Source organism: Mesorhizobium sp. Cs1299R1N3 (assembly GCF_037179625.1).
GTDB classification, from domain to species: domain Bacteria; phylum Pseudomonadota; class Alphaproteobacteria; order Rhizobiales; family Rhizobiaceae; genus Mesorhizobium; species Mesorhizobium salmacidum.
This window is the reverse complement of sequence record NZ_JAPYKQ010000001.1, coordinates 287,169-343,298: the sequence shown is the minus strand read 5'-3', so window position 1 is coordinate 343,298 and position 56,130 is coordinate 287,169. Positions and strand designations below refer to the sequence as shown.

The window sequence follows — 56,130 nt, the reverse complement described above, 5'->3', positions numbered from 1 at the left end:
TCGTCCTCGAACGTGGCCGCATCGCCGAGCGCTGGCGCACGCAGCGATGGGACTCCCTGGTTGCCAACGGCCCGGCCTGGCACGATCGCTTCCCGGGCATGGAGTTTCCGCGGACGGCCCCCGACGGCTTTCCCTCCAAGGATGAGGTCGCCGACTATTTTGTCGCTTACGCCAAGCAGATCGATGCGCCGATCCGCAGCGGCGTGGAAGTCAAACTCGTGCAAAGAAATGTCGGTCGGCCCGGCTTCCGCGTCGAGACGTCCGATGGCGTGATCGAGGCCAACAGCGTCGTTGCCGCCACCGGACCATTCCAAATCCCCGTCATTCCGCCCGTTGTCCCCGAGGAGGCTGGCATCCTGCAAATCCATTCCAGCGCGTACCGCAATCCCGCGAAATTGCCAAAGGGCGGTGTGCTGGTGGTCGGAGCGGGATCATCGGGCGTGCAGATCGCGGACGAGCTCCAGCGCGCGGGAAGGCGCGTCTATCTTTCGGTCGGCCCGCATGACCGCCCGCCGCGGGCCTATCGCGGGCGCGACTTCTGTTGGTGGCTGGGCGTTCTCGGCAAATGGGACCTCGAAACCCCAGGACCCGGCACGGAACATGTCACGATCGCGGTGAGTGGCGCGCGCGGCGGTGAAACGATCGATTTCCGCCGGCTGGCGGCGCAGGGGCTTACCCTGGTCGGCATGACTAGGACCTACCAGGACGGGCTGATGAGCTTCGCGCCTGATCTTGCGAAAAACATTGCGCGCGGCGACGCCAGCCTGATGTCGCTGCTGGATGAAGCCGACGCCTATGTCGCGCGCAACGGTCTCGACCTTCCGGAAGAGCCCGCTGCCCGCCGGATCGAACCGGATCCGGAATGCATGACCAATCCGATCGGCGAACTGCACCTGGCCAAGGCCGGGATAGCGGCGATCATCTGGGCGACGGGCTTTGCCGCTGACTACAGCTGGCTGAAGGTCGACGCCTTTGACGAGAAGGGCCGGCCCAGGCACCACCGCGGCGTCTCGATCGAGCCAGGAATCTATTTCCTGGGGCTGCCCTGGCAGTCGCGAAGAGGATCGAGTTTCATCTGGGGTGTATGGCACGACGCCAAGCACGTGGCCGACCGCATTTCGACGCAGCGCAAATATCTGGCCTACCATGCCGCCGCGAAGCGCGAGGCCGTGGACGCCTGACCAAAGCCGACGACAGCTGCGAGCCCGACCTGATGGAGACCAACATGGCGCATACGCGAATTCGCACCTTCAATACCAAGGATACCTATCCCGAGCAGAAGCTCGACAACGATCTGTGCCAGGCGGTCGTCACGCGGGGCGGCCGCACGATCTATCTGCGCGGCCAGTGTCCGCAGGATCTCGACACCGCCAACACCATCGAGAGCCACGATCCGGTCGAGCAGACCCACAAGGTCATGCAGAACATCAAGCAGCTCATCGAGGAATGCGGCGGGACGATGGAGCATCTGGTGAAGGTGGTGATCTACCTGACTGATGTGCGCCATCGCGAAGCCGTCTACCGGACGATGGGCGAATACATCAAAGGCGTGCATCCGGTTTCGACCGGCCTCGTCGTGTCGGCCCTGGCGCGGCCGGAATGGCTGGTCGAGATCGACGGCATCGCAGTTATTCCGGATGATGACAGAGCCATCATCCGGGATGATGACACAGCCATCATCCCGGACTGAGCGCCATGACCTTCTCCATCGTCGCACGGTGCCGGCGCACCGGCATGTTCGGAGTGGCGGTATCCTCGTCATCTCCGGCGGTGGCGGCCCGCTGCGCCTATGCGCAGGCGGGCGTCGGGGCGGTTGCCAGCCAGAACGTCACGGACCCGACGCTCGGGCCACGAGCGCTGGAGCTGATGGCGCGGGGCGCCTCCGCCACTGAGGCCGTCGCGATCCTGAAGCGTACGGCCGCTTTCAGCGAATACCGGCAGGTTCTGGCGGTCGACGCGGCCGGCGGCAGCGCGATCCATTCGGGGCCGAAAGCGCTCGGCATCTGGGCCGAGGCGCGCGGCGAGGACGTCGCCTGCGGCGGCAACCTGCTTGCCAGCGATAAGGTTCCGCAAGCCATGGTGGACGCCTTTCTCGCCTCCGAAGGCGATCTCGGCGACCGGCTGATCGCCACCATGCGAGCCGCGCTCGAGGCGGGCGGCGAGGCGGGACCTGTCCGCTCCGCCGGCGTGAAACTGGTGCGCGATGTCTCATGGCCCGTCGCCGACCTGCGTTGCGACTGGAGCGAGGAGTGTCCGATCGAGCAGCTGGCGACGCTGTGGGATATCTACAAGCCCCAGCTCGATGCCTATGTCACGCGCGCCCTCAATCCGTCTGGCGCGCCGAGCTACGGCGTTCCCGGTGACGAGTAGTCCCGACAATCTGGAGCCAGCATGAGCGAACTCAGTCATAAGGATTGGATCGCCAAGGCGTCGGCGATCCGTTTTCGCGACGGGGCGTTCATCGACGGCAAGACGATGCCCGCGAGCTCCGGCCGAACATTCACCAGCATCAATCCGGCTACGGGAGCAACGCTCGCCGAGGTGGCCTCCTGCGGCGAAGAGGACATCGACCTTGCCGTCGCTGCCGCGCGCCGCAGCTTCGAAGTCGGCGTTTGGTCGCGAGCGAGCCCCCAGCATCGCAAGCAAGTGCTGCTGCGGCTTGCGGAATTGCTGCGCGAGCACCTGCAGGAACTGGCGCTGCTGGAATCGCTGGATATGGGCAAGCTTGTCAAGGACGCCGCGACCATCGACGTGCCGGGATCGGCGGCGATCTTCCAGTGGTATGCAGAAGCGATAGACAAGATCTATGACGAGGTGGCGCCGACGGGCCGGGGTGACCTCGCTTTGGTACGGCGGGAGCCGCTTGGGGTCGTGGGTGCCGTCGTGCCATGGAACTTTCCGCTCGACATGGCGACCTGGAAATGCGCGCCCGCGCTGGCCGCGGGCAATTCGGTGGTGCTGAAACCCGCCGAGCAGTCGCCTCTCTCGGCACTCAGGCTGGCCGAACTCGCCATGGAGGCGGGCTTGCCGGCGGGCGTGCTCAATGTGGTGCCCGGCCTCGGCGAGACGGCCGGCCAGGCGCTTGGCCGCCATATGGATGTGGATTGCCTTGCCTTCACCGGATCGACCGCTGTCGGCAAGATGTTCCTGCAATATTCCGGCCAGTCGAACATGAAGCAGGTCTGGTTGGAGACCGGTGGCAAGAGCCCCAATCTGGTGTTCGCCGATTGCGGCGATCTGGATGCGGCCGCCGACATGGCCGCCTTCGGCATCTTCTTCAACCAGGGGCAGGTATGCTCGGCCAATTCCCGGCTTCTGGTGGAGCGCGGCATCAAGGATGCGCTGGTCGAGAAACTGGTGCGGCGGGCAGGGACGGCCCAGCCCGGCGATCCGCTCGATCCAGCATCCAGGATGGGTGCGATGGTGGACGCGCGCCACGCCGCGACCGTCATGCGTTTCATCGATGGCGGCAAGAAGTCGGCACGGCTGGTGACCGGTGGCGACCGGGTCGCCGTCGACGGGCGCGGCAGTTTTGTGCAGCCCACGATCTTCGATGACGTCTCGCCCGACGACCCGCTTGCCCGCGACGAGATATTCGGTCCGGTCCTGTCGGTGATCGCCTTCGACACCGAAGACGAGGCGCTTCGCATAGCCAACGACAGCGTCTACGGCCTGGCCGCATCGCTGTGGACCGACAGCCTGTCGCGGGCGCATCGCCTCGCGGAAAGACTGCGCGTGGGCACGGTTTCCGTGAACACGGTCGATGCGCTGAGCCCGATGACTCCCTTTGGCGGTTTCAAGCAGTCCGGCTTCGGACGCGACCTGTCGCTGCATGCGCTCGACAAATACACTGCTCTGAAGACCACCTGGATCAAGTATTGAGAATCGGCCGCGACTTGATCACCGGCTGCAAACCGGCAACATAGCCATCATGCCCCTCCGCTTCACGCTCAGACAACTTGAATATTTCGTCGCCGTTGGCGAAGCGGGTTCGATCGCCAAGGCGGCCGAGCAGGTGAACGTCTCGCCGCCGTCGATCTCGGCGTCGATCGCTCAGCTCGAAGCCGAGTTCGGCGTCCAGCTTTTCGTGCGCAAGCATTCGCATGCGCTGGCGCTGACCGCGGGCGGGCGCCTGTTCCTCAAGGAAGCCGCGCGCCTGCTCAACGACGCGGACGCGCTGCACGACATTGCCGGCGATATCGCCGAAAAGGTACGCGGACCGCTGGCGATCGGCTGCCTGCTCACTTTCGCGCAGATCGTGCTGCCGGCGCTGCGCAAGAAATTCGAGGATGCCTATCCCGATGTGCGCGTCCGGCAATTCGAGCGCAACCAGGGGCAATTGTTCGAGATGCTGCAGCGTGGCGAGATAGATGCCGCGCTGACCTACGATCTGGAGCTGTCGCAGGACATGACCTTCGAGCCGCTGATGCAGTTGCCGGCCTATGTGATGCTACCGGCCGCGCATCGCCTGGCGGCGAGGGCAGGCATCACGCCCGAGGAGCTGGTCGATGAGCCGATGGTACTGCTTGATCTGCCTTACAGCAGGGAATATTTCCTGTCGGCCTTCCAGCCCAGGGGCCTGCGGCCCAAGATCGTCGAGCGTACCGGCGACATCGCCGTGATGCGCTCGATGGTCGCCAACGGCTTCGGCTACGGCATTGCCAATATGCGGCCGCTCAACACCATGTCGCCGGACGGCAAATTGCTTGTCTTCGTGCCTCTGCTGGGAGACCTCAGGCCGCTCACATTAGGAATTGCCTTGCCGAACGCAGAGCATCGCACGCTGACGGTACAGGCGTTCATCGACCACTGTCGTCGCTTCGTCGTCGAGCAGGGCGTCTTCGGCACCGAACGCATCGTGAAGTGAGGGCTGCCGTGCGGATCACGACGGCCAGCCGTCCGTGAGCCGTTCGAGCAATCTGTCCAGCATCCCGTCGCAACGCCGCAGCTGTTCGACGCTGACAAATTCATCCGGCTTGTGTCCCTGCGCCATCGAGCCAGGTCCGCAGACGACGGCAGGCGTGCCGAGATCGCGACTGAACAATCCGCCTTCCGTGCCGAACGCGACTTTCATCGTGTCATTGGCGCCGGTCAGCGATTTGACGAAGGCCACCGCCTCCGATGCGGCCGGCGTGTCGAGGCCCGGATAGGTGTTGGTGATCTCGATTTCGATTGCGGCCTCGGCCGCGATCGAAACGGCGTCCTCGGCAATGCGTGCCGCGGCGTCGCGCAGCCTGTCCAGAATGCCGGCGGCATCGTCGGCGGCAATGTTGCGGATCTCGAAATCGACCTGGCAGAGGTTGGGCACGATGTTGAGCGCGACGCCGGCATTGATCTTGCCGACATGAACCGTCGTGTAGGGGATGTCGTAGTCGCCGTCGCGGGCGCCGTCGCGGGCCAATCGTTCCTGTTCGTCACGCAAGGCACGCACGAAATCGCAGCCGAGGTGGATGGCATTGAGCGCCAGTGGGGCGAGCGCCGAATGGCCTTCGCGTCCCCTGCAGACGGCGCGAGCGGCAAGCTTGCCCTTGTGCCCGGTCGCCACCTGCATGTTGGTCGGCTCGCCGACGATGCACAGCAGCGGGCGTTGCGGCGCCGCGCTCAGCATTTCGATCAGGTCGCGCACGCCCAGGCAGCCGACCTCCTCGTCATAGGAGAGCGCCAGATGCAACGGCGTCCGAAGCGCCATCGTGGAAGCCCTGATACAGGCGGCGAGCGCGGAGGCCACAAAACCCTTCATGTCCGCCGCGCCGCGTCCGTAAAGCTTGCCCTCGCGCTCGGTCATTTCGAAAGGCGGCAGCGTCCAGTTCTGGCCGTCGACGGGGACGACATCGGTATGGCCGGAGAGCATGACACCGGGCCTGCCGGCCGGGCCGATGGTGGCAAAGAGGTTGGCCTTGTGCCCGTCCGCGCTGTGGACGATCTGGCAGGCAACGCCGCTCGCCTCGAGCAAGTCGGCCGCATAACGGATCAGGTCGAGGTTGGAGTCGCGGCTCACCGTCGGGAAAGCGATCAGCCGTTCGAAGATCCTGATAGTGTCCATTTTCTGTCTCTCGGTAGGGTCCCGGCTGTCTAGCATCATGCCGCCGATGTTCTGAAGTCGCATTTCGCTCAGTTCCGGTTCAACACAGACTACTCCGCCCCAGTGCCGCGATTAGGCGCGTCCTAATCGGCACAGAAGAAATCCGTAGTTTTCCCGCGCCGGCTCCAATTTATGAGTAGTTTCGGCAGCACCGGGAGTGCCGACCCGGCTCGGAGGAAGCACCATGCGCGACCCACGCTACGACATCCTGTTCGAGCCGATGAAGATAGGCCCGGTGACGGCCAAGAACCGCTTCTATCAGGTTCCGCATTGCAATGGCGGCGGCTATCGCGATCCGTCCGCCGCGGCAGAGATGCGCCGCGTCAAGTCCGAAGGGGGCTGGGGCGTCATCTTCACCGAGCAGACGGAAATGCACCACACTTCCGAGATCACACCCTTCATCGAACTGCGGCTATGGGATGACGCCGACATTCCGGCTTTGGCCAAGATGGCCAAGGCCATGCACGAGCACGGCGCGTTGGCTGGCATCCAGCTCGCCTATTCCGGGATCAACGGCCCTAACCTCTACAGCAAGGAGGTGCCGCGAGGGCCGTCGGCCCTGCCGATCCGCACCTTCACCAACGATCCGGTTCAGGCGCGCGCCATGGACAAGCAGGATATTCGCGATTTGCGCCGCTGGCACCGCAATGCCTTCAAACGCGCCAAGCAGGCGGGTTTCGATCTGGTATGCCTCTATGGCGCGCACGGCTTCGGCATCATCCAGCATTTCCTGTCGACCGCCACCAACCAGCGCGTCGACGAATATGGCGGGTCGCTGGAAAACCGTTCGCGGCTGATGCGCGAGCTGATCGAAGAAGGGCGCGACGCGGTCGGCGACACGTGCGGCCTGACGCTCAGGCTGTCGCTGGACGAGATGATCGGCGAGCTCGGCTTCGCCAATTCGGAAGTCCGCGACATGATCGAGATGCATGCCGAACTGCCCGACCTGTGGGATCTCGCGCACGGCGCCTGGGAGGATTGCTCGGGCCCGTCGCGCTTCAAGGACGAGGCGGCGCAGGAAAGCCTGGTGTCGGGCATCAAGAAGCTGACCTCGAAGCCGGTCGTCGGCGTCGGCCGCTTCACTTCACCCGACGTGATGGTCAGGATGATCAGGTCGGGAACGCTCGACTTCATCGGCTGCGCCCGTCCGTCGATCGCCGATCCCTTCCTGCCGAGGAAGGTCGAGGAGGGCCGCATCGAGGACATCCGCGAATGTATCGGCTGCAACATCTGCATCACCGGCGACATGACCATGTCGATCTCGCGCTGCACGCAGAACCCGACCTTCATGGAGGAATGGCGCAAGGGCTGGCATCCGGAGCGCATGCAGGCCAAGGGCGACAGCGACAGCGTGCTGATCGTCGGCGCCGGGCCTGCCGGACTGGAGGCTGCCCGTGCGCTTGGCCTGCGCGGCTATAAAGTGGCCATCGCGGAAGCCGGCACCGAACTCGGCGGGCGTGTGGCGCGCGAAAGCAAACTTCCAGGCCTGTCGGCCTGGGGCAGGGTGCGCGACTATCGGCAGTATCAGCTCGGCCAGATGCCCGATGTCGACATCTATTTCGAAAGCCGGCTGGCGGCGGATGACATCCTGTCCTTCGGCTTCCAGAACATCGCCATCGCCACCGGATCGACCTGGCGCCGTGATGGCGTCGCGCGTGCCCATGTCGTGCCGATGCCGATCGACGTCGCGATGCCGGTCCTTACGCCCGACGATCTGATGGCCGGCAAGGTTCCAGATGGCAATGTCGTGCTGTTCGACGACGACCACTATTACATGGGCGGCGTTCTCGCCGAGCTGATGGCGCGTCAGGGAACGAAGGTGACCTTGGTGACGCCATCGGCCTATGTCTCGGACTGGACCCGCAACACGCTGGAGCAAGGGGCCATTCACCGCCGCCTGGCTGAACTCGGGGTCGATATCGTGCTCAACAGGACCGTCACGAGTATCGCTTCGGGCGGTGTCGTGACGGCTTGCGTCTACACCGGCTCGAAACAGGATCTGACGGCCGATGCGGTCGTACTTGTCACGTCGCGCAATCAGGACGACGCCGTTTGGCGCAATCTCAAGGCCCGGGAAAGCGAGTGGGCCGACGCCGGCATCCGTTCAGTCAAGGTCATCGGCGATGCCGAAGCACCGGGACCCATCGCCTGGGCAACCTATGCCGGCCATCGCTTCGCTCGCGAGCTGGACGAACCCGACATCGGCGACGCCTTGCCGTTTCGGCGGGAAGTCGCTGCACTGGCGGCGGAATAATGCATGTCGCCCGGAAGTGTCCTCGGTTCCGGGACGACGACGTGCATAAAATCAGACGCCTACAGCAGGACGGGCGAATCCTATTCGCCGCGACATGCTGTAGAACCGCCGGGGCGCGGCAGATCAGACCGCCCGCCCTTCCTGATCGAAGAAATGCAGATGCCCGGGTTCGGCCCGCAGGTCGACCTCGGCGCCGGTTTCCGGCGCCGGTCCTTGATTGTGGATGACGAGGCAGGTCTGGCCCCCGTCAAGCTCGACATGGAGGAGCGTGACGGCGCCGGTATATTCAGCGAGCCTTGCCTTGCCACGCAATGTGCCGTTCGCGGGCTGGCCCAGCGCCAGGTGCTCGGGTCGAATACCGACCGATGTGGCCGTCGCGGGGACCGATGCGCTAAGCGCCATAGGTTGTCCGTCGGCGAGCGGCAGGACGTTCATCTTGGGGCTGCCGATAAACTGGGCGACGAAGACGGTTCGCGGGCTGTCGTAGAGGTCGCGGGGCGAGCCGACCTGTTCGATCCTGCCGTCGCGCAACACCACGATCTTGTCGGCAAGCGTCATGGCCTCGATCTGGTCGTGGGTCACGTAGATCATCGTCGTCGACAGGCGCTGGTGCAACGCCGCGATCTCGGAGCGCATGTGGACACGCAGTTCGGCATCGAGGTTCGAGAGCGGCTCGTCGAAAAGGAAGACGTCCGGATTGCCGACGATGGCCCGGCCGATGGCCACGCGCTGGCGCTGGCCGCCCGACAGCTGACGCGGAAAGCGGTCGAGCAACGGTTCGAGCTTCAGCGTTGCGGCGGCTTCCGAAACGCGGCGGGCGCGTTCGCTGGCCGGCACCTTGCGCACCTTGAGGCCGAAACCCATGTTGTCGCGGACTGTCAAGTGCGGATAAAGCGCGTAGGACTGGAACACCATCGCGACTCCGCGCCTGGCCGCCGGCACCTCGTTGACCAGGCGATCGCCGATGTGGAGTTCGCCGTCGCTGATGTGCTCCAGGCCGGAGATCAGCCGCAGCAGCGTCGACTTCCCGCATCCCGATGGTCCGACGAAGACCACGAACTCGCCATCCTCGATCTCGAGATCGACGCCGCGGATGACCTCGACCGTGCCGAAATTCTTGCGGATGTCCTTGAGCAGAACCTTTGTCATGACTTCCCTTATCCCTTGACGCCGGAGAGGGCGAAGCTCTCGATGATCTGGCGCTGGGCGATCAGATAGATGATGAGGATGGGAACCACGGCCAGACTCGTCGCCGCCAGTTGCAGGTTCCACAGGGGCAGGCCGTAGCTGTCGTTGAAATTGGACAGCGCCAGCGGCAGCGTGAACTTCTCCAGCGAACTGAGGAAGATCAAGGGTTCGAGGAACAGGTTCCAAGAATGCAGGAAAGTGATGATCGCGACCGCGGCAAGGGCCGGCCGCGACATCGGCAGCGCGATCTTCAGCCAGACGCCGAAACGTGACAGCCCGTCCATCTTGCCCGCCTCCTCAAGCTCCTTGGGCAGCGCCAGGAAGAACTGGCGCATCAGGAACGTCGCCACCACGCCCTGCGGTCCGAACACCGGTAGAAGGATGAGCGGCCAGTGCGTGTCGATCAGACCCATGGCGCGGATCAGGAAGAAGTTCGGGATGATGGTGACTTCCTCCGGCACCATCAGCGCCATCACCAGGAACAGCATCAAAAGGCCAGCGCCCGCAAAGCGGATGCGCGCCAGCGCGTAGCCGGCGAGCGAGGCGATGAACAAGGTCAGCACCGTCACCGTCGCGGCAATGTAGAGCGAGTTGAAATACTGCCGCGCGAAGGGCTGATAGGTGAACACTTCCACAAAATTCTCGAAGCGCCAGACGCGGGGGATCAAGGTCGGCGTGCCGAAGATTTCGGTGGTGCTCTTGAAGCCGCCGGAAATCATCCACAAGAAGGGGAAGATGAAAGGCACCGCCACCAGCAGCAGGGCTGCGGTCCAGCAGATGCGGTACAGGATTTCGGTCAGGCGCGGGCTCACTCCATCTCCCTCCGTCGCAGCATCACCTGCACCAGGGTCAGCGCGATGACGATGACGAACATGATCAGCGCAAGCGCGGCCGCATAGCCGACATTGAAGAATTTGAAGCCCTGCTGGTAAATGTAGAACGCCAGCACCAGCGTGCCGTTTTCCGGGCCGCCACCGGTCATCTGGTAGATATGGTCGAACACCTTGAACGAACCGATCGTCGTCAGAACCATGATGACCAGCGTCGTCGGCGCAAGCAGCGGCCAGGTGATCATGCGGAAGACCTGCCAGCGCGACGCGCCCTCCAGCTTTGCGGCCTCTTCATAGTCGCGCGGTATCGATTGCAGCGCCGCGATGTAGAGGATCATGTTGAGCCCGACCATCTTGATGACGCGGGTAACGATGACCGCCGCCATCGCCCAGTTGGGCTCGCGCAGCCAGTTCGGACCGTCTATACCGATCCAGGCAAGCATCTGGTTCACGGCGCCGCCTTCACCCTGCAGCATGAATTTCCAGACGATCGCCCAGGCAATCGCCGACGTGACCACCGGCGCGAAGAAAACCGTCCGAAAGAAGACGACGCCGAAGAACGGCCGCGACAGCGCCAGCGCAAGCGAGAGCGCCAGCGCCATGTTCAGGGGTACGAGTCCCAGCGCGAAGATCACGGAATTGCGCACGACATGCCAGAAGTCGGGGTTCTCCAGCAGGACGTTGTGGAAATTGCGCAGCCCGACGAATGTCGCCTGCTGGCTGAGCAGGTTCCACTCGGTCGTCGAATAATAGAAAATGGCGACCAGCGGCCCAAGGAAGAAGATCAGGAAGCCGATCAGGGTCGGGCTGACGAACAGCCACGCCTCCAGCATTTCCCTGGTCTTCAGGGTCAGCCACGGCGCGCTCGGTGGGTGCGCCGCATTGCCCCGGGATGCCTTGCCAGTCACGAAGCGGAGCCCTGTGTCAGAGCAGCGGCTGGATGGCGGCGCAGACGCCCTTCAGTGCCTCTTCGACATTGGCGTCGGCCCGCCACAATGCGTCGACGCGCGGCGCCATCGCCGCGAAGATCTGCGGCACATGCTCATGCGAGGGGTGGACGCGGCCGTTGACGATCGCGGCTGCCACGCCCTTCATTTGCTGCGGCGGGATCAGCTTGTTGGAATTGATGAACGCATCGCTCTCCAGGACGCTCTTGCGGGCGGGCGGGAAGAACTGCGCCATGACAGCCACATTGTCCTTGCTGGTCATCTCGGCAACCAGTTGCGCGGCGAGCTCCGTGTTCTTGCCCGATGCAAAGACGGTCAGCGCGGCCTGGCCGATGACCGGAGCCTCGCCGGCCGGTCCCGAAGGCAGCGGAGCGATGCCCCATTTGAAACCCGCCTCGGGCATCTTCGAGGCCCGCGAGATCTGGTTCACGGTCATCGCCGAATTGCCGGAGAAATAGTCGCCCTGTTCTCCCGGCGGCACGATCGACTTGTCCTTGAACACCATGTCGTGCAGCTGCTTGATCGCGGTCACCGCTTCTGGCTTGTCCAGGCCGCACTGACCGTTGGCCCACAGGTCGCCGCCATAGGCGCGCACGGGTGGCAGCAAAGCGTGCGTCATGCGCGATGCGTAGCCTTCGCCGTCCTTGAACTCGAAGCCCCATTTGCCGGGATTGGCGTCGGTGACCTTCTTGGCGACCTCCTGGAATTTCTGCATGTTCCACTCGCCTTTCGCGGCGAGCTGGTTGGGGTCTTCCAGACCCGCTTTGTCGAACAGGTCCTTGTTGTAGTAGATCAGGAAAGGCGAGGTCGAGAACGGCATGCCATAGAACTTGCCGTCCTTTTGCCAGAGCGCCATAGCCGGCTCGGAGAAATCCTCGAAATTGTATCCCTCGGTCGCCTTCAGCGTTGGGCCGATGTCCATGAGCAGGCCGGCGTTCTCGAAGGCCGGTGCCGCATCCTCCATCATCCAGGCGATATCGGGGGCGTTGCCGCCGGCGACCTGGAAGGTGAGCTTCTGCGTATAGTCGGCGACCGGAACGGTCTCGAATTTCACCGTCACGCCCGGATGCTTGGCGATGAAGCCCGCGGCGATGCCGTTCAGCATCTTGAGATGGGCCTCGTTGCCCGTCCACACGGTCATCCGGAGTTCCTGGGCCGGCGACTGTGCCGACAGGGCGCACAGCGCCACGGCCGATAGTGCGAGCTTGATTGCGGTCTTCATGATTTCCTCCCGAAACATTGATCGTCCGATCAAGAACTGTGGGTGCGATATCAATCGCCCCGCAAGCGGCGGCGTCTTGTCATGCTGCTCCTGGCAAGGCGCCGGGTGCGTCGCCGATCGTCCAGCCGCCATCGACGGGAATGTCGGCGCCGGTGATGTAACGGGCGGCATCGCTGCACAGGAAAACGAAAGCGCCGACGACGTCGTCGGGCTGGCCGTGGCGCCCGGCGGGAATCTTCGCTGCGACCGCCGCGCGGAAAGAGGCGTCGCGGTAGCGCTCGGCAGTCGCCTCCGTCTCGATCGCGCCGGGCGATACCACGTTCATGGTGACGCCATGCGGCGCGACTTCACGCGCCATGGCGCGCACCGCCGTCAGTTGCGCGGCCTTCAGCGACGCATAGACGATGGTCTCGGCGCGCGGGCGCCTCGCCATCACGCTGCCGGTCGCCACCACGCGCCCCCATCCGCGCTTTGCCATGGCTGGAACCAGCCGCGCGGCTAAGGTGAGCAGGGCCGTGAAGTTGGCCGCGACATGCGCCTGGATATGCGCCTCGTCGACCTCGCTCCATGCACGGCGCCGCTCGATCGCGCCGTTCGAGACCAGGATGTCGATGGCGCCGTCGCTGACCTCGTCCGCAAAGGCCGACATCGCTCTGCTGTCGGTGAAATCGGCCTCGGTGACCGTGGTGCCGGGACCGATGGCTGCCGCCGTGTCGCGCGCGCCGGCGGCGTCGCCGAAATGGTGCAGCGCGACCGCGGCCCCTTGCCGGGCAAGGGCGATCGCAACCGCACGCCCGATGCCTGAGCTAGCGCCGGTCACCAGCGCTCGACGGCCAGCAAGGGAGAAACGGTCCTGGTTCAAGGTGACGGCTCCCCGAGTTTGTCCGCGACCTCGAACGAGGCGATGTCGGCTGCGTCGAAGTGCTCGTGGATTCGTCGGTCCGCGAGCTCGGTATCACCCGCCGCGATCGCGTCATGGATTGCCTGGTGCCGTTCGACGGTCGCCCGCCAATCCGCCTCGCTGCGATTGGAGCGCCGCGAAAACAGTTCCGAAACCTCCCGTTGGACCGAACGCATCCCTTCCATCTGGATGCGGATCATTGAATTTCCAGTGGCCGTCGCGAGGCCGAGGTGGAACATAATGTCGGCCTGCGTGAAATCGCCTGGCTTGCCGATGCCGGCGTGCATGTCGAGCACGGCCTGGCGCATCATTTCCAATCCTCTGGGATCGCGGCGCTCGGCGGCCAGCCGGGCGATGCCGACTTCGATGACGCGGCGCATCTCGTTGGCTTCCTGCAACCGGGTCAGGCTCGATCGGACCGCATAGGCGTAAATGCGGTCCATGGGCTCGCCGCTCAGTGCCTTGGCGCGCGCGACCTTGCCTTGCTGCGTCGACACCAGGCCCGCGCTGGTCAGCTGGCGCAGCGCCTCGCGCGCGATTGGCTTGGAGACGCCGAACTCCCGGGCGATCTCGCCTTCCGGCGGCAGCGCTTCGCCGGGCGCGATGCGTCCGTCGAACAGGGCCGCGGCGATTGCATCCGAGACTCCGTCCGCGAGGCGGGACGGGCTCGCGGGCTTCGCGGCGAAAATCGATTTGCGTGCTGTTTCTGCGATCATTCGGGTTCCTCTGTCGGCTGCCTAGCACGATTGCCTCAAACATAGCAACTAAGTTTTGTGGTTGCTAAGTTTATAAGTGAGCGTTATGACGAGCCATCCGCAAGGACGAGGGAAGTCTGGTATTGATGCGCATGAGCGATCCAACCGTGGCGGGGCCACTGAAGATTGCCGAGGTGATAGTCCATCCTCTCAGTCAGACGCTGCCCAGGCCCACGGTCACGTCCTGGGGCGTCTACGAAAAGGTCTCGCTGGTCCTGGTCGAAATGCGTACCACCGACGGCATTGTCGGGGCTGGCGAAACCCTGGCGCGGTTTTCGCCCAAAGCCTATGTCGAGTTGATCGAAAATTCGCTCAGGCCGCGCCTGCTCGGCCAGGACGCGCGCAACATCGGCGCCTTGTGGCAATCGATGCGCCGCGCGCTGTCGGGCAGGGCAGGTGGCATGCTGATCGAGGCCATCGCCGGCGTCGATATCGCGCTCTGGGATATACTGGGCAAGGCAACCGGACAGCCCATCGCCAAACTTCTTGGCGGCGTCGGACGTGATCGCATCGACGTCTACGCGGCGGCCGTCAACTGGGTCGACGACAAGGCCGCCGACGCCGAGCTCGACCGCTATGTCGCCGAGGGCTTTACACGCATCAAGGTCAAGATGGCGCGCCCTGTGCGGGACGCCTGCAAACGCATCGAGCGCATTCGCAAGCGGGCCGGAGACGCGATCGGACTCTGTGTCGATGCGAACTGGGCCTACAATCTGGATGAGGCCGTCGAGGTCGGCCGCGCGCTTTCGGCAAATGGTTATTTCTGGTTCGAGGAGCCGCTGCAACCGGAGAACGAGCAGGGCTATGAGGAACTGCGCCGGCGCTGCGACGTACCGCTGGCCGCGGGCGAGAGCAATTTCACGCTCGACCAGGCGCAACGTCTGATCGCCAACCGCACACTGTCGGTGCTGCAGCCGGACGTGGCGCGCGCCGGCGGTATCTCCGAGACGCGCCGCATGGCCGATTACGCCGCCGCTCATGACGTCCGCTACGCTCCGCATATCGGCATGTCCGGCATCGTCTGCGAGACGGCAAGCGTCCACCTGGCCGCCGCGATGCCGAACTTCGGCGTGATGGAATGCGAATGCGATGCCAGCCCGTTCAAGACGCATCTGGCCGATCTTGCACCCGGCTGCGTCAGGCAGAAGAACGGCACGCTCGATGTTCCGCAAAAACCCGGGCTCGGCATCGAAATTGACTGGAATGCCGTCAAGAAACTGAAAGCCGAATGAGGCCGAAGACCAGATGAAGAACCAGGCTCCAAACCAGACCGGCGACCTGACCGAGGCGATGCGCCTGGCGCTGCTGCGCGCGGACCCCGCGCTCAGCCGTTTCGATCCGCTGCCGCGGATATTGTCGTTCGACAATTTCGCGCGCGGTCATTGCGGCTGGTCGCAGCTCGTCGGCAATTACGAGGACGATCTCGACACCATGCTGCCGGGCTACGCGCAGCACACCAGCGCGATGCTGTCGACGCTCGCCCACTGGGACGCCGGCTCGCATGGCGGGATGGATTCGTCCTATGCCCTCAAGATCGCGACACGCCCGGTGGCGGGGGCCCGAAACGTCGCCATCAAACGCCACACGTTCCGCAAACGCGGGCCGATCCGTTTCGAAATGTATTTTACCTTCAAGCCGGAGGCCAACACGCTGAAGCTGTCCGAAACCGACGTACGCTCGGTCGGTCTCCTCTTCGACCTGCAGGGTGGGGACCAGGACGGCAACAGCCACAACGATCGCGTCATGCCGCATCTGCGCTTCTTGAACGCGCTCGACGGCCAGCATCTGCAGAAATGGCAATACAAGCCCGAGACCGAAAGGATCACCCCGATCGGCACCGACAACAAGACGATCAGCCACTATCATCTGTCGCCGGAGGGCTGGGTCGATCTTCCCGGTGGATCGCAGCGCCTCTGCTACAACGAAATCCCCACCAAGGTGAACTGGACGTATCTGTGCTTCGATTTCGATCTGGCAACGATGACGGCGCTCGGGCTGCGCTGCAACGACCGCAGCTTTGATCTCACAGGCTTCGATTCGATCCGCATTCCTGCGATGAAGAACCTGTGGTGCATGCTCAACTTCGGCCTTTTCGCTGAAACCGACGTCGCCAAACGGGCTTTCCTCTACGTCGATTCCATCTGCATTTCGGGAGATTTCTGATGCTGCCCGAGAACATCACCGCGATTGTCTCGCGCAACGAACGCTGGCATGGCGAAGCCGCCAGCGAGCCTTACGAGGCGGGATGGGCGCGAGAGGCGGTCTTCTTCGTACGCGCGCTCAAGCAACCCGTCGGCCCCACCGCCACGGCATGGGTCGAGGTCTCGCCGGACGGCATGCACTGGCTGCGCGAGGGCACCGAATTTCCGATGCCGAAGGAACGCGACGCCGTAGCGATGGCGCGGCTTGCGCATTTCGGCAATTGGCTGCGTGTCGCGGCACGGTTCGACGGTGGCGCCGAGTGTACCGTGCTGGTGACTCTGCACCTGAAGGCCTGAACCGGCTCGCGCCGGCGCCACAGGCCTTGCCTGCGGCTGCCCAATCCCTTTTTCGGCCCCATGGAGAGATCATGACCGACGCATACGCCACATTTGCCCCGGACAGCTTTGCCGGCAAGACCGTGCTGGTGACCGGTGCCGCCAGCGGCATGGGTTTCGAAACCGCCCGTGCATTCCTCTCCAAAGGGGCCGAGGTCGTGATGTGCGACCGTGACGCGGAAGGCCTTGCAAGGCGCCATGACGAGGTGGGCGGGATGGCCGGGACACCGCACAAGGTGGTGGCCGACATGGGCGATCCCGACAGCATCAGGCACATGTTCGATTATTGCGATGCCAGGCTGGCGAGGCTCGACAATGTCGTCACCTGCGCCGCGATCATCACCGCCAGGCGAATTGCGGACCAGGATTGGGCGCACTGGCAGCGCGTGCTGGGCGTCAATTTGCTGGGCACCTTTTTCACCGTCCAGGGGGCGGTGCAGCGCATGCAGGGCAGCGGCGGGGGAAACATCGTCTGCGTGGCATCGGACGCCGGCGTGCATGGCGGCGGTGGCCTTATCGCCGACACGGCCTATGCGGCCTCGAAGGCCGGCACGCTTTCGCTGGTGAAGTCGGTCGCGCGCGAACTGGCGGGAAAGGCGGTGCGCATCAACGCCCTCAATCCGGGGCCGACCGATTCGCCGATGCATTCCCACATCGACCCGGCCCTGAAGGATCGCATTGCGGCCAACCTGCCCATACGCCGCATGGGCCGGCCCGACGACATGGCCGCCGCGATCCTGTTCCTGTGCTCCGACGCCGCGAGCTTCGTCTATGGCGCGGCGCTCGACGTCGATGGCGGTTCGATGTTCCGCTGACCGGCAGGGCAGCGGCTCCGGCGACGCTCGCTGACTCTTCCCGCCATGTATAGTGTTCAGTCGACCGGACGGTCCGCGGCCGAACGCCGTCTATCAATCCACAAGGCAAGCAAGGTGCAGGCCGCGCCCGAGAGCAGGTAGGCGCCCGCCGCGATGAGGCCGAAATTGCCGGCCAGCAGCAGAGCTGCGAGCGGAGCGAAGCCGGCGCCGAACATCCACGCGAGATCCGAGGTTATCGCCGAGCCGGTATAGCGATGGTGTCGCGAAAAGCTCGATGCGACGACGCCTGACGACTGCCCGAAGCTCAACCCCAGCAGGATGAAGCCCAGCACCATGAACAGGATCTCGCCAACGGTACCGCCATCCAGAAGCTGCGGGGCAAAGCCGCTGAACGTCGCGATGGCGATCGCCGAACCGCCGAGCAGCGCTCGGCGTCCGACACGATCGGCAAGTGGGCCCGACGCGACGATGGCGGCGATGCCGAACAGCGCGCTCACCGCCTCGATCGCCAGGAAGCGTGCCGGTCCCTCATTGGTGAACAGGAATACCCAGGAGAGCGGAAACACCGTCACCATGTGGAACAGGGCGAAGCTCGCCAGCGGCGCGAATGCGCCGACGATGACGTTGCGGCCTTCGGCCCTGATCGTGTCCCTTATGCGCGTCGGCTGCAGGTCGCCGCTTTCGTATAGTTTCGAGAATTCGGGCGTCACCACAATGCGCAGCCTGGCGAACAGGGCCACGACATTGATGGCGAAGGCGACGAAGAAGGGATAGCGCCAGCCCCAGGCAAGGAAGTCGTCGGCCGACAGATTGGCGACGAAGAAGGCGAAGAGGGCGCTGGCCACGATGAGGCCGATCGGCGCGCCCAGTTGCGGGATCATTGCGTAGAAGCCGCGCCGGTTCCGCGGCGCGTTCAGCGCCAGCAGCGAGGGCAGGCCGTCCCACGTCCCGCCAAGCGCCACGCCCTGCCCGATGCGGGCCAGCGCCAGAAGCCAGATCGCAAGCACGCCGATATCGCCATAGGCTGGAAGGAACGCGATGGCGACGGTCGAGGTGCCGAGCAAGAACAGCGCGATCGTCAGTTTCGCACCGCGACCATAGGCGCGGTCGACGGCCATGAACAGAACGGAACCGAACGGACGGGCGATGAAGGCCAGCGCGAAGATGGCGAAGGAGTAGAGCGTTCCGACGAGCGGTTCATGCGTCGGAAACACCAGCTTGGGGAACACGATGACGGACGCGATCGCATAGACGAAAAAGTCGAAGAATTCCGACGTCCTGCCGACGATCACGCCGACCGCGATATCGCCCGCGCTGACCTGGCCGTGGTCCGAGCCGATCAGCCCGCTGTCTGTTTCGCCAGTCGAAGTATGAGCCATCTTGTCCGTCGCCACCGCGTGGAATGAAATATTTGGGGCCCAACTGCGGCAATCCCATTGTGCGCTGCACACTGTGCCAGACCCACCCCGGCTGGGCATTGGACAAATTGTCCAATGTCACCACGCCGCCGCCGGCAGTAGCCCTTGATCAATACCGCACTGCAACATCCCAACGCGTTGCGGCGGTCCATCGAGGGCAGCGTCTGATGAAACGATTTGGAGCCTTGCTTCTGCTTCCCCTGGCCGGGCTGTTGAGCGGCTGCGATATGGTCGTGCTCGCGCCGGCGGGCGATGTCGCGGCCCAGCAGCGCGACCTGCTGGTGGTCTCGACCCTGCTGATGCTGATCATCATCGTGCCGGTCATGGCGCTGACTGTCTTTTTCGCCTGGCGCTACCGGAAATCCAACGCCTCGGCGACCTATGCGCCCGACTGGGATCATTCGACGAAACTGGAACTGGTGATCTGGGCAGCCCCTCTGCTGATCATCATATGCCTTGGCGCGCTGACCTGGCTCGGCACCCACCTGCTCGACCCATACCGCCGGATCGACCGGATTGAAGCCGGCCAGCCCGTTACCCAATTGCACAAGCCGCTCAGGGTCGAGGTCGTGGCGCTCGACTGGAAATGGCTGTTCATCTATCCGGATTACGGCATCGCCGCCGTCAACGAGCTGGCGGCGCCGGTCAACCAGCCGATCGATTTCCGCATCACCTCGTCGGCGGTGATGAATTCCTTCTACATTCCAGCCCTTGCCGGCCAGATCTATGCCATGCCGGGCATGGAGACGAAGCTGCACGCCGTCATCAATCGACAGGGTACCTATAGCGGTTTCTCCGCCAACTACAGCGGCGCCGGCTTTTCGGGCATGCGCTTTGCCTTCCACGGCCTGTCCGACCAGGCCTTCGACCAGTGGGTGGCACAGACCAGGACCGCGTCGGCGGCGCTCAACCGCGACAGTTACCTCGAACTCGAAAAGCCGAGCGAGAACGAACCGGTCCGGCACTACGCGTCCGTCGATCCCGCCCTTTATGGCGCCATCCTCAATCTGTGCGTCGAGCGCGGCAAGATGTGCATGAACGAGATGATGTCGATCGACGCCAAGGGTGGTCTCGGTCTCGCGGGTGTGCGCAACACCTTGCCGCTGCAATATGACAAGCTCGCCCGGCGCGGCGCGGTATTCGGAAACGATCCCTCTTATGTCGCCAGCATCTGCACCGCGGAAGAGGCCGCTGCCATCTCGCGCGCCTCCCGCGATGCCTGGCCGACCTATTGGCCGGCGAAGAACCTGTCCCCGCTTCGCGGGGCGGGACTGCTCCGGCCAGGGACAGACAGCCGTAGCGCCGAGGCGGATACGCCGACCGTCGGCCTGCTGCGGCGTGAATTGTGAGAGACCGCCGATGCCCGATACGCTGACCAAATTCATCTTCGGCCGCCTCACCTGGGACTCGCTGCCGCTGCACGAACCCATCGTCGTCGCCACCTTCGTCGCGGTGGCGCTCGGCGGCATCGCGCTTCTCGGCGTGATCACCTATTTCAAGCTATGGGGCTACCTCTGGCGCGAATGGTTCACCAGCGTCGACCACAAGAAGATCGGCATCATGTACATGGTGCTGGGCCTGATCATGCTGCTGCGCGGCTTCTCGGACGCCATCATGATGCGCCTCCAGCAGGCCATCGCCTTCAATGGCTCCGAGGGCTACCTGAACTCACATCACTACGACCAGATATTCACCGCCCACGGCGTCATCATGATCTTCTTCGTGGCGATGCCCTTCGTCACCGGACTGATGAACTTCGTCGTGCCGCTGCAGATCGGCGCGCGCGACGTCTCCTTTCCGTTCCTCAATAATTTCTCGTTCTGGATGACGGTCGGCGGCGCCATTCTGGTCATGGCCTCGCTGTTCGTAGGCGAATTCGCCCGCACCGGCTGGCTTGCCTATCCGCCGCTCTCCGGCATCGGCTACAGTCCCGACGTCGGCGTAGATTACTATATCTGGGCGCTGCAGGTGGCCGGCGTCGGCACGACGCTGTCGGGCATCAACCTGATCTGCACGATCATCAAGATGCGCGCGCCCGGCATGACCATGATGCGCATGCCGATCTTCACCTGGACGTCGCTCTGCACCAACGTGCTGATTGTCGCCTCCTTCCCGGTACTGACGGCGGTGCTCTCGCTGCTGGCGCTCGACCGCTATGTCGGCACCAACTTCTTCACCAACGACTTCGGCGGCAACCCGATGATGTATGTGAACCTCATCTGGATATGGGGTCATCCGGAAGTCTACATCCTCATCCTGCCGCTGTTCGGCGTCTTTTCCGAGGTCACCTCGACCTTCTCCGGCAAGCGCCTGTTCGGCTACACCTCGATGGTCTACGCCACGGTGGTCATCACCATCCTGTCGTACCTCGTCTGGCTGCACCACTTCTTCACGATGGGCTCCGGCGCCAGCGTCAATTCCTTCTTCGGCATCACGACGATGATCATCTCGATCCCGACCGGAGCGAAGATCTTCAACTGGCTGTTCACAATGTACCGGGGCCGCATCCGCTTCGAACTGCCGATGATGTGGACGGTGGCCTTCATGCTCACCTTCACCGTCGGCGGCATGACCGGCGTGCTGCTTGCGGTGCCGCCGGCGGATTTCGTGCTGCACAACAGCCTGTTCCTGATCGCGCACTTCCACAATGTCATCATCGGCGGCGTGCTGTTCGGCCTGTTCGCCGGCATTGCCTACTGGTGGCCCAAGGCCTTCGGGTTCAAGCTCGATCCGTTCTGGGGCAAGGTCTCGTTCTGGTGCTGGGTGGTCGGCTTCTGGTTCGCCTTCATGCCGCTCTACATCCTCGGCCTGATGGGCGTGACGCGCCGCATGCGCGTGTTCGACGATCCCTCGCTGCAGATATGGTTCGTCATCGCCGCCTTCGGCGCGGTGCTGATTGCCTGCGGCATCGGTGCCTTCCTGATCCAGATCTTCGTCTCCATCCGCAGGCGCGAGGCGCTTGCCGATACGACCGGCGATCCCTGGGACGGCCGCACGCTCGAATGGTCGACGTCCTCGCCGCCGCCCGCCTACAATTTCGCTTTCATGCCGGTCATTCGCGACAACGATGCCTGGTATGACATGAAGCAGGCCGGCTACATCAGGCCGCTTGCCGGCTTCAAGCCGATCCACATGCCAAGCAATACCGGCACCGGCATCATCCTGGCCGCCTTCAGCGTTGCGCTCGGCTTCGGCCTGATCTGGTACATCTGGTGGCTGGCGGCGCTGAGCTTTGTCTGCCTCATCGCCACCGCGATCGGCCACACCTTCAACTATCACCGCGACTTCCACATTCCGGCGGCCGAAGTCACGCAGACGGAGGAGGCGAGGACGACGCTCCTCGCCGCTCAAGGCTAAGGGTTTGAGCATGACATCGACGGCAATCACGGCCGGCACCGAACCGGTCTTCCACCTGGAAGAAGAGCATGCGCACGCCGAAGGCGGCTCCACCATGCTCGGCTTCTGGCTCTATCTGATGAGCGACTGCCTGATCTTCGCGATGCTGTTCGCCGCCTATGGCGTGCTTGGCGGCAATTACGCGGCCGGGCCGGCACCGAAGGACCTGTTCGACCTCGATCTGGTGGCGGTCAACACGGCCATGCTGCTCTTCTCCTCGATCACCTATGGCTTCGCCATGCTGACCATGGACAAGGGCCGTGTCGCGGCGACGCAAGCCTGGCTCGCGGTGACCGGCCTGTTCGGCCTGGCGTTCCTGTCGATCGAGCTCTACGAATTCGCGCATATGATCCATGAAGGCGCCACGCCGCAGCGCAGCGCCTTCCTGTCGTCCTTTTTCACGCTGGTCGGCACGCACGGTCTGCATGTCACCTTCGGCACCGTCTGGCTGGTGACGCTGATGGTGCAGGTCGCGAGATTTGGCCTCATCGAGGCGAACCGCCGCCGGCTGATGTGCCTCAGCATGTTCTGGCACTTCCTCGACGTCGTCTGGATCGGCGTCTTCACCTTCGTCTACCTGATGGGGATGTTGCGATGAGCGCTCATGATCATGTCGAGGGCCACGGCCACGCCCATGGTGGAGCAGCACACGGATCGTTGCGGGGCTATCTGACCGGCTTCGTCCTGTCGGCGATCCTGACCGCCATTCCATTCTGGCTGGTCATGACCGGCGCCATCGACGACAAGCAGGCCACTGCCATCGTCATCATGGCCTTCGCGGTCGTGCAGATCGTCGTCCACATGGTCTTCTTCCTGCATATGAACACCGGCTCGGAAGGCGGATGGTCGATGCTGGCGCTGATCTTCACGCTGATCCTGGTCGTCATCGTGCTGACCGGCTCGCTCTGGGTGATGTACCATCTCAACGCCAACATGATGCCGGGGCTACACGACATGCGCGAGATGCCATGAGCCTGGCGGCGGGCCCTGGGAGGACAACCATCGAGGCGATCGGACGTCCCGTCCCACTAGAGGGCGCCGGCGGATCGTCCGCGTCGCGCCTTGTCCTTGTGCTGCTCGGGTTCCTCGGCGTGCTGGTGTTTGTCGGGCTCGGCATATGGCAGCTGGAAAGGCGGGTCTGGAAGCTCGACCTGATTGCCCGTGTCGACCAACGCATTCATGCCCCGATTGTCGATGCGCCTGGCCCGGAGAACTGGAACGGCATCACCGCGGCCGACTACGAGTATGATCATTTGCGATTGGCCGGACGTTATCTGGGCGGCGCCAACACGCTGGTGCAGGCGGTGACGGAGCTTGGCGGCGGTTATTGGGTGCTGACGCCGATGCGAACCGACCGTGGTTTCGTGGTGCTGGTCAACCGCGGCTTCATTCCCCAGGAACGCAAGGCTGAGTTCGAGCGGGAGAGGGGCGGCCTAACCGCGCCGGCCGTCATTGACGGGCTGTTGCGCATGAGCGAACCCGGCGGCGGCTTTCTGCGCAAGAACGACGCCGCTGGCAATCGTTGGTATTCGCGAGACGTCGCTGCCATCGCAACCGCGCGCGGCCTGACGACCAACGTCGCTCCTTATTTCGTAGATGCGGAAGCATCCGGCATGGAGGGTTGGCCGCGCGGCGGGCTCACCGTCGTGACTTTCCGCAACAGCCACCTGGTCTATGCTTTGACCTGGTTCACGCTCGCTGCGATGCTCGCCACTGCCCTGGCCAGGCCGATGATCGGCCGCCGCCGGCGGCAAGGACCCGCGAGATGAGCGTTCCCACGCAAGCGCTTCACCATGACAAATCCCTGATGGCGACATCCCTTGCCGGCAAGAACGGGGCAGTATCGCATCCCGAAGCAACGAACAGGAAGAACCTGTTCCTGCTTATCCAGCTGCGTTGGCTGGCAGTGGCGGGCCAGGTGCTCACCATTCTGGCGACGGAATACTGGTTCGATATCCCACTGCCGCTGGCGGAGATGGCCGGCGTGGTGCTTTTCCTGGTGGGCCTCAACATCTTCAGCCTGCTGGTCCTGCGCGGTATCAGGCCTATCAGCAACACCCAACTCTTCGTCGCGCTCATCTTCGACATGGCGGCACTGACGACGCAGCTTTACCTGAGCGGCGGCGCGTCCAATCCGTTCGTATCGCTCTACCTCTTGCAGATCACGCTCGGCGCGGCATTGCTGACGCCAAGGTTTACCTGGATCCTCGTGGCGGCTGCCTCGGCCTGCTTCGTCTTCCTCATCTTCCTCTTCCAGCCGATCGCGATCCCGCATCATGGCGGCAGCGATCTCCTGTCCCTGCATATCAGGGGCATGTTCATCTGCTTCGTGTTGGCGGCCGGACTGATCGTGATCTTCATGACGCGCATCGACCGCAATCTGCGCGAGCGCGACGCCTATCTCGCCGATCTGCGCCAGCGCTCGGCCGAGGAGGACCACATCGTGCGCATGGGCCTGCTGGCCTCGGGCGCCGCGCACGAACTCGGCACGCCGCTTGCCACGATATCCGTCATCCTGTCCGACTGGCGCCAGATGCGCACCCTTGCGCGCAACCGCGAACTGGCGGCCGATGTGGCCGAAATGCAGGCGCAGATCGAGCGCTGCAAGCGCATCGTGTCCGGGATCCTGATGTCTTCCGGCCAGGCGAGGGGCGAGGGAACGATACGCACGACGATTCGCGGTTTCCTCGACGATCTGGTCGAGGAATGGCGCACCAGTCGCCAGCCATCCAAGCTGGAATACAAGAACGATTTCGACCCGGACGAGCAGATCGTGTCCGACACGGCGCTGAAGCAGGTCATCTTCAACCTGTTCGACAACGCTCAGGAAGCATCGCAGGATTGGGTTGGCGTCACTGCCGAGCGGCAGGGCGACAAGCTGGTGATTTCCGTGCGCGATCGCGGGCCGGGCTTCGACGAGGGTATTCTGGCAGCACTTGGTCAACCCTATATGTCGAGCAAGGGACGGCCAGGCGGCGGTCTTGGTCTTTTCCTCGTCATGAACGTGGTCCGGAATCTGGGCGGCGATTTTTCGGCGCGCAACATGGAGCAGGGCGCCTGTGTTACCCTTTCGCTGCCGCTTGCGGCGCTGACCGATGGAGATGATCGTGAGGCCTGATCGATCGCTGTTTATCGTCGAGGACGACGCGATCTTCGCGAAAACGCTGAAGCGCTCTTTCGAAAAGCGCGACTACGACGTGGTCGTCTGCCACGACCGGGATGCATTGCTCAGCGCCCTCGAAACAGCTGTTCCGGCTTACGCCGTCGTCGATCTCAAGCTTGGGGCTGGCGGCTCCGGGCTGGAGTGCGTCAAGCTGCTCAGCGCCCGCGATGCTTCGATCAGGATCGTCGTTCTGACGGGGTTTGCCAGCATCGCCACCGCTGTCGAGGCGATCAAGCTCGGCGCGAGCCATTACCTGGCGAAACCCGCCAACACCGATGACATCGAAGCCGCCTTCGGCCGTGCCGAGGGCGATGTTTCCGTACCGCTTTCCAGCCGGCCCACCTCGATCAAGAACCTGGAATGGGAGCGCATCCACGAAACGCTGGTCGAAACCGGCTTCAACATCTCCGAAACGGCTCGCCGGCTTGGCCTGCACCGGCGCACTCTTGCCCGCAAGCTCGAGAAGCGCGTGGTGAGGTAGCAGAGCGCCGTTGCTCTCGTGACCGGACCGAGCCGGGTCTGGCTCATCGACCACCCGGGTGCGAGCATTCAGTGCTTCCTTGCCCGGTCCGGGATACCTATTTGTCTGAGATACGCGGCCATTGGAGCAGGCAAACGTGGCGCAACGATCGGGCAGTGCTGATCTTCCCCTTCACGGCGGGCGTGTGCCGAAATGGCTGGGCGATCGCATGACGCGTCTCGGCGCCGTCATGTGCGAGGCGATCATCCATCATTATGGCCGCAATGAGTTGCTGCGACGCCTCGCGCATCCGTTCTGGTTCCAGTCCTTCGGCGCCGTCATGGGCATGGACTGGCATTCTTCCGGCATCACGACCAGCGTCGTCGGCGCCTTGAAACGCGGTCTCACGCCGCTGTCGGGCGAACTCGGCATTCATGTCTGCGGCGGCCGTGGCGCGCATTCGCGCAAAACCCCGCATGAGCTTGCCGCCATCGGCGAGCGAATCGGCTTCGACGGTGCGCGCCTGGCAACCGCCAGCCGGCTTGTCGCCAAGGTGGACAGCGCCGCCGTTCAGGATGGTTTCGACCTCTATTTGCACGGCTTCATCGTCACCGACGATGGCGACTGGGTGGTGGTGCAGCAAGGCATGAACGGCGACAGCAAGGTGGCGCGCCGCTATCATTGGCTGTCCGAAGGTTTGAAGAGTTTCGTCGACCAGCCGCATGCCGCCATCGAAGGCGCCAACCAAGGCGAGATCGTCAATCTGACCGACCGGCGCGCCGAGGCCTCGCGCCAGGGACAGCTTGACCTGCTCCAGGATCTTGGGCCGGACCGTATCCTTCGGGAACTCGCCGCCCTGGAACCCGGCACCGCACCGGCTCCGGCGCAGCCATTGTTGCCGCATCTGGTCATGCCGGCTCACCATGATGTCCGCGAAAGCGATGTCTTGATGCATCGCCTTCACGGCAACATGGCCGCGGCCGCCGAGCGAGGTCCCGCCGATTTCGCCGAGCTTCTCCTTGTTCCTGGTGTGGGCGCCCGCACGGTGCGGGCGCTGGCCCTCGTTGCTGAAGTGGTGCATGGCGCGCCTTGCCGGTTTTCGGACCCGGGCCGTTTTTCGCTGGCGCATGGCGGCAAGGACAGGCATCCGTTCCCTGTTCCGCTCAAGGTCTATGACGAGACGATCGGCGTGCTGAAGTCCGCCGTGCAAAAGGCCAGGCTTGGTCGCGAAGAGGAAATCGGTGCATTGAGGCGGCTCGACGATCAGTCGCGGCAGGTCGAGCGATACGTCACCGGTCCCAGCCTCAAGGAAATTGTCGCCGGCGAATTCGACCAGTCGCATCTGCTTGGCGGCCGCAGTGTCTTTGGTTGGGAGCCGGCGCCGGATCAGATGCCCGCCGAGCAGAACAAGAAGGCATGACAGGCCGCTGGCGCCGCATCACGCCACGCGACGGTATCTGTAACGGTCCCGAATGAATTCATTGAAGAAGCGGCCCTTCGAGGAAGCCTTCATGAACGCGGCGTAGGTTGCCGGTGCGACGTCCTCATAGTCATAGCGGTTACCGCTCGGCACGAACCAGACGGAGAGCGTCCTGGTCGCGGGATCGTATTGCGTGTTTCGGATCGCGGTCGACGGCATGCTGGCACCTGACAACTCAGCCACATAAACCCCTCAGGCATGGTGCGGTTCCGTGCCGCCACCGACCTCGCTACCTGTCGCGGGGATTGCCGAACTTCGTGTCGCGCTTCCTCGAATATCGATCGATACGCGGCAGCTTGTCGGCAAAGTCGACCCACGGCAGTCTGAGATTCCAATAGGCATGGGCCTGTGGCCGCAGCCCTTCGGGTCTGTCGAAGAACCCGATTGTCAGGTAGAGCTCGTCCGGCAGGCCTTCGTCGCTATAGCCTATCGAGCTCCCGCAATCGGGACAGAAAGTGCGGACAACGCCCGGCGTCCTGGAGAAGGCCTTTGGCGTTCCCTTCAAAAGGCGGAACTGGCTCGGCCGATATCCGACCCAGACGGTGAGCGGACTGCCGATCGCCCGTCGGCAATCGTCATCGTGATCGTAACATATCCAGAAGGGCTCACCGTCCATGGCGGCGGCAATCGCCCCGCAAAAGCAGGCCCCGGTTTCAACGCGCGGCATCCGGCACTCCAAGGCTGGAACATGTCCGGCGGCCTCCGACGGAACCGCCGTCTCCTAAACTTTCACGCCGCTACGGTGTTCCGTTGCGCCGGTGTTGAGATGTGTCCCAGGCAAGCAAGCGCGGTTCCCTGTATTGCCTTGCGGTCTGGCCTTCACCATCTAGGCACAATGTCGCCGCTCAAACCGAAAACAGCCGGCCGTGTGCCCCAGTATGATCTCTTCGGTGTCGTTCAGGATGATCTACCGGAGGGTTTCGCCTACCAGCCCGGACTGATCACACCGCAAGAGGAAATCGACCTCGTCCGGCATCTTGAAGGACTGCCCTTCAGACCCTTCGACTTCCACGGCCATTTGGCAAACCGGCGTGTCGTCGGTTTTGGTCTTCGCTACGATTATGATCGGCGTGAAGTCGTCGAGGCACCGCCTATACCTGATTTTCTGTTGGCCTTGCGCGAACAGGTCGCGGCCTTTGCGCGCCGGCCCGCCGAAGCCTTCGCGCAGGTATTGATCAATGAATACCGGCCCGGCGCCGGCATCGGCTGGCACCGCGACAAGCCTCATTTCGAAGACGTCGCGGGCGTTTCGCTGCTGGCGCCCTGCGATTTTCGCCTTCGACGCAAGAATGGGTCTGGATGGGACCGCCGGACCATCACGGTCGAGCCGAGATCGGCCTATCTCATGACGGGCCCTTCGCGGTCGCAATGGGAGCACAGCATCCCGCCGCTTGCCGAGCACCGCTACTCGATTACCTTGCGGACTTTGCGGCCTCGGAACCCTTGAGCATGCGCTGAGGCCTGCACGAGGAAGCTTTCCGCATCATCTCGCCATAGTGCTCAACCCGACCGCGGCGGGGCGGGTTGAGCAATCTCCTGCTCTAGCTCTTTGTTTTTACGCAACTCCCTAGGGAAAGCGCTACGCACTTTTCCTGGAATTGCTCTAGGTCAGTATCAGCACGATCTTGTACGTATCCGGATCGACGATGACGATCCGGCCGTCGGCGAGGACGAAATACTCGTAGCTCTCGTACGCCGGGACGAGCTTGACGATGCGAGCCGGCAAACGATGCAGCCTGATCTTGTGCCGCGGAACCTCGATGCCGACTGAGACGTCGAAGTTGACGCTGGCTACCGGCTCGACCTTGGTGTCCCGGATCACCTGGGTGATTTGGGTCTTCTGTTCAACCGTTACATTGGTGATGGAAGCGGTCGAGGTCTTATCCTGTGTGGAGGTCTTGCCCTGGGCCTGCTGGTCCGTCGTGGTGCCGGTCTTGCCCTGGGCCTGTTGATCCGTCTGGACCTTGGCCTTGCCCTGTGCCTGCTGGTCGGTCGTGGTGCCGGCCTTGCCCTGGGCCTGCTGATCGGTCTGGACCTTGGCTTTGCCCTGGGCCTGCTGATCCGTCGTGGTGCCGGCCTTGCCCTGGGCCTGCTGATCGGTCTGGACCTTGGCCTTGCCCTGTGCCTGCTGGTCCGTAGTGGCGCCGGCCTTGCCCTGAGCCTGCTCGTCCGTCTTGGCCTTGGCCTTGCCCTGAGCCTGCTGGTCAGTCTGGGACTTGGTACCCTGTGCCTGCTCTTTCATCTTCGAGCCCTTCTGGCAGTTGGTCGTGCCGGAAGCGCAATTTGTGTCCGCTCCTGATTGGCTGTCGGCGGGCTGCTGCGACTGGGCCATCGCCGTCCCGCAGCCGAGCCCGATCGCAAGCATGCTGGTAATGAGAACATGTTTCATCGGAAATCTCCTTCGGAGAGTTCGTCCCTTCAAGGGGTAAAACTTCGACCAAAAAAGATTGTTCCGAACTGGATGCGTTAACGCCGCCACCCCAGATAGAGCCCAAGTCCGGCCTTCATGGCGCTACTTCACGCCGATGCCGGCGGTAAGGCCGCCGTCGATCTTATAGTCCGCGCCGGTGCAGAAGCCGGCCTTCGACGAACACAGGAACGCTATGAACTCCGCCACCTCCTCCGGCTCGCCGATACGGCCGAGCGGATGGGCCGCGCCGAACCGCCTGTAGGCTTCTTCGACATCTGCGTCGCTGCCGCCGTCGCCACGCGCGGCCTTTTCGAGAATCGGTGTGCGGATCGAGCCTGGACTGACCGAATTGACCCTTATGCCCGATGCGGCATAGTCGAGCGCCAGCGAACGTGTCAGTGTATGGATGGCGCCCTTGGTCGTGGCATAGGCGGCGACGTTTTGCTGGCAGGCGAAGCCCTGCACCGAAGCGACGTTGACGATGGCGCCGCCGCCCCGCTTGATCATTTCCGGGATGCCGAAATGGGCGGTCAGATAGATCGAGCCGACATTGACCGTCATCGCCCGGTTCCAGGTTTCCCAGTCGGTCGTCGTCGCCGTTCCATAGGGATGCACCGCCGCCGAATTGACGATGACATCGATGCCGCCGAATTTCGCCACGCCGGCCGCGACCGCCTCGCGCACCTGGTCGGAAACCGAGACGTCCACCGTCCGCACCAGAACGCTCGCTCCGGCCTTGGCGAGGCTCTCCTGCATGGCGGCATTGGCTTCCCGGTCGACGCCGCAGGCGACGATCGCGGCACCCCCAGCCGCAAGGCGTTTGGCGGTTGCCAGGCCGATACCGGTCGTCCCTGTCACCAATGCCACCTTGCCGTCAAAATCCTTCATCGCGGAAGCTCCTTCATTCGTTATCGAAACCGGCTCTTAGTTTGACACTCATCATGGTCAAACAATAGGTTGCCGGTCTCTCGCAAAAAAGGAAGTGGCAATGGAACAGTGTTGGCGCTGGTATGGTCCCGATGATCCGGTGACGCTTGAACATGTCAAACAAGCCGGCGCCACCGGCGTGGTTTCGGCGCTTCACCAGATTTATGACGGCAGGGCCTGGCCCGAGGCGGATGTGCTTGAGCGCAAGCGCATCATCGAGGCGGCTGGGCTGACCTGGTCGGTTGTCGAGAGCATTCCGGTCCACAATTCCTTCAAGATCGGCGCGCCGGAGCGCGAGCGCTATGCCGGCTATTATCGCGACAGCATCCGCGCGCTCGCCAAGGCAGGCATCCGGACGATCTGCTACAATTTCATGCCGGTGGTCGACTGGACCCGCACCGACCTGGCCTACCGGCTGCCGACGACCGGTTATGCCTTGCGTTTCGACGCTATCGACTTTGCCGCCTATGATCTCTTTGTCCTGCAGCGCAAGAATGGCGCGCAGAGCTACACGCCGGCGCGTATCGCCGAAGCCGAGCAGCGGCTGAAGGTGCTGACGCCGGAGCAGATCGACCAGATCGAGCGCAACCTGATCGCCGGCCTGCCGGCGACGGAGCGCAGCTATAACAGGGACAGTTTTCGCGAGGCCCTGGCGGAATATGATGCGATCGGGCCGAAGGAACTGCGCGACAACCTGGCCTGGTTCCTGCGCGAGATCATCCCGGCGGCCGAAGAGGAGGGCGTGCGCATGTGCATCCATCCCGACGATCCGCCGTTCTCGCTTTATGGCCTGCCGCGCGTCGTTTCCACGGCGGAGGATGCGCGCTTCATCCTCACGACGGTCGACAGCCCGGCCAATGGCTTGACGTTCTGCACCGGCTCCTACGGCACGCGCGCCGACAACGACATCGTCGCCATGGTCAAGGAATTCGCTGACCGCATCCATTTCGTCCATCTGCGCAACATCACCATCGAGGAAGACGGCTCGTTCTATGAGGCTGAGCATCTGGAGGGTGGCACCGACATGGCGCATGTCATCCTCGCTTTGATGCAGGAAGAGAAGCGCCGTCGCGGGGATGGCGGGGCCGACTGGCAAATCCCGATGCGGCCGGATCATGGCCATCTGCTCGCCGACGACATCGGCAAGAAAAAGATCAACCCCGGCTATTCGCTCATCGGCCGACTGAAAGGTCTCGCCGAGCTGCGCGGCATCATGCGTGCCGTCGAGCGGTTCGGGCTCGCCTGAAGTCTTAGGGCGGCAAGCTATCGTTTGCGATCTTCCGCAGGATGTCGCGACAGGTCACACCGAGGCTGACCCTGTCCGGCATCCCCGAGCCTAATTATCCCGATAGTCGATGAGGCCAGGGGCTGGCTGCGGCGACGAGAAGCGACCTCGACGGGTGGTCAACAATTTCATTGAGCTGGCACGCAAATTTTCGAGACTGGTCGTGTAGTGCTTGTCGACGCACTTCACGCTTGGCCAGTTTCCCATAGAAGCGCGCGATCTCGCGCCACCGGAACCAGCCATCGGCGCGGGGCCATGCCTGTGAAAAAGGACAATCCTTTGACGATCTTCCCTTTCACCGAAGCCAGTCCGATCCAGTTTCAGGCGCCGCTGCCGAAGACGTCGGATGTGGTCATTGTCGGCGGTGGCATCATCGGCGTGACCGCGGCCTTGTTCCTGGCCCGGCGCAACATACCGGTGACCTTGCTGGAGAAGGGACGCATCGCCGCGGAGCAGTCCTCGCGCAACTGGGGTTGGATCCGCCAGCAGGGCCGCGACGCGGACGAACTGCCCATCGTCATCGAAGCGCAGCGTCTCTGGCGCCAACTGGCCGAGGAGTGCGGCGAGGACATAGGCTTGACGCAGACCGGCGTGACCTATCTTGCGCGGACCGACAAGGAGATGGCCGATTTCGCCAAGTTCCTGAAGATCGCCGAGGCCCATGGCGTCGACACGCGTCTCCTCGACCGGGGTGAGACCGCCAAGCTGATCCCGGCCATGTCGCGCCCCTTCAAGGGCGCCATGACCACGCCATCGGACATGCGTGCCGAGCCCTGGGTCGCGGTGCCGGCGTTTGCCCGCCTGGCCGCTCGCCAGGGCGTCACCATCATCGAGAACTGTGCGGCACGCAGGCTCGATATCTCCGCGGGGCGCATCAGCGGTGTCTGGACCGAACAAGGCCGCATCGCCACATCGAACGTGCTTGTCGCCAGCGGCGCCTGGACGTCGCTGTTCCTGCGCGCGCACGGCGTCTCGATCCCGCAGCTCAGTGTCCGCACGACCGTCGCTGCGACCGCGCCGATGCCGGAAATCCATGCGGGCGCCGCAGCGGACGAACGCATCGCCTTCCGGCGTAGAAAGGACGGCGGATACACGCTGGCGGCGGGAGGCAGCCACCTGCTCTATATAGGGCCGGATGCATTGCGTCACGCACCGAAATACCTGCCCGCCCTGAAGGCAAATCCTTTCGGCACGCGCTACCTGCCGGCGGCGCCTCGTGCATATCCGGACAGCTGGTCTACCCCACGCAAATGGGATGCGGACAAGGAAAGCCCGTTCGAAAGGATGCGCGTTCTCAATCCTGCCCCGGAGGCCAAGGCGCTTCGCGCCATCGATCGAGGGTTCAAGGAGCTTTTCCCACAATTCGAGGCGGTACCGCTCCGGGCAAGCTGGGCCGGCATGATCGATGCGATGCCGGATGTCGTGCCTGTCGTGGATCGTACGGCTGCGGTTCCGGGTCTCGTCATCGCGACAGGGATGAGCGGCCACGGCTTTGGCATAGGCCCTGGCATGGGCCGCGTCCTGTCCGACTTGATCCAGGGCAACGAGACCGGACATAACCTTCATAGGTTTCGCCAATCCCGGTTCAGCGACGGCAGCCCGATCCAGATGGGACCATCGCTTTAGATCTCGTCCGGTGTACGGGTTCGACGAGAGGCTAATCTGGTTTCGCCTGGCGGGGATTGAACTTGCGCCGGGCGTTTTCCAGATGCTCGCGCATCGCCTGGCCGGCGGCTTCCGGATCGTGCCGCTCGATGGCTTCGAAGACTGCCTTGTGCCCGGCGAAACTGATGCGGTTTTCCAACTCGGTGTTGGCCATGTGGATGCGCTGGTTGATCAGCCACTCCACCAGCGCTTCGTGCGCGGCGAGAAAAATCGGATTCCCGGGGATCGCGGTCAGCACGCGGTGAAAGGCGACGTCAGTGACGGCAAAGGCGCGGGCGCGTGAAATGGCGCGTTCGTTTTCGGCCAGCGCGGCGGCCAGGGCATCGATCTGCGCTTGCGTCGCTATCTCGGCGGCATGGCGCGTGATCGAGACTTCGAGGAACAGCCGCAGTTGTTCGAAATGGCCGATGCCGTCGGGCTGGTCCATCAAAAGGTGTGCGGTGCCTGTCAGCTGCTCCAGCATGTTCTTCGGCGTCGGCCGCGTCACCTTGGGCCGCTCGCCGCTGTTGATGCGCACAAGGCCCATCTTCTCCAGCGCAAACAGCGCCTCGCGTACCGAGGGGCGCCCGACATCGAACATCGACATCAGTTCGCGCTCGGACGGCAGCGAGGCACCGACCGGATAAACCTCATCCCGGATCATCGCCTCCAGGCGGAGACGGACCTCGTCGGACAATTTTTTTCGGACCGGCATATTGTGCATGGTCTACCTTTTAAGCTATTAGACCAGTCGCTGCAAGCGAGCACAGGCAAGGAGCTGTGGATCGCTGAGGCGCGGTGCGACCGAGGGGTAGGAGGAGGTCGCTACTTGCCAATGAGCGACTGGACGCGAAACAGCGACCAGGCGACCGCGAGAACGCGCGCTCCGACGTCAGCCGCGACCGACCGACACAATCGAAGGGAGGAGAATTCCATGAGACGATTTCTGATCAGCCTTTTGCCGGCCTTGGCGCTCATGCTTGCCGCAGGCGCTGCGAAGGCCGAAGGAGGCGGCACGTTCCGCTCGGCCATGCGCACCGGCTGCATCGAGATGGGCACGCTGCACACCACCTGCGGCCATCGGCTCGACGAGACCGTCCTGCAGGGCCTCGTCCACATCAAGTGGACGGGCGATGGCGTGCAGCCGATGCTGGCCGAAAGCTGGAAGACGCCCGACGGCGGCAAGACCTATGTCTTCAGCCTGCGCCATGGCGTCAAATGGCATGACGGCACGCCTTTCACCGCCAGGGACGTGGTGTTCAGCCTCAATCTTTACGCCAACCCGAAGGTCGGCTCGCCCTGGTCGCAGAAGCTTTCCGCCGTGGCCGGCTACAAGGCCTTCCAGGATGGCTCGGCCACCTCGCTTGCCGGGGTGAAGGCGGTGGACGACGCGACCGTGCAGATCGAACTCGACAGCGCCAAGCCGCTCTGGGTCGAGCTGCAGCTGATCGCCATCAGCATCTTTCCCGAGCACATATTGGGCAAGGTCGCGCCCGCCGACATCAAGGGCAATGCCTTCTGGGTCAATCGGGTCGGCACCGGCCCGTTCATCTGGAAGAAGTATGAGAGCGACCAGTATGTCGAGGTCGACCGCAATCCCGACTATGTCCTTGGCGCGCCCAAGCTCGACCGCATCATCTACCAGATCTACAAGGATGTGCCGCCGATCATCGCCGCGCTTGAGACGCAGGAGGTCGACGCCATGTCCTATGAGGGCGGCGGCGTGCCGATCGCCGAACTGCCCCGCCTGCAGAAGCTCGACTATCTGACCGTGCTGCCGAAATTCTCCGCCGGCCTGCCGACCTATCTGCAATTCAACCTGGAGAACAAGCGCTTCGCCGACGTGCGCGTGCGCCAGGCGATGCTCTATGCCATCGACCGCAAGGCGATCATCGAGACCGTCAAGCAGGGCGCCGGTGAACTCCTGAACACGCTGTTCCCGCAGGACTGGGCGCGCGCCAAGGACCTCGAACCCTACAACTACAATCCCGACAAGGCCAAGCAGCTGCTCACCGACGCGGGCTGGGATGCGAGCCAGCCGGTCGACTTCATCTACTATTATTCCGACCAGATGAACGTCGACACCGTCACCGCCATCCAGAGTTATCTGGCCGCCGTCGGCGTCAACATCCAGCCGCGCCTGCTCGATCCGGCGGCGATCAACCAGATCTATGCCGACGGCAGCTTCCAGATGGGCTTCTTCGCGCAAGGCATGGGCCTCGATCCCTCGCTCGGCTCGCCTCTGGTCGTCTGCGGCGCCAAGCCGCTCGCCATGGGCTACTGCAACCCCAAGGTCGACGAACTCTTCAACAAGGGGCTTGAATCCAACGACCGCGCCACGCGCGCCGCGAGCTATCAGGAGGCCTCGCGCATCCTCAATCAGGACCTGCCCAAGGCCTGGCTTTGGAACGAGGTGCGGCCGCTGGCCTTCAACAACCGGATCGTCGGCCTGGCGCAGCACTTCAAGGAACAGCCGCTCGTGATCTTCAATCACCCGGTCTACAACGAAGTCGAGAAGTGGGAGGTGGCGAAATAGCCGCGGATATCCCTGCCGGTCGTGGGGCTCTGAGCGAGCCTCACGATCGATTGTCTCAGAACCGCCTTCAGCCCTAGGAGAGGCCGGTGCTCAGCTATCTCCTGCGAAAACTTTTGCTCAGCATCCCGGTGCTGTTCGGTGTTACCGTGATCGTCTTTGCCATCGCGCATGCCATGCCCGGCGACGCGGTGCTGGCGATGATCACGGCGGAGGCGCCGTCGAGCGAGGAGCTGATCGCCATGCGGCGCGGCGAACTCGGCCTCGACCAGCCGGTCTATGTCCAGTACCTCAACTGGATCGGCCAGATCCTTCACGGCAATCTCGGCCGCTCCTTCGTCAATGGCCGCGGTGTCGGCGATATCATCGTCGAGCGGTTGCCGATGACGCTGGAGCTGATGGGTGTCGCACTGCTCGTCGCTTTCGTCATCGGCACCACGCTTGGCGTGCTCTCGGCCCTCAGGCAATACAAGCTCACCGACTATTCGCTGACGCTTGCCGGCTTTGTCGGCGTCTCGATCCCGGACTTCTTCATGGGACTTTTGCTCGTCTACGTCTTTGCGCTGGAGCTGCGCTGGCTGCCGTCGTCGGGCATTTCCACGGCTGGTGAAAACTTCTCGCTCCTCGACAATCTCAGGCACCTGATCCTGCCGGCGGCGGCACTTGCCTTGTTCCGCGCCGCGATCTTCATGCGCTATGCCCGCGCCGGCATGCTCGAAGTGCTGAACCAGAGCTATATGCGCACCGCCAGGGCCAAGGGGCTCAAGCCCCGCACCATCACGCTGCGCCACGGCCTGCGCAACGCGCTGATCCCGCTGGTCACCGTCTTCGGCCTCGCACTGCCGACACTGTTCGGTGGCTCGGTGGTGATCGAGACCATCTTCCAGTGGCCCGGCATCGGCCTGATGTTCATCGATTCCGTGGTGAACAGGGATAGCCCCGTGATCATGGGCTATGTGCTGATCACTGCCATCATCGTCATGCTGGCCAATCTCGCCACCGACCTTGCCTACAGCGTGCTCGACCCCAGGGTGAGCTATGACTGACGCAACCGCCGCCGACATGACGATCGCTGCCGGCGCCTCGCGCGGCCTGTGGGGCGAGGCGGCGCGCCGCTTCCTCAACCACCGTCTGGCCACGCTCGGCCTGATCATGCTTGCCATCATCGTGCTCGCCTGCGTGCTGGCGCCGCTGATCGCCCATTACGGACCCAACGACATCGACCTCAGGGGGCGCAACCAGCCGCCCGGCGGCATCCACTGGCTGGGCACCGACGGCACCGGTCGCGACATCTTCGCCCGCATCCTCTATGGCGGCCGCATCTCACTGACGGTCGGCTTCGTCGCCGTCGCGATCTCGGCCGCGATCGGCATCTTCATCGGCTGCGTCGCCGGCTATTTCGGCGGCAAGGTCGACCTCTTGCTGATGGGCCTGATCGACATGGTGCTGACCTTCCCGCGGCTGGTCATCATCATCGCTTTCGTCGCGGTCGTCGGGCCCAGCATCTTCAACACCATGGTCGTGATCGGACTGCTGAGCTGGCCCTCCATCGCCCGCCTGACGCGCGGCGAGATTCTGGCCTTGCGCAACCAGGAGTTCATCCTGGCCGCGCGCTCGCTCGGCACCTCGCCCTCGATCATCATCCTCGAACACATCCTGCCCAACGTGCTGAGCCCGATCCTGGTGGCGATCACCCTCGACGTCGCGACCGTCATCCTGCTCGAAGCTTCGCTCTCCTTCCTCGGTCTTGGCGCGCAGGCGCCGGCCGCCAGTTGGGGCAACATGCTGCGCGACGCACGCACACTGTCGATCCTGGAGAGCCAGCCCTGGATGTGGATCCCGCCCGGCGCGATGATCGCCATGGCCGTGCTCAGCATCAACTTCGTCGGCGACGGCCTGCGCGATGCGCTCGACCCGCAGCACATCATGGGTGGGGGCGGCAAGTGACCGGCCTGGAAACGCTCGCCCGCGGCAAGGCCGCGCCGGCGCCGGGGCAACAGCCCGTGCTTTCCGTGCAGGGGCTGAGCGTCGAGTTCGGCCCGCGCGGCAATTCCGTCTATGCTGTCAACGACGTCTCCTTCGAGCTTGCCGAGGGCGAGTCTTTGGCGATCGTCGGCGAGAGCGGCTCCGGCAAGTCGGTCACCGTGCAGACGCTGATGGGCCTGATCCGCAAGCCACCCGGCCGCGTCACCGCGGGCCGCGCGCTGTTTCGTGGCCGCGATCTGCTGGCCATGCCCGACAGCGAACTGCGCCGGATACGCGGCCGCGACATCGCCATGATCTTCCAGGATCCGATGTCGTCGCTGAACCCGGTGCTGACCATCGGCCTGCAACTGACCGAGGCGCTTCGCGAGCACCAGGGCCTGAACGAGGCCGAGGCCGAACGCGAGGCGCTCGCCATGCTGGCGCTGGTCGGCATCGCCAACGCGCCGCAGCGCATGCGCGCCTTTCCGCATCAGTTCTCGGGCGGCCAGTTGCAGCGCATAGGCATTGCCATGGCGCTGGTGTGCAAGCCGTCGATCCTGATCGCCGACGAGCCGACGACGGCGCTCGACGTCACTATCCAGGCGCAGATCGTCGAACTGGTCGTGCGCCTGCAAAAGCAACTCGGCATGGCGATCATCTGGATCAGCCATGACCTCAGCCTGGTCGCCGGCTTCGTCGATCGCGTCGCGGTGATGTATGCCGGCTCGATCGTTGAAAGCGCCCCGGTCAACGATTTGTTTTCGGCAACCAAGCATCCCTATACGATCGGCCTGCTCAACTCGATCCCGTCGCTGACGGCGGCAAACATCAGGCTGGTGCCGATCAAGGGCGCGCCGCCCAATGTCACACTGGCGCCGACCTTCTGTGCCTTCGCGCCGCGCTGCGACTATGCCGAAGCGCGCTGCCGCGAGCAGAAGCCGCCGCTGGAACTGGTTGCCGCCGGCCATACCACCGCGTGCTGGCGCTGGCGGGAGGTGGAGCGAGTGCCGCGCATGAGCGCAGCCGCTGCGGGCAAGCCCGCCGTGACGGCACCGAAGCAGGAACCGCTGCTCACCGTCACGGACCTCAAAGTGCATTTCCCGATCCGGCGCGGAGTCCTGCGACGGCAGGTCGGCGCGGTGCATGCGGTCGACGGCGTCAGCTTCGAGGTGATGCGCGGCGAGACGCTGGCGCTGGTGGGCGAAAGCGGCTGCGGCAAGTCGACGACCGGCCGCGCCGTGCTCGGCCTGGAGCGCCCAAGCGCCGGCAGCATTGTGTTCGAAAGCAGGGACTATGCGGGCGCGACGGGCGAGGAGCTGAAGCAGCGCCGCCGCGACATGCAGATGGTGTTCCAGAACCCGTTCGGCTCGCTCAACCCGCGCATGACCGTCGGCCGCATCATCGGCGAAGGGCTGCGTGCGCAGAAGATCGGCACCCGCGCCTCGCGTGACGTGCGCGTCAGCGAATTGTTGGCGCTGGTGGGTCTCCGGGAAGCGCTGCGAAACCGCTATCCGTTCGAGCTCTCCGGCGGCCAGCGCCAGCGCGTCGGCATTGCCCGCGCGTTGGCGGCCAATCCGAAATTCATCATTGCCGACGAGCCGATCTCGGCGCTCGACGTCTCGATCCAGGCGCAGATCGTCAATCTGCTCGACGACCTCAAGGCTCGCCTCGGCCTGACCTATCTGTTCGTCGGTCACGATCTGTCGATGATCCGCTATCTCAGCGACCGCGTCGCGGTGATGTATCTCGGCTGCATCGTCGAGATCGGCACCACGCCGGCGGTGTTCGGCGCACCATTGCATCCCTATACGCGCGCTCTGTTGTCGGCGATTCCCGTGCCTGATCCCAAGGCGGGCGGAACGCGCCGGCGCATCGTGCTTGGCGGTGGCGTACCCGATCCGTCGAAGCCGCCGCCCGGCTGCCATTTCCATCCGCGCTGCCCTCTGGCGACCGAGATCTGCACCAAGGTCGATCCGGCACAGCGCGATTTCGGCTCCGCCGTCACCGGCCAGCATCTCGTCGCCTGCCACCACGCTGGCGAAGCCACATCATGACAAATCTGGAAAACCGAGAATCCCAATGACCAAGCAATTGGCGGGCATGTATGCCGCCCTGATGACCGGACTGAGCGATGCCGGCGAGTTCGATCCGCAACGCCAGCGCAACATTAACGACTATGTGCTGCGCCAGGGTCTGGCCGGTCTCTATGTCGGTGGCAGCAGCGGCGAATCCGGCTTGCTGACGGTGGACGAATTGTTGGCGCAGCAAGAGGTGGTCTTCGCCAGCGCGACCTCAACGGGCGTCAAGCTGATCGCCCATGTCGGCATGCCGAACCTGCGCGATTCCATCCGTCTGGCGCGGCAGGCGCAGAAGCTTGGCTATCACGCGCTGTCGGCGCTGCCGCCGCATTCCTACCCGTTCTCCGACGAAGAAGTCTTCGGCTATTACCAGGCACTGGCGGCGGCGACGGACCTGCCGTTTATTGTCTACGAGATACCCTTGCGCACCGGCCGGCCGTTGCCGCTTCCCCTGCTGGTTCGGCTGCTCGACCTCAAAAATGTCGTCGGCATCAAGTTCACCTCCACCGACTTGTTCAAATATTCCCTGCTGCGCAAGCGGCAGCCGCAAAAGCTCTTCTACTACGGCTTCGATGAGATCTATGCCGCCGCCGGCATGCTCGGCACCGAAGGCGGCATCGGCACAACCTACAATCTGCTTGGCAGGCTCTACGTAGCGATCGACCAGGCGGTCCGCGCTGGCGATCTTACACGGGCGAAGGCGCTGCAGATGGTGTCGCAGGATTTCGTCGAGGCACTGCTGGAGACCGGCGTGCTGCCGGGCATGAAGGCGGCCTTCCGCGTTATCGGCGTCGATTGCGGCCCGACCCGCGCGCCGATGGCGCTGGCGGTCACCGATGCCGAGGACCGCATGCGCGCGGTGCTCGCCCGCCCGGCGATCAAGGAGTGGCTGGTGTGAGCCGAGGCTCCTTCACCACATCATGAACGACGCGACATCCGCATCCCACACCTTGCCGGCATTCACGTCGGCAATAGCTTGGTCGACGATATCAATGTCCTCGGTCACTTCATCTTCGGTCGGCGTCAGTGGCGGGATGAATTCGAGCACGTTGGCCTTCAGCCCGACATAGCTGACGGCCGCACCCAGCTCATAGCCGCGATAGATGCCGTTGTCGTGGGACCGGCATGCTGGCCGATCCCGACGAGCCACGCGACCTCTTCGGCATGCTGCTCAGGGCAGCCCAATCCTGCTGAATGATCGCGGCCATTGTCAGCTTTGCCGGCGCGCGTGGAAAAATTGTTCGTCGCGGCGGCTTCGAAGGGCCGATCGTTTCTTTCTTGGCAATCTGGAGTCGATGAGACTTGCAGGCATTGCTGGCGTTGTGACCGCCGAGAGTGCACGCAAGTCCAACAGTCCTGGTTTGCGGATGGGCAAACATCCGCAGAAACCAGGAAAGGAGCCTGATATGCCCAGAATAGTACCCGTGCTTGATCTGAGCCACTTTGAACAAGGCGCATCGGAACGTCGGACGTTTCTGGCGGATCTGCGTTCCGCCTCGCGCGACATCGGCTTTTTCTATCTGGCTGGGCATGGCATCTCGTGGGCGGAGATCAGCGAGGTGCTCACCGCATCGCGCCGCTTCTTTGCCTTGGGCGAGGCCGACAAGCTCGCGATCGAGATGGTCAAGTCCTCGCAGTTCCGCGGCTATACGCACGCCGGCGGCGAGCTGACCAAGGGCAAGGCCGATTGGCGCGAACAGCTCGACATCGGCGTCGAGCGCCAACCTATAGCGCAAGGCCCCGGAATTCCCGCCTGGACGCGGCTGCAGGGGCCGAACCAGTGGCCCGCTGCGTTGCCGGAGCTCAAACCCGCGCTGCTTGCCTGGCAGGCCAAGGCAACAGCGGTGGCGATCCGGCTGCTGAAAGCTTTCGCGCTATCGCTCGAGCAACCCGAGGATGCCTTCGACCCGATCTATCGAGACTCACCAAACCATCGCATGAAGATCGTGCGCTACCCCGGCCGCGAGGCGACCGGCGGCGACCAAGGTGTCGGCGCGCACAAGGATGGCGGTTTCCTGACGCTGCTGCTCCAGGATGACAACAAGGGGCTCCAGGTCGACTATGATGGCAGCTGGGTGGATGTGGACCCCATTCCCGGCACGCTCGTCGTCAACATCGGTGAATTGCTCGAACTGGCCTCGAATGGCTATTTGCGCGCGACCGTGCATCGCGTCGTGACGCCGCCCGCCGGCATCGAGCGCATTTCGGTGCCGTTCTTCTTCAGCGCCAAGCTCGATGCGACGATACCGTTGCTCGAATTGCCGGAGGAATTGGCGGCGCAGGCGCGCGGGCCGGCCAGCGATCCGGACAATGCTTTGTTTCGCGATGTCGGAACCAATGTGCTGAAAAGCCGGCTGCGCTCGCACCCTGACGTCGCGCGCCGCCATTACGCGGACCTGCTTCAGCCGGAAACCGGGGCGGGTTGAGCCAGTTGATACAAGAACGAACAGGATTTTTCGTAGTTCGGACCGATTTTAGAAAATCATTTGTCGTGCCCGTGCAAGGATCGGTTCAGAATGACAAATCCGTTCGGTGTTTTCCTCCCATTTCGCTGAACGGTGTTCCCCTCTGAAGGTTATGACCTTCTTTTGGCCGGGCCGTTTTCGCGCCCGGCCATTTTTCTTTCCGCCGTGCGCGTTGCCGGTGCGGCGCTGATCCGGCAGAGTTCAACATCTGCCAGCCATTGCAATTGGTGGAAGAAGGAGAGGTCTCATGACATCCAATGTCGCCGTCATTGCCGGGGCGGGATCCGGCTTGAGCGCCTCGCTCGCGCGTCTTCTCGCCAGGGAAGGGTTCCAAATCGTCCTGGCCGCCCGAGATATCGAGAAGCTCGATGCATTGCAGGCGCAAACCGGCGCGCAAGCCGTGGCAACGGATGTCTCCGATGCCACGTCGGTGGAGCGTCTGTTCGATGTCGCCGACAAAGCTGGCCCGCTTTCCCTGGTGGTTTTCAACGCCGGCGGCCGCGCCCGCGGTCCGCTGGCCGAACTCGATCCCGAGGCGGTTCGTCAGGCGCTGCTTGTCGGGGCCTATGGTGGGTTCCTGGTCGGCCAGCAGGCGGCCCGCCGGCTGATCGCTCAAGGGGCGGGCTCGATCTTCTTCACCGGAGCGACGGCAAGCGTGAAGGGGTTCGCCGGCTCCGCCGGCTTTGCGATGCCGAAATTCGGATTGCGCGGGCTGGCGCAGTCCATGGCCCGTGAACTGGCGCCCAAGAACATCCACGTCGCGCATTTCATCATCGACGGCGCCATTGCCTCGGCCGCGTCCGGGCAGGAGTCCGAACCGCAGGATCGGCGGCTATCGCCGGATGCGATCGCCGAGGCCTATCTCGCCATCCACCGCCAGCACCGCAGCGCCTGGACCTGGGAAATGGAACTCAGGCCGTGGGTCGAAAACTTCTGACCGGATCAGCGATCCATGCGACTTTTGCATGGCTCCTGTGCACGGGCCTTGAGGAGAGTCGACATAGTGTATGGATATCACTATATAGCGGCGGCTTCGATGGCTCGCGCCTTGAAGCGCAACGTCATAAGGCGGCGGTAGCGACAGCCATTGAGATACGAAACGGACTGGAAGCCGTAAAGGTAGAAGCAATTGCTTGGAGCGGGCAGATCCCGCCAACGGTACAGTCCTTCAGAAACAGAAAATGTTCTTCACCCCTCGAATTCCTTCGGCTCTGTGGACCCTGGACGGCTTCGGCTTGCCGTCCGGCCGCGACTCGGCTCGAATGGGAACATGCATCCTTTACGGGATGCGGACGTTTAGGATTACCAACCGGCTTTGCCGCAAGGGAATAGCAGTATGAGTGAACACGCGATCGAATTCTTGCGGGGATGGATCGGCGAAAAGGTCCATTGCCAGTCCCCGGCCAGGATCGAGAAGCAGGCCGAGACACTGGCCAGGGAATGCGCCGCCAAGGCTGCCGAGGTCGGCATACCGCTGGAGGACATCCAGGAGGAAGTCGGCGACATCCAGGAACTCATCGCTTCCCGGCTGGAGGAAGCGGCCGAGGCCGACGAAAGCCAGCAGGCTTCCAGCAAGGCCGCGGAATAGATTTTCAGGGACAACCCTGTCTGAATGCGCGGGCTTCGGCCCGCGTTTTCGTCTTTGGCATCCTTCTCAGCCAAATTTTTCCTTGAGCCACGCTTTCGGCAGGGCAGGCACGAAATTGCCATCGCGACCGGTCATGTCGTGATTGGCGACAAGAGCGTTGAGGATCGATTCCTCCACCGTCTGGATCACGGCATCGAAGAACGGGTCGATGTCCACATCGGGAATGAAATCGGCGCTGGCGATGCGGCCAGTCAGCCCCAGCGCAGCGGCAGGATTGGCGGTCGAGAAGGCGAGAAAAATGTCGCCCGAACTGTGATAGCCGAAGCCGCCGGTCATGGCGACGCCGAGCGGCACGCGGCGGGCCAGCCGCTTCATCTGGTGCGGCAGGAAAGGCGCGTCGGTCGCGACGACGGCGATGATTGAGCCCTTTTCCGCGCGCGACGTGGCTTCGCGGATCGCCGGTTCGGTGAGTTCGGAACCGGCGCGCAGGCCACGAATGGTGAAATTGTGCCGCTTGCCGAAATTCGACTGCACGAAGGCGCCGACCGTGTAGGTGCGCCCTTGCCATGCGACGATGCGCGAGGCCGTGCCGGAACCGGCCTTGAAGCCGAAAGTGATCATGCCGGTGCCGCCGCCGACGCTGCCTTCCTCGATCGGACCGCTGGCGGCGCCGTCAAGGGCTTCGGCGACATGCTCCGATGTCAGATGGTGGCCGTTGATGTCGTTGAGAAACCCGTCATAGGTCTCCGCTGCCACGGGCAAACCCCAGGCGCTGTCGACGGCCGCCGGCAGCACTTGGTTCATCCAACGCAGCGTGCCGTCACGCGAAACCCCGCAGGAATGCGTGTTGGTGATGGTGATTGGGAAGTTGAAGGCGCCGGTTTCCTCGATGATGTGCGAGCCGGTCAGTTCGCCATTGCCGTTCTGGCTGAAGATGCCGGCGAAGACCGGCGTCGCCAGTTCGTCGCGCGGCTTGGGCAGGATCGCGGTGACACCGGTGCGCACCGGTCCCTTGCCGACGACAAGCGGACCATCGCCCGATATCAGCGTCGCATAGCCGACCGCGACGCCAGGCACGTCGGTGATCGCGTTGAACGGCCCAGGCGTTCCGTCGAAGCCGATATTGAAGCTTCTCGCGCGCGGCTTGCCGGACGGCGTTGCCAGATGGTGCGGATTGTCGGTCATGCTCTTAGAACAAGGATCCCTGATTGCCGGGTTCTCTAGCCTTGGCAACTGGGGCCTTTACCGGCTTGGCATCGGGCTTTGGCCGCGCCGCGCCGCTGGTTGCCACCGCATCCGCCGTACCGTCCGCGAATTCCAGCGAAAGCGCCATCCCAGACGCCACGTCGGCGGCCTGCTTGATGACGGCGCCGTCGGCATCCTTAACCAGCGCGAAGCCGCGCGCCAGGACGGCCTTGTGCGAAAGCGTCGCCATCAGCCGGTCGGCCTGGATGATGCGGCCGCGCAACCGCTCCAGCCTGAGCAGCATCGCCTGACCGCCGCGTCTCGTCAAAGCCGACAGCATATCCCTCTGCACACGTTGCCGCCGAGCTGTCGGCTCGATCGTGATGCGGCCCTGCAGCAAAGCCAGTTGCTGTCTGTGCCGCTGCAACGACGCCTTGGCGCATTTTGGCAACTGGTCCGCGGCACGATTGAGCTCCGCGCGCCGGCTTCTCGCCAGGCTGCGCAGCGCCCCTTGCGCGCGCAAAAGATTACGGTCGTTGGTGCGCCGGGCCTCGGCAATCCGCTGCGACAGCATTGCCGGCGTCAACTTTACGGCGAAGAATCGTGCCCGCTTGCGCTCGGTGGAAACCATCAGGCCACGACCGAGCCTCGATGTCGCTTCGTCCAGGCGCCGGCGCGGCAACGCCAGCAATTGATCGGGCGAGGGCAGCGCACGCGCCGCCGCACGGGCTGCCTGACGCTTGCGTTCGAAATTGCGCAGCACCGCGGCCTTGAGCCGTGCGCCGAGGCTGGCCAGCGTCGCTTCGAGTTCAGCCTTCACCGGCACGGCGATTTCGGCCGCGCCCGTCGGTGTCGGCGCCCGCACATCCGCGACAAGATCGATCAGCGTCCAGTCGGTTTCATGCCCTACGGCCGAAATCACCGGAATGTCGGAGGCGGCGACTGCGCGGGCGAGCGCCTCGTCATTGAAGCCCCACAGATCTTCCAGGCTGCCGCCGCCGCGCGCGACGATCAGCAGATCGGGGCGCTGGATGGGGCTGTCCCACGCCAGTGCGTTGAAACCGGTGACGGCATTGGTCACTTCCGCACTCGCCGTGTCGCCCTGCACGCGCACCGGCCAGACCAGTACATGCAGCGGAAAGCGGTCCTTGATGCGGTGGATGATGTCGCGGATGACGGACCCGGTCGGCGAGGTGACGACACCGATGGTGCACGGCATGAATGGCAGCCGGCGCTTGCGGCCGGCGTCGAAAAGCCCCTCAGCCTGCAGCCGGCGCTTGCGCTCCTCCAGCAGGGCCATCAGCGCCCCGGCGCCAGCCGGCTCGAGATTGTCGATGACGATCTGGTAGTTGGACTTGCCGGGATAGGTGGTGAGCTTGCCGGTGGCGATCACCTCCATCCCCTCTTCGGGACGGAATTTCAGCCGGCTCATCGTGCCTTTCCACACCACGGCGTCGAGCCGGGCGCGGTCGTCCTTCAGCGCGAAATAGGCATGGCCGGAGGAATGCGGCCCACGATAGCCCGAGATTTCGCCGCGCACCCGCACATTGCCGAAGACGTCCTCGACCGTGCGCTTCAGCGCGCCCGAAATCTCGCTCACGGTGTATTCGGTGGCGTTGGTGCGTGATTCGGATGCTGCTTCGCTCATCGGCCGATTGGGGGCTGGTTGAGCGCCGACGTCAAGGCGGCCATGTCAGTCCCGATATTCATGACCCGCATCCTACCAGCCGGGCACGATCTGGTTTGCCTTGCTCCGCTTCATTTTGGCGAAAGCGAGTGCCGCGAAGTCGAACGTTCCTGTGTCCTCGCCAAGCGGGATCGAGATATTGTCCAGGCTTTCCGAGATGTGTCGGGCAAGCGCGTCGACGATCTCCGGCCGCGAGGTCTGGCCGCGCATGATGCCGATGCGGCAGTCGGGCAGGGCGCCGAAGCCGTCGGCTTCGCCCAGCACCCTCATGCCGGGCCTGAGCGCGCATTCCGGCAGCACCGAAATCGCCAGGCCCGAAAGCACGGCCGCGGTGATCACGGTCGCCGAGAAGCTGGTGAACAGGATGCGGTAGTCGCGGTTCTGCTGGTCCAGAACGTCGACGGCGGCGCGCCTCCAGATGCAGTTCGGCCGGCCGAAGGCCATCGGCAGCGTTTCCTGCTCATGCGTCGCGTGGTTGGCCGAGGAGACCCACAGCAGCGGTTCGCGCCGAACCACCTCCGATTGGCCGCGTACATCATTGTGCGTCACCAGCGCCAGGTCGAGATTACCGCGCTTGATGTGCTCGACCAGCCCCGGCGTCGGTTCGCAGATGACGGTCAGTTCGACGCGCGGATTGGAGCGGGTGAAGCGTGCCATGATCTCCGGCAGGAAACGGTCGGCATAGTCGTCCGGCGTGCCGATGCGGATCGTGCCTTCGAGCCGCTGGTCGTCGAAGGCGGCGAGCGTCTCGCGGTTGAGATAGAGCAGCCGTCTTGCGTAGGAGAGCAGCTTGTCGCCTTCCTCCGTCAGCCTGTTGCTGCGCCCCTCCTTCTCGAACAGGGGCTTGCCGATCCGTTCCTCCAGCCGGCGCATCTGCATCGACACCGCCGACTGGGTGCGGTGCACTTCTTCCGCTGCACGGGTGAAGCTGCCGGTATCGGCGATCGAGATGAAGGTCTGCAATTGATCGAGATCGAGCGGCGCTTTCATCGACGTGATCCATCACTAGTGTTGATGCCAAAGATTAGAAACATTCGTTGGATTAATCAATCGGTCGATGGCAAATTGGCATTGTCCACATGAAGGCATGTGAATCGAAGCCGGAACGGCCGCTGTCATCAGCGCCGATCGTCGGGTTTCGTCCGTTCGAGTCTGAAAGAGACCGACATGACCACGATCGATTTCGCCACCGAGACCTCGCGCATCACTTCGCGTCCGGCCGTTGCGACGCGCGTGGCCAACACCGTCTCCAACGCCTACCGCGCCTGGAAAAACCGCCGCGCTTTCTACCGTCTTGGCGAGATGTCGGACGCCGAACTCGCCGATATCGGCCTGACGCGCGCCGACCTGCATGTCGCAATCGACGTGCCGTTTGGCCGCGACCCGACGGCGATCCTGCGTGAGATCGCCAGCGATCGCGTTGAAACGATCGAGGACATCGCCCGCAAGGTGGCCTGATTGCTGAGTTTCGGTCCCGTTGAACCTTTTTGCGGCTCAGCGCGACCAAGGTTCATGCAGGCTCCCCACTCCCTGCCGGTTCCCCGCCGGCCTGCCTGCACGCTGCCCGGTCCTCCCAAGGACCGGGCTTTTCTTTTTGCTCAGGCGAATGCCAGCTTTCGCGATAGTTTTGGTATCGGTCTGCCGAGATCATGCGCGGCCTCTATCCAGGACGCTATGGCATCTTGAACATTTGCGATGGCCTCTTCGGGAGTCTCACCGTCGCTCATGCAACCAGGAAGATCTGGTACAAGGGCTGAAAACCCACGTCCGTCCTCGATCGCAAGCGGCGCGATGATGACCGGATACTCAAGTCTGTCCGTCATGTCTCTTGCCTCGTCGATGAATGTTACGAGTTTCCGGATATTGCGGCGCATCTGCTCCAGCCGTTTGCTCATGGATTTGTCTCGGACGTTTGAACTGCTATCGCCGGTCCATGTCGCGCTTGAACTGGTCGAAGATCGTTTCCACGCCCTTCTGGTAGTCGTCGCGCTGCTGGGCGCCGGTTTCGAACATCTTGCCGAAAATGTCGTCGAACGGGTTCCTTGGCCGGCCGCTTGGATTGGCCTGCGGCTGTGGGGTCTGGCGCGGCTGGGGCGCCTGCGGCTGCGACGCTTGAGGTTGAGGCGTCGGCTGCCCGCCCGGCATGCCACCGAAGCCGCCGCCTTGCCGCAGCATCTCCTCGAAGATTTTCCCCAGCGGGTTGTCGCCGTAGGGGCTCTGTGTCTGCTGTGGCTGGGGTCGACCTTGTGGTTGCTGCGGCGCGCCGCCACCGAACATATCCTGCAGCACCTTGCCGAGCGGATTATCGCCATAGGGATTGGGTGCCGGTTGCGGCTGGCTTTGTTGTTGCGCTGAGCCGCCGCCGAACATGTCCTGCAAGACCTTGCCGAGCGGGTTGTCCATCTGAGACGGCGGCGCCTGGCGCTGTTGTGGCGCCGGTGCCTGCATGCCGCCCTGCCGCATCATCTGCTCGATGATTTCGCCCAGTGGATTGTTGCCGCCGCCCGCAGCCTGCGTCTGGCCGCCTGTCAACTGGTTTGTCGTCTGCTTGAACAGTCCGCCCATTACCATCGAAGCGATCGCGGGCAGCATCTGCTGCAGGACCTGCTGGCTGACGCCGCTTGCCTGCGCCGCCTGGCTGGCCACGGCGCGCGACAGGTCCTTCGAACCGAACAGATGTCCCAGAATGCCGTTGCCTTCATCGACGCCTTGCGGGGAGAACGCGCGTGTCGCGTCCTCGAAATACTTGGCGTGCTGGCCGCTTGCCATCGCCGTCATGAAGGCGCCGAGCCCATAGGGATCGGCGGTGTTGCGCTGCAACCCTTGTGAAAAGGCCGGCAACAGTGCGGCGACCGCCGCCTGTGTCTGCTGCATCGAAAGCCCGTATTGCTGGGCAAGCGCCTGCATGCCATTGCCGTTCTGGGCCTGCGTCAGCATGTCGAACAAGGTGGGCATCGGCTTCTCCTCCGGGAAATCCTCGAAAGAGAACCTAATTCGTTTCAATGCCCGATTGAAGCTACTTTTGCCGTGGCTATCGCCCGCGGTTAATAGGCATATTCCATGAATACCGGCTCGATCGAGCCGCCCCAGCGCGTGTGATAGGCCGACAGCATCTCCTCGGCGCTGGTGGTGCCGCGCGCCACAACTTCATCGAGTGTGTTGAGGAACGAGGTTTCGTCGTAGCCGTCGCGATTCTTCTTGCCGCGGTTCTTCAGCCCGGTACGCGAAATGGCCATGACGTCGCGCGCGATCTCGCGCAGCGTGGTGTTGCGGAAGGGCGCGGAAATGCCGAGCTCCGGCACGGCGTTGCGCATGGCCAGCACTTCCTTGTAGGTCCAGCTCGACGTCAACGCCTCGGCCGCGTCGAGTGCCGCCTCGTCATAAAGCAGTCCGACCCAGAAGGCCGGCAGCGCGCAGATACGCCGCCAGGGACCGCCATCGGCGCCGCGCATTTCCAGGAAACGCTTCAGCCGAACGTCGGGGAACAAAGTCGACAGATGGTTCGCCCAGTCGCCCATCGTCGGCAGGCCGTCCGGCACTTCGTTACGCGCGGCCCCGGCCATGAACTGGCGGAAGGTGATGTGCGTCATATCGTGATAGTGGCCGTCGCGGATGACGAAATACATCGGCACGTCGAGCGCCCATTCGACATAGTCGGCAAAGCCGAAATCCGGCGAGAAGCAGAATTCGAGCAGGCCGGAGCGCTGGTTGTCGGTGTCGCGCCAGATGTCGCCGCGCCAGCTCTGTAGCCCGTTCGGCCGGCTGTCGGTGAAGGGCGAGTTGGCGAACAGCGCCGTCGACAGCGGCTGCAGTTTCAGCGACACCTGCATCTTGCGCCGCATGTCGGTCTCGCTCTCGAAGTCGAGGTTCACCTGGATCGTGCAGGTGCGGTACATCATGTCGAGGCCCTTGGTGCCGACCTTGGGCATGTAGCGCGTCATGATCTCATAGCGCGACTTCGGCATTTTCGGCGTCTCGGCCAGCGACCATTTCGGGCTGCCGCCGAGGCCAAGGAAGCGGATGCCCATCGGCTCGGCGATCTCGCGCACCTGCGCCAGGTGGGCATTGCCTTCACGGCAGGTCTGGTGGATGGACTCCAGCGGCGCGCCGGAGAGCTCGAATTGTCCGCCGGGCTCAAGCGAAATCGCGCCCTGGCCGGTCGGCTCGACCAGACCGATGATGCGGCCGGCATCCATGATCGGATCCCAGCCCAGCTTGTTCTGCATGCCTTCTAGGATGGCGCGGATGCCGCGCTCGCCGCCGTAAGGCACCGGTGCGTTGCCATCGACATAGAACGGGAATTTTTCGTGCTCGGTGCCGATGCGCCATTTTTCGCGCGGCTTGTTGCCTTCGGCCAGGTGCTCGACAAGCTCGTCTACGCCTTCGATGGGCCGGAAATCGGTTGTGTCGCGCGCCATTTTCAAGCCCTCAAAGGCGGTTGGACCACCGCCGGCGCTAAATGGACGAAATGTCAGTAGCCGATCAAGCGAAAAATCCTGAGCCACAGGTCAAGAGGAATTGAAGGCCACTGCCCGCAAGCACCTCTTGCGAGAGACAACGTCCTACCAGTCGCCGATTGTTGCCTGCATCGCCGCAAGCGCCGCCACAGCCGCCGTGTCGGCGCGCAGGATACGCGGCCCGAGCGGAATGGCGGTCACGAAGGGGAGCGCCCGCAACATCTTACGCTCCTCGTCGGAAAAGCCGCCCTCGGGCCCGACCAGCAGGGCGAGCTTTTTCTCCTTTACCGCCTGCAAGGCAGGCAACGGGTTGTTGGTCGAGGCGTCCTCGTCGCAGAAGATCAGCCGCCTTTCCTTGTCCCACCCGATCAGCAGGCGCTCGAATTTTTCCGCCTCGCGAACCTCCGGCACCGCAAGGATGCCGCATTGTTCGGCGGCCTCGACGACATTGGCGCGCAGGCGATCGATGGACGGTTTTGCCACCTGCGTGTGCTGGGTGATGACCGGCTGCAGGATGCCGGCGCCCATCTCGACCGCCTTCTGCACGAGATAATCGAGCCGGCCCTGCTTCAGCGGTGCGAAACAATAGATGAGATCGGGCAAAGGCGGCTGCGGTCTTTGCGGCGCCAGCACCTTCAGCCGCACCGACCGCTTTGATTTCGCTGATATCGCCGCCGACCACTCGCCGTCGCGGCCGTTGAAGACAAGGATCTCGGTGCCTTCGGCGAGCCGCAGCACATGCAGGAGATAATGGCTCTGCTGCTGGCCGGGTTCGAACTCGATGTCTGGTCCGAGGTCATCGGGCACGAACAGACGTTGCATCTTGTAGTTGGCGCGCATGGCCGAGGAATGGGCGAGGCGGCTGCCGGCGTCAAGCCTTGGCGGAAGGATGCCACACGGGTTGAAAGCCATGGCGCAGGACGGCAAGCGTCGTTTCCGGGGTCAGCAGCACAAGCGGCTCGTCCTCAAACCGATCAAGGCTGGTTGGCGGGCCATATCCGGCAAAAGCCCATGGCAATGCCTCGCCGTGGCGCAAGGCATACGCGCTGCCGCCAGCCGCGATCATCGCGCCATCGGGCAGGCGGGCAAGTGCGTCCATTGCGACCGCAGGCCGTTTGCCGCCGGAAGCCAGCCGCTCCTTGTGCAGTCGCTTGTCGACCTGCGGCGCGCGCGGCTCGGCAATACCGAAGGTTTGGCCGAAGCGGGCGACAAAATCCTTGGCCCGTTCGCGCTGGCAAAAGAAGCAGGGGCGATGCCCGGCGGCGAGCGCCGTCACCTCGTCGAGAAAGAAAAGCTCGGTCCAGCCGGCCTTGCCACCGGCCCGGTTGCGGCCCATCGGCTCGCGCCGCGCATTGCGGAATTGGCACACGCAGATGATCCAGGCCTGAAGCGCCCAGCGCTTTTTCAGGAGAGTCTTTGTCGCGGGGTCGTGGATGATGCCGCGATTGCCGGTGAACAGGCCGCGCTCCGGCACGGCGTGGATGGCGCCGAACGGATCGACCCGGTTCTGCAGTGGCATAGTTTTCTCCGCGTGCCCGTATCTTGGCTGAAATGCCGGCGTCATGATATCGCTCGTGGCACCTTTTTCATGTCAGCAGGGTTTTCGATGCGTGTGCTGGTTGTCCAGAACTACGACAATACCGGGCTCGGCCAGGTCGGCGCGGCATTGGCGGAAGCGGGTGCCGATCTCGATGTGCGCCTCCCCTACAAGGGCGATCCGCTGCCACGGGACGCAACCGGCCATGATGCCATGGTGGTGCTCGGCGGCGGCCAGAATGCGCTGGCCGACGAAGAATATCCCTATTTTCCGGCGCTGCTCGAACTGACCCGCGATTTTGCCGGCAAGGATCGCGCCGTGCTCGGCATCTGCCTCGGCGGCCAACTCGTCGCCCGTGCTTTTGGTGGGGAGAACCGCATCGGCGGCGCCAACGAATTCGGCTGGCACGGCGTGTCGCTGACGTCGGAAGGCAAGGCTGATCCGGTGCTGGCTGAGCTGCCGGAAAAGTTCCCGATCTTCCAATGGCACGACGACACATTCGTGTTGCCCGAAAACGCCGTGCGGCTCGCCGGCAACGATGTCGCCGAAAACCAGGCGTTTCGCCTCGGCCGCGCCGTCTACGGCTTCCAGTTCCACTTCGAGGCTGACCGGCCGATGGTGAAGGACTGGAGCTCCTCCTTCGCACCGATCATTGCCGCGCGCCATCCCGACTGGGCCGGCAGGCTCGATGGCGAAATGGCCCGCAACGGCCCTGACGCCGATGCTGCTGGTCTCGCCATTGCCCGTGCCTGGGTAGCGACGATCTGAGAGGCTGTCAGAGCGAATTTCGAAACAGCCTGAGCGTCCATCCCTCGCGTTCTGCGTGACATAATTGGCACGCGGTCATGAATCCGTCCGGGAAAACCCCTTTTCATCCTTGGCTTGTGTCCGGCCGCCATCCTAGAAGGCGCGCGCTCTATGTCGGCTGTGCAACCGGGATGAACCTTTTGTGTGACCCGCGCGACACACTATCGATACGGAACACGCCTAGAAGCGCGAAATCGTCGAAACTTTGAAGCGATTTTTCCTTTTCAACGCATTGGTAACCGCCTCGTGCACAGATGCAGAAGGCTCAACAAGAGATGACCTCCGTGAAAGCAGCGCTTCTGTCCTTTGCCATGTTGTCCGCCATCGTGCTTTGCGGTCTTGGTATCTATGCCGCCGATGCGGCCAACAACCACAACGCCGTCGACGGCTACGGCGTCACCGCCTCCCTGCGCTAAGCCAGGGCATCCGTCACACCCTCGGGCGCCGAGGCCCTCAAGACTCTTTTATCAACATTTCCAGGATGCGTTTGTCCACGCCGTCCACGACGAGCGCGGTAAGCATGCCTGATTGCCAGGCAAGCGTGTCGACATTGACGCGGTTGGCCATCACTTCCGCCTCCGGGACCGGTGTGTGACCGTGCACCACGACCTTGGCGAAGAGGCCGGTGTGGTCGTGGAAAACGTCGCGGATCCAGATCAGGTCCTGCGGGTTCTGATTGTCCAGGGGAATGCCTGGCCTGATGCCGGCATGGCAGAAGAAGAAGTCGCCTGACGTCACCGAGAACGGCAACGATCGCAGGAAGTCGACATGGCTTTGCGGCACGGATTCGAGCAGGGCTTGGTGGCCCTTGCGCATGGCTGATTCCGCCTTGCCGAACCAAACGCCGCTGCCGTTGCTGATCGTCACCCCATAGGATTGCGCGGTCTGGATACCGCCAAAGCGGATGAAGAGCCCTTCGGGATCGGGTGTCTTGAGAAAGTCGAGAAAGCCGATGTCGTGGTTGCCGACCAGCATCACGTTTCGCGGATCGCGTTCGCGCGCTTCGATCAGAAAGTCGATGACGCCCTTGGAGTCCGGTCCGCGATCGACATAGTCGCCAAGATGGATGATGCGCCAGTCCGCAACCAGGTCCTTCGCGATCTCGGCCTTGATCTGGCCGTGCATGGCGGCCAGCAGGTCGAGCCGGCCATGCACGTCGCCGATCGCGTAGAGACGCACGCCGTCCGGCCCGTGTGCGTCGAGGAAATGGATGCCGGGTTCCGCCAAGGTCTTGATATCTCCGTGGTCAGATGTCACGGACTTAGCGCCGGAGCTGGTCCTTGCCCATGTCGGTGACCAGACGCTTTCCGCACAGAGCCAGCGTAATGTCCATCTCCTTGCGGATGATTTCCAGCGCTTTGGTAACCCCTTCCTTGCCGAGCGCGCCCAGGCCGTAAAGAAATGGCCGGCCGATATAGGTGCCCTTGGCGCCCAGGCAGAGCGCTTTCAACACGTCCTGGCCGGAGCGGATGCCGCCGTCCATATGCACTTCTATTCTGTCGCCAACCGCATCGGCGATTTCCTCCAGCACCATGATCGACGATGACGCGCCATCGAGCTGCCGCCCGCCATGGTTCGAAACGATGATCGCGTCGGCGCCGGTCTTGGCCGCCATCAGTGCGTCTTCCTTGTCGAGAATGCCCTTGAGGATCAGCTTGCCGCCCCAGCGCTCCTTGATCCAGGCGACGTCCTTCCACGACAGTTGCGGATCGAACTGCTCCGTCGTCCATGACGACAGCGAAGCCACGTCGCCGACGCCCTTGGCATGGCCGACGATGTTGCGGAAGGTACGGCGCTTCGTGCCAGCCATGCCCATCCACCAGCCAGGCCGCACCGCGATGTTGGCTATGTTGGCCAGCGTCATCTTGGGTGGCGCCGAAAGCCCGTTGCGAACATCCTTGTGGCGCTGGCCGAGGACCTGCAGGTCGAGCGTCAGCACCAGCGCCGAGCACTTCGCGGCCTTCGCCCGGTCGATCAGATTGAGCACGAAGTCCTTGTCGCGCAGTACATAGAGCTGGAACCAGAACGGCTTCTTTGTCACCGAAGCGACATCCTCGATCGAGCAGATGCTCATCGTCGAGAGCGTGAACGGCACGCCGAATTCCTCTGCCGCC

The 56,130-nt window shown here is 63.6% G+C and carries 56 protein-coding genes (2 of these 56 running past the window's edge); 32 read left to right on the top strand and 24 right to left on the bottom strand.

Annotation, left to right across the window (positions count from 1 at the left end; all coding sequences use genetic code 11):
* The 5 genes in view from O7B34_RS01620 to O7B34_RS01600 are tightly spaced (at most 49 nt apart) and all read left to right on the top strand, a layout consistent with a single transcriptional unit that may run on beyond the window.
* On the top strand, positions 1-1,181 hold the 3' portion of the coding sequence (locus O7B34_RS01620; RefSeq protein ID WP_337145181.1) for a flavin-containing monooxygenase. The gene continues 94 nt to the left of window position 1, outside the view; only the last 1,181 of its 1,275 coding nucleotides appear in the window; its start codon lies off the left edge, out of view; the stop codon is at positions 1,179-1,181.
* A 44-nt stretch (positions 1,182-1,225) separates the two neighbouring features.
* Positions 1,226-1,690 carry a RidA family protein gene (locus tag O7B34_RS01615; RefSeq protein WP_337144625.1) on the top strand — a complete coding sequence of 155 codons (465 nt, stop codon included), beginning with the start codon at positions 1,226-1,228 and terminating at the stop codon, positions 1,688-1,690.
* A gap of 5 nt (positions 1,691-1,695) precedes the next feature.
* A complete protein-coding gene (locus O7B34_RS01610) occupies positions 1,696-2,370 on the top strand; it encodes a DUF1028 domain-containing protein (protein ID WP_337144624.1) in 675 nt (224 codons plus the stop codon).
* Between the two features lie 21 nt (positions 2,371-2,391).
* A complete protein-coding gene (locus tag O7B34_RS01605) occupies positions 2,392-3,882 on the top strand; it encodes an aldehyde dehydrogenase (protein ID WP_337144623.1) in 1,491 nt (496 codons plus the stop codon).
* A gap of 49 nt (positions 3,883-3,931) precedes the next feature.
* Positions 3,932-4,867 (top strand): LysR family transcriptional regulator, encoded by a 936-nt coding sequence (locus O7B34_RS01600; RefSeq protein WP_337144622.1) that lies wholly within the window; start codon positions 3,932-3,934, stop codon positions 4,865-4,867.
* Positions 4,868-4,882: 15 nt separating this feature from the next.
* Here the strand turns inward: O7B34_RS01600 and argE are convergent, their stop codons facing one another.
* Complete coding sequence (gene argE, locus O7B34_RS01595) at positions 4,883-6,043, bottom strand: acetylornithine deacetylase (protein ID WP_337144621.1); 1,161 nt, start codon at positions 6,041-6,043, stop codon at positions 4,883-4,885.
* A gap of 223 nt (positions 6,044-6,266) precedes the next feature.
* On the opposite strand from argE, the gene O7B34_RS01590 reads away from it, so the two are divergent.
* Positions 6,267-8,336 carry an oxidoreductase gene (locus O7B34_RS01590; RefSeq protein WP_337144620.1) on the top strand — a complete coding sequence of 690 codons (2,070 nt, stop codon included), beginning with the start codon at positions 6,267-6,269 and terminating at the stop codon, positions 8,334-8,336.
* A 123-nt stretch (positions 8,337-8,459) separates the two neighbouring features.
* Here the strand turns inward: O7B34_RS01590 and O7B34_RS01585 are convergent, their stop codons facing one another.
* The 6 genes from O7B34_RS01585 to O7B34_RS01560 all read right to left on the bottom strand — a co-directional run bounded on the left by O7B34_RS01585 (position 8,460) and on the right by O7B34_RS01560 (position 14,140).
* Positions 8,460-9,485 (bottom strand): ABC transporter ATP-binding protein, encoded by a 1,026-nt coding sequence (locus O7B34_RS01585; RefSeq protein ID WP_337144619.1) that lies wholly within the window; start codon positions 9,483-9,485, stop codon positions 8,460-8,462.
* An 8-nt stretch (positions 9,486-9,493) separates the two neighbouring features.
* The gene (locus O7B34_RS01580; protein WP_337139512.1) at positions 9,494-10,336 is read right to left on the bottom strand and encodes a carbohydrate ABC transporter permease; all 843 of its coding nucleotides are present in this window, start codon (positions 10,334-10,336) and stop codon (positions 9,494-9,496) included.
* Entirely contained in the window at positions 10,333-11,187 is an 855-nt protein-coding gene (locus O7B34_RS01575; RefSeq protein ID WP_337145180.1) for a carbohydrate ABC transporter permease, read from the bottom strand. Before O7B34_RS01575 ends, O7B34_RS01580 begins: the two co-directional genes overlap by 4 nt.
* A 91-nt stretch (positions 11,188-11,278) precedes the next feature.
* Positions 11,279-12,523 carry an ABC transporter substrate-binding protein gene (locus tag O7B34_RS01570; protein ID WP_337144618.1) on the bottom strand — a complete coding sequence of 415 codons (1,245 nt, stop codon included), beginning with the start codon at positions 12,521-12,523 and terminating at the stop codon, positions 11,279-11,281.
* A 79-nt stretch (positions 12,524-12,602) separates the two neighbouring features.
* On the bottom strand, positions 12,603-13,385 hold the full coding sequence (locus O7B34_RS01565; protein ID WP_337144617.1) for an SDR family NAD(P)-dependent oxidoreductase: 783 nt from the start codon (positions 13,383-13,385) through the stop codon (positions 12,603-12,605).
* A complete protein-coding gene (locus O7B34_RS01560; protein ID WP_337144616.1) occupies positions 13,382-14,140 on the bottom strand; it encodes a FadR/GntR family transcriptional regulator in 759 nt (252 codons plus the stop codon). The genes O7B34_RS01565 and O7B34_RS01560 overlap by 4 nt, the downstream gene beginning before the upstream one ends.
* Before the next feature lie 131 nt (positions 14,141-14,271).
* Between O7B34_RS01560 and O7B34_RS01555 the strand changes: the two genes are divergently transcribed.
* The 4 genes from O7B34_RS01555 (at position 14,272) to O7B34_RS01540 (ending at position 17,531) form a co-directional block, all read left to right on the top strand.
* The gene (locus O7B34_RS01555) at positions 14,272-15,411 is read left to right on the top strand and encodes a mandelate racemase/muconate lactonizing enzyme family protein (RefSeq protein ID WP_337144615.1); all 1,140 of its coding nucleotides are present in this window, start codon (positions 14,272-14,274) and stop codon (positions 15,409-15,411) included.
* 58 nt (positions 15,412-15,469) lie between these two features.
* Positions 15,470-16,342 (top strand): DUF6772 family protein, encoded by an 873-nt coding sequence (locus O7B34_RS01550; RefSeq protein WP_337145179.1) that lies wholly within the window; start codon positions 15,470-15,472, stop codon positions 16,340-16,342.
* Positions 16,342-16,677 carry a hypothetical protein gene (locus O7B34_RS01545; RefSeq protein ID WP_337144614.1) on the top strand — a complete coding sequence of 112 codons (336 nt, stop codon included), beginning with the start codon at positions 16,342-16,344 and terminating at the stop codon, positions 16,675-16,677. The genes O7B34_RS01550 and O7B34_RS01545 overlap by 1 nt, the downstream gene beginning before the upstream one ends.
* A gap of 149 nt (positions 16,678-16,826) precedes the next feature.
* Entirely contained in the window at positions 16,827-17,531 is a 705-nt protein-coding gene (locus O7B34_RS01540) for an SDR family NAD(P)-dependent oxidoreductase (protein WP_442920941.1), read from the top strand.
* Between the two features lie 56 nt (positions 17,532-17,587).
* Here the strand turns inward: O7B34_RS01540 and O7B34_RS01535 are convergent, their stop codons facing one another.
* Entirely contained in the window at positions 17,588-18,910 is a 1,323-nt protein-coding gene (locus O7B34_RS01535; protein ID WP_337144612.1) for an MFS transporter, read from the bottom strand.
* A gap of 206 nt (positions 18,911-19,116) precedes the next feature.
* On the opposite strand from O7B34_RS01535, the gene cyoA reads away from it, so the two are divergent.
* The 8 genes from cyoA (at position 19,117) to O7B34_RS01495 (ending at position 27,388) form a co-directional block, all read left to right on the top strand.
* The gene (gene cyoA, locus O7B34_RS01530) at positions 19,117-20,298 is read left to right on the top strand and encodes a ubiquinol oxidase subunit II (RefSeq protein ID WP_337144611.1); all 1,182 of its coding nucleotides are present in this window, start codon (positions 19,117-19,119) and stop codon (positions 20,296-20,298) included.
* A gap of 10 nt (positions 20,299-20,308) precedes the next feature.
* A complete protein-coding gene (cyoB, locus tag O7B34_RS01525) occupies positions 20,309-22,306 on the top strand; it encodes a cytochrome o ubiquinol oxidase subunit I (protein WP_337144610.1) in 1,998 nt (665 codons plus the stop codon).
* Positions 22,307-22,316: 10 nt separating this feature from the next.
* The gene (gene cyoC, locus O7B34_RS01520) at positions 22,317-22,943 is read left to right on the top strand and encodes a cytochrome o ubiquinol oxidase subunit III (protein ID WP_337144609.1); all 627 of its coding nucleotides are present in this window, start codon (positions 22,317-22,319) and stop codon (positions 22,941-22,943) included.
* Positions 22,940-23,317, top strand: a complete 378-nt coding sequence (cyoD, locus tag O7B34_RS01515) for a cytochrome o ubiquinol oxidase subunit IV (RefSeq protein WP_337144608.1) — start codon at positions 22,940-22,942, stop codon at positions 23,315-23,317. Before cyoC ends, cyoD begins: the two co-directional genes overlap by 4 nt.
* On the top strand, positions 23,314-24,114 hold the full coding sequence (locus O7B34_RS01510; RefSeq protein ID WP_337144607.1) for an SURF1 family protein: 801 nt from the start codon (positions 23,314-23,316) through the stop codon (positions 24,112-24,114). The genes cyoD and O7B34_RS01510 overlap by 4 nt, the downstream gene beginning before the upstream one ends.
* Positions 24,111-25,463, top strand: coding sequence for an ATP-binding protein (locus O7B34_RS01505; protein WP_337144606.1), 1,353 nt, complete (start codon positions 24,111-24,113; stop codon positions 25,461-25,463). The genes O7B34_RS01510 and O7B34_RS01505 overlap by 4 nt, the downstream gene beginning before the upstream one ends.
* The gene (locus O7B34_RS01500; RefSeq protein WP_337144605.1) at positions 25,453-25,989 is read left to right on the top strand and encodes a response regulator transcription factor; all 537 of its coding nucleotides are present in this window, start codon (positions 25,453-25,455) and stop codon (positions 25,987-25,989) included. The genes O7B34_RS01505 and O7B34_RS01500 overlap by 11 nt, the downstream gene beginning before the upstream one ends.
* Before the next feature lie 136 nt (positions 25,990-26,125).
* Entirely contained in the window at positions 26,126-27,388 is a 1,263-nt protein-coding gene (locus O7B34_RS01495) for a DUF763 domain-containing protein (RefSeq protein ID WP_337144604.1), read from the top strand.
* 18 nt (positions 27,389-27,406) lie between these two features.
* On the opposite strand, the gene O7B34_RS01490 is transcribed toward O7B34_RS01495, so the two are convergent.
* Positions 27,407-27,631, bottom strand: a complete 225-nt coding sequence (locus tag O7B34_RS01490) for a KTSC domain-containing protein (RefSeq protein WP_442920930.1) — start codon at positions 27,629-27,631, stop codon at positions 27,407-27,409.
* Between the two features lie 46 nt (positions 27,632-27,677).
* Positions 27,678-28,115 (bottom strand): GFA family protein, encoded by a 438-nt coding sequence (locus O7B34_RS01485; RefSeq protein WP_337144603.1) that lies wholly within the window; start codon positions 28,113-28,115, stop codon positions 27,678-27,680.
* 168 nt (positions 28,116-28,283) lie between these two features.
* On the opposite strand from O7B34_RS01485, the gene O7B34_RS01480 reads away from it, so the two are divergent.
* Positions 28,284-28,895, top strand: a complete 612-nt coding sequence (locus O7B34_RS01480) for an alpha-ketoglutarate-dependent dioxygenase AlkB (RefSeq protein WP_337145178.1) — start codon at positions 28,284-28,286, stop codon at positions 28,893-28,895.
* A gap of 156 nt (positions 28,896-29,051) precedes the next feature.
* Here the strand turns inward: O7B34_RS01480 and O7B34_RS01475 are convergent, their stop codons facing one another.
* Positions 29,052-29,837 (bottom strand): DUF1236 domain-containing protein, encoded by a 786-nt coding sequence (locus O7B34_RS01475; protein ID WP_337144602.1) that lies wholly within the window; start codon positions 29,835-29,837, stop codon positions 29,052-29,054.
* 123 nt (positions 29,838-29,960) lie between these two features.
* Complete coding sequence (locus O7B34_RS01470; RefSeq protein ID WP_140504628.1) at positions 29,961-30,746, bottom strand: SDR family NAD(P)-dependent oxidoreductase; 786 nt, start codon at positions 30,744-30,746, stop codon at positions 29,961-29,963.
* A gap of 100 nt (positions 30,747-30,846) precedes the next feature.
* Here O7B34_RS01470 and uxuA point away from each other — a divergent pair, with 100 nt between their 5' ends.
* Together uxuA and O7B34_RS01460 are read left to right on the top strand one after the other, a co-directional pair.
* The gene (uxuA, locus tag O7B34_RS01465; RefSeq protein WP_337144601.1) at positions 30,847-32,031 is read left to right on the top strand and encodes a mannonate dehydratase; all 1,185 of its coding nucleotides are present in this window, start codon (positions 30,847-30,849) and stop codon (positions 32,029-32,031) included.
* 318 nt (positions 32,032-32,349) lie between these two features.
* Positions 32,350-33,696, top strand: coding sequence for an NAD(P)/FAD-dependent oxidoreductase (locus O7B34_RS01460; protein WP_337144600.1), 1,347 nt, complete (start codon positions 32,350-32,352; stop codon positions 33,694-33,696).
* Between the two features lie 31 nt (positions 33,697-33,727).
* Here the strand turns inward: O7B34_RS01460 and nanR are convergent, their stop codons facing one another.
* Positions 33,728-34,429, bottom strand: coding sequence for a transcriptional regulator NanR (gene nanR / locus O7B34_RS01455; protein WP_337145177.1), 702 nt, complete (start codon positions 34,427-34,429; stop codon positions 33,728-33,730).
* 219 nt (positions 34,430-34,648) lie between these two features.
* Between nanR and O7B34_RS01450 the strand changes: the two genes are divergently transcribed.
* From O7B34_RS01450 to O7B34_RS01430, 5 genes are all read left to right on the top strand, one after another.
* A complete protein-coding gene (locus O7B34_RS01450; RefSeq protein WP_337144599.1) occupies positions 34,649-36,250 on the top strand; it encodes an ABC transporter substrate-binding protein in 1,602 nt (533 codons plus the stop codon).
* 86 nt (positions 36,251-36,336) lie between these two features.
* Entirely contained in the window at positions 36,337-37,293 is a 957-nt protein-coding gene (locus O7B34_RS01445) for an ABC transporter permease (RefSeq protein ID WP_337144598.1), read from the top strand.
* Positions 37,286-38,194 (top strand): oligopeptide ABC transporter permease, encoded by a 909-nt coding sequence (gene opp4C / locus O7B34_RS01440; protein ID WP_337144597.1) that lies wholly within the window; start codon positions 37,286-37,288, stop codon positions 38,192-38,194. The genes O7B34_RS01445 and opp4C overlap by 8 nt, the downstream gene beginning before the upstream one ends.
* Positions 38,191-40,266, top strand: coding sequence for an ABC transporter ATP-binding protein (locus O7B34_RS01435; RefSeq protein ID WP_337144596.1), 2,076 nt, complete (start codon positions 38,191-38,193; stop codon positions 40,264-40,266). Before opp4C ends, O7B34_RS01435 begins: the two co-directional genes overlap by 4 nt.
* Before the next feature lie 25 nt (positions 40,267-40,291).
* Positions 40,292-41,188: a dihydrodipicolinate synthase family protein gene (locus tag O7B34_RS01430; RefSeq protein ID WP_337144595.1), complete on the top strand. Its 897-nt coding sequence runs from the start codon at positions 40,292-40,294 to the stop codon at positions 41,186-41,188.
* 12 nt (positions 41,189-41,200) lie between these two features.
* Here O7B34_RS01430 and O7B34_RS01425 read toward each other — a convergent pair whose 3' ends face one another.
* Complete coding sequence (locus tag O7B34_RS01425) at positions 41,201-41,440, bottom strand: hypothetical protein (protein ID WP_337144594.1); 240 nt, start codon at positions 41,438-41,440, stop codon at positions 41,201-41,203.
* Positions 41,441-41,696: 256 nt separating this feature from the next.
* On the opposite strand from O7B34_RS01425, the gene O7B34_RS01420 reads away from it, so the two are divergent.
* From O7B34_RS01420 to O7B34_RS01410, 3 genes are all read left to right on the top strand, one after another.
* Positions 41,697-42,716, top strand: a complete 1,020-nt coding sequence (locus O7B34_RS01420) for an isopenicillin N synthase family dioxygenase (RefSeq protein WP_337144593.1) — start codon at positions 41,697-41,699, stop codon at positions 42,714-42,716.
* 286 nt (positions 42,717-43,002) lie between these two features.
* Complete coding sequence (locus tag O7B34_RS01415) at positions 43,003-43,692, top strand: SDR family NAD(P)-dependent oxidoreductase (protein WP_337139561.1); 690 nt, start codon at positions 43,003-43,005, stop codon at positions 43,690-43,692.
* A gap of 399 nt (positions 43,693-44,091) precedes the next feature.
* A complete protein-coding gene (locus tag O7B34_RS01410) occupies positions 44,092-44,343 on the top strand; it encodes a DUF768 domain-containing protein (RefSeq protein ID WP_027146174.1) in 252 nt (83 codons plus the stop codon).
* A 66-nt stretch (positions 44,344-44,409) separates the two neighbouring features.
* Here O7B34_RS01410 and O7B34_RS01405 read toward each other — a convergent pair whose 3' ends face one another.
* From O7B34_RS01405 to O7B34_RS01395, 3 genes are all read right to left on the bottom strand, one after another.
* Positions 44,410-45,528, bottom strand: a complete 1,119-nt coding sequence (locus O7B34_RS01405) for a DmpA family aminopeptidase (RefSeq protein WP_337144592.1) — start codon at positions 45,526-45,528, stop codon at positions 44,410-44,412.
* Between the two features lie 4 nt (positions 45,529-45,532).
* Complete coding sequence (gene xseA / locus O7B34_RS01400) at positions 45,533-47,176, bottom strand: exodeoxyribonuclease VII large subunit (protein WP_337144591.1); 1,644 nt, start codon at positions 47,174-47,176, stop codon at positions 45,533-45,535.
* 72 nt (positions 47,177-47,248) lie between these two features.
* On the bottom strand, positions 47,249-48,205 hold the full coding sequence (locus O7B34_RS01395) for a LysR substrate-binding domain-containing protein (protein WP_337107339.1): 957 nt from the start codon (positions 48,203-48,205) through the stop codon (positions 47,249-47,251).
* Between the two features lie 177 nt (positions 48,206-48,382).
* Here O7B34_RS01395 and O7B34_RS01390 point away from each other — a divergent pair, with 177 nt between their 5' ends.
* Positions 48,383-48,673, top strand: coding sequence for a DUF1127 domain-containing protein (locus O7B34_RS01390; RefSeq protein ID WP_224570360.1), 291 nt, complete (start codon positions 48,383-48,385; stop codon positions 48,671-48,673).
* Positions 48,674-48,813: 140 nt separating this feature from the next.
* Here O7B34_RS01390 and O7B34_RS01385 read toward each other — a convergent pair whose 3' ends face one another.
* From O7B34_RS01385 to O7B34_RS01365, 5 genes are all read right to left on the bottom strand, one after another.
* Positions 48,814-49,110 (bottom strand): type II toxin-antitoxin system HicB family antitoxin, encoded by a 297-nt coding sequence (locus tag O7B34_RS01385; protein WP_337144590.1) that lies wholly within the window; start codon positions 49,108-49,110, stop codon positions 48,814-48,816.
* A 25-nt stretch (positions 49,111-49,135) separates the two neighbouring features.
* Positions 49,136-50,170 carry a DUF937 domain-containing protein gene (locus O7B34_RS01380; RefSeq protein WP_337144589.1) on the bottom strand — a complete coding sequence of 345 codons (1,035 nt, stop codon included), beginning with the start codon at positions 50,168-50,170 and terminating at the stop codon, positions 49,136-49,138.
* An 89-nt stretch (positions 50,171-50,259) separates the two neighbouring features.
* A complete protein-coding gene (locus O7B34_RS01375) occupies positions 50,260-51,633 on the bottom strand; it encodes a glutamate--cysteine ligase (protein WP_140504597.1) in 1,374 nt (457 codons plus the stop codon).
* 144 nt (positions 51,634-51,777) lie between these two features.
* Positions 51,778-52,512 carry a 16S rRNA (uracil(1498)-N(3))-methyltransferase gene (locus tag O7B34_RS01370; protein WP_337145176.1) on the bottom strand — a complete coding sequence of 245 codons (735 nt, stop codon included), beginning with the start codon at positions 52,510-52,512 and terminating at the stop codon, positions 51,778-51,780.
* 31 nt (positions 52,513-52,543) lie between these two features.
* Positions 52,544-53,191, bottom strand: a complete 648-nt coding sequence (locus tag O7B34_RS01365) for a hypothetical protein (protein WP_337144588.1) — start codon at positions 53,189-53,191, stop codon at positions 52,544-52,546.
* A gap of 87 nt (positions 53,192-53,278) precedes the next feature.
* On the opposite strand from O7B34_RS01365, the gene O7B34_RS01360 reads away from it, so the two are divergent.
* Together O7B34_RS01360 and O7B34_RS01355 are read left to right on the top strand one after the other, a co-directional pair.
* Positions 53,279-53,977 carry a type 1 glutamine amidotransferase gene (locus tag O7B34_RS01360; RefSeq protein WP_337144587.1) on the top strand — a complete coding sequence of 233 codons (699 nt, stop codon included), beginning with the start codon at positions 53,279-53,281 and terminating at the stop codon, positions 53,975-53,977.
* A 323-nt stretch (positions 53,978-54,300) separates the two neighbouring features.
* Positions 54,301-54,432 carry a hypothetical protein gene (locus O7B34_RS01355; RefSeq protein WP_013893872.1) on the top strand — a complete coding sequence of 44 codons (132 nt, stop codon included), beginning with the start codon at positions 54,301-54,303 and terminating at the stop codon, positions 54,430-54,432.
* Positions 54,433-54,469: 37 nt separating this feature from the next.
* Here the strand turns inward: O7B34_RS01355 and O7B34_RS01350 are convergent, their stop codons facing one another.
* Entirely contained in the window at positions 54,470-55,243 is a 774-nt protein-coding gene (locus tag O7B34_RS01350) for a metallophosphoesterase (protein ID WP_337145175.1), read from the bottom strand.
* Between the two features lie 34 nt (positions 55,244-55,277).
* Positions 55,278-56,130, bottom strand: the 3' portion of a protein-coding gene (locus O7B34_RS01345; RefSeq protein ID WP_140770396.1) for an alpha-hydroxy acid oxidase. Its footprint extends 284 nt past the window's final position; only the last 853 of its 1,137 coding nucleotides appear in the window; its start codon lies off the right edge, out of view; the stop codon is at positions 55,278-55,280.

Coding starts and splice junctions, on each gene's coding strand:
- O7B34_RS01615 (WP_337144625.1), top strand. CDS start 1,226: ATGGCGCATACGCGAATTCGCACCTTCAATACCAAGGATACCTATCCC.
- O7B34_RS01610 (WP_337144624.1), top strand. CDS start 1,696: ATGACCTTCTCCATCGTCGCACGGTGCCGGCGCACCGGCATGTTCGGA.
- O7B34_RS01605 (WP_337144623.1), top strand. CDS start 2,392: ATGAGCGAACTCAGTCATAAGGATTGGATCGCCAAGGCGTCGGCGATC.
- O7B34_RS01600 (WP_337144622.1), top strand. CDS start 3,932: ATGCCCCTCCGCTTCACGCTCAGACAACTTGAATATTTCGTCGCCGTT.
- argE (WP_337144621.1), bottom strand. CDS start 6,043: ATGGACACTATCAGGATCTTCGAACGGCTGATCGCTTTCCCGACGGTG.
- O7B34_RS01590 (WP_337144620.1), top strand. CDS start 6,267: ATGCGCGACCCACGCTACGACATCCTGTTCGAGCCGATGAAGATAGGC.
- O7B34_RS01585 (WP_337144619.1), bottom strand. CDS start 9,485: ATGACAAAGGTTCTGCTCAAGGACATCCGCAAGAATTTCGGCACGGTC.
- O7B34_RS01575 (WP_337145180.1), bottom strand. CDS start 11,187: ATGCTGGAGGCGTGGCTGTTCGTCAGCCCGACCCTGATCGGCTTCCTG.
- O7B34_RS01570 (WP_337144618.1), bottom strand. CDS start 12,523: ATGAAGACCGCAATCAAGCTCGCACTATCGGCCGTGGCGCTGTGCGCC.
- O7B34_RS01560 (WP_337144616.1), bottom strand. CDS start 14,140: ATGATCGCAGAAACAGCACGCAAATCGATTTTCGCCGCGAAGCCCGCG.
- O7B34_RS01555 (WP_337144615.1), top strand. CDS start 14,272: ATGAGCGATCCAACCGTGGCGGGGCCACTGAAGATTGCCGAGGTGATA.
- O7B34_RS01550 (WP_337145179.1), top strand. CDS start 15,470: ATGCGCCTGGCGCTGCTGCGCGCGGACCCCGCGCTCAGCCGTTTCGAT.
- O7B34_RS01545 (WP_337144614.1), top strand. CDS start 16,342: ATGCTGCCCGAGAACATCACCGCGATTGTCTCGCGCAACGAACGCTGG.
- O7B34_RS01540 (WP_442920941.1), top strand. CDS start 16,827: ATGGGTTTCGAAACCGCCCGTGCATTCCTCTCCAAAGGGGCCGAGGTC.
- O7B34_RS01535 (WP_337144612.1), bottom strand. CDS start 18,910: ATGGCTCATACTTCGACTGGCGAAACAGACAGCGGGCTGATCGGCTCG.
- cyoA (WP_337144611.1), top strand. CDS start 19,117: ATGAAACGATTTGGAGCCTTGCTTCTGCTTCCCCTGGCCGGGCTGTTG.
- cyoB (WP_337144610.1), top strand. CDS start 20,309: ATGCCCGATACGCTGACCAAATTCATCTTCGGCCGCCTCACCTGGGAC.
- cyoC (WP_337144609.1), top strand. CDS start 22,317: ATGACATCGACGGCAATCACGGCCGGCACCGAACCGGTCTTCCACCTG.
- cyoD (WP_337144608.1), top strand. CDS start 22,940: ATGAGCGCTCATGATCATGTCGAGGGCCACGGCCACGCCCATGGTGGA.
- O7B34_RS01510 (WP_337144607.1), top strand. CDS start 23,314: ATGAGCCTGGCGGCGGGCCCTGGGAGGACAACCATCGAGGCGATCGGA.
- O7B34_RS01505 (WP_337144606.1), top strand. CDS start 24,111: ATGAGCGTTCCCACGCAAGCGCTTCACCATGACAAATCCCTGATGGCG.
- O7B34_RS01485 (WP_337144603.1), bottom strand. CDS start 28,115: ATGCCGCGCGTTGAAACCGGGGCCTGCTTTTGCGGGGCGATTGCCGCC.
- O7B34_RS01480 (WP_337145178.1), top strand. CDS start 28,284: ATGTCGCCGCTCAAACCGAAAACAGCCGGCCGTGTGCCCCAGTATGAT.
- O7B34_RS01475 (WP_337144602.1), bottom strand. CDS start 29,837: ATGAAACATGTTCTCATTACCAGCATGCTTGCGATCGGGCTCGGCTGC.
- O7B34_RS01470 (WP_140504628.1), bottom strand. CDS start 30,746: ATGAAGGATTTTGACGGCAAGGTGGCATTGGTGACAGGGACGACCGGT.
- uxuA (WP_337144601.1), top strand. CDS start 30,847: ATGGAACAGTGTTGGCGCTGGTATGGTCCCGATGATCCGGTGACGCTT.
- nanR (WP_337145177.1), bottom strand. CDS start 34,429: ATGCCGGTCCGAAAAAAATTGTCCGACGAGGTCCGTCTCCGCCTGGAG.
- O7B34_RS01450 (WP_337144599.1), top strand. CDS start 34,649: ATGAGACGATTTCTGATCAGCCTTTTGCCGGCCTTGGCGCTCATGCTT.
- opp4C (WP_337144597.1), top strand. CDS start 37,286: ATGACTGACGCAACCGCCGCCGACATGACGATCGCTGCCGGCGCCTCG.
- O7B34_RS01430 (WP_337144595.1), top strand. CDS start 40,292: ATGACCAAGCAATTGGCGGGCATGTATGCCGCCCTGATGACCGGACTG.
- O7B34_RS01420 (WP_337144593.1), top strand. CDS start 41,697: ATGCCCAGAATAGTACCCGTGCTTGATCTGAGCCACTTTGAACAAGGC.
- O7B34_RS01415 (WP_337139561.1), top strand. CDS start 43,003: ATGACATCCAATGTCGCCGTCATTGCCGGGGCGGGATCCGGCTTGAGC.
- O7B34_RS01410 (WP_027146174.1), top strand. CDS start 44,092: ATGAGTGAACACGCGATCGAATTCTTGCGGGGATGGATCGGCGAAAAG.
- O7B34_RS01405 (WP_337144592.1), bottom strand. CDS start 45,528: ATGACCGACAATCCGCACCATCTGGCAACGCCGTCCGGCAAGCCGCGC.
- xseA (WP_337144591.1), bottom strand. CDS start 47,176: ATGAGCGAAGCAGCATCCGAATCACGCACCAACGCCACCGAATACACC.
- O7B34_RS01395 (WP_337107339.1), bottom strand. CDS start 48,205: ATGAAAGCGCCGCTCGATCTCGATCAATTGCAGACCTTCATCTCGATC.
- O7B34_RS01390 (WP_224570360.1), top strand. CDS start 48,383: ATGACCACGATCGATTTCGCCACCGAGACCTCGCGCATCACTTCGCGT.
- O7B34_RS01385 (WP_337144590.1), bottom strand. CDS start 49,110: ATGAGCAAACGGCTGGAGCAGATGCGCCGCAATATCCGGAAACTCGTA.
- O7B34_RS01380 (WP_337144589.1), bottom strand. CDS start 50,170: ATGCCCACCTTGTTCGACATGCTGACGCAGGCCCAGAACGGCAATGGC.
- O7B34_RS01375 (WP_140504597.1), bottom strand. CDS start 51,633: ATGGCGCGCGACACAACCGATTTCCGGCCCATCGAAGGCGTAGACGAG.
- O7B34_RS01370 (WP_337145176.1), bottom strand. CDS start 52,512: ATGCGCGCCAACTACAAGATGCAACGTCTGTTCGTGCCCGATGACCTC.
- O7B34_RS01365 (WP_337144588.1), bottom strand. CDS start 53,191: ATGCCACTGCAGAACCGGGTCGATCCGTTCGGCGCCATCCACGCCGTG.
- O7B34_RS01360 (WP_337144587.1), top strand. CDS start 53,279: ATGCGTGTGCTGGTTGTCCAGAACTACGACAATACCGGGCTCGGCCAG.